Source organism: Streptomyces sp. NPDC006643 (assembly GCF_042870175.1).
GTDB lineage: Bacteria > Actinomycetota > Actinomycetes > Streptomycetales > Streptomycetaceae > Streptomyces.
Genome location: NZ_JBIAHA010000020.1, coordinates 84,006 through 138,986 on the forward strand (window position 1 = coordinate 84,006; position 54,981 = coordinate 138,986).

The following is a 54,981-nucleotide window of genomic DNA, read 5'->3' on the forward strand; positions in this document are numbered from 1 at the left end:
CATCGGGGACCAGCTCGGGGACCGGGCGTGGCGGGGACCGGGGACCGACCGAGACCGAATCGGGGACCAGCTCGGGGACCGGGCGTGGCGGGGACCGGGGACCGACCGAGACCGAATCGGGGACCAGCTCGGGGACCGGGCGTGGCGGGGACCGGAGCCGTTCGGTCCCCGCGCGGCGGAAGCCGAAGGGGAAAGGCAAGCGGAAGCGGTCCCGTACGCAGCAGGCGAAGGGTGCGTCGAGGGGGTCGGCGCAGTCGGTGGAGGAGCTCGTCACGAGGGTTCGGCCGCATGTTCCGGCGCTGCTGGAGCGGGACGGCAACGAGACCGTCAGCAGGGTTCAGCTGCGGGAGATCCTCCGCCACGAGGGACTCAAGGGCGGCCGGAACGACCGCCTGGGCCTGGTCCTGCAGCAGCTGCGCACCGAAGCCATCAACGCCACTACGAGGAGCAGCCGATGAAGACGTGTCACCGCTTCCGTCGCATCAAGACCGGGTTCGAGCGCGAGATCGGCTTCTCCCAGGCCCACGCCGAGCGGCACGCCGGACGTCCGGCGGCGAAGGCCAGCGCGAAGTACGCGATATCGACCAAGCATCGGATGGCCCAGGCCCTCAACCGGCACATCAGCCACTGCCCCGAATGCGGCTGACACCCGCCCCAACCCGCCCAGGAGGAAACGATGTTCCCCCGGCTTCCGCGTCTCTACGCACCGACGGCAGCAGAGGCCGCCGCCTGGGCCGACACCCTGGTCCGGCACCGGCTCCTGTACGCCGCCGTGAGCCTCCCGACCGGCCAGTGGCTCGTCCAGAAGACGCCCGGAGCGCCGGTACGCATCCTCGACGGGCCGGCCGAGCTGCTCGAACTCGCCGCCCACATCCAGCACCACACGCGCACGAGAAGGAACCGCATCCGATGACGGACGAGCAGACCACCCCCGCCCACCAGCCGGATCAGGCGGACACCAACTCGGCTTCAGGCGGAGCAAGTTATCGCGTGAGCATTGCTGCCGATGGCAGCAATGCTCACGCGTCTCCCGCCCCGGAGGTGGCGGGAGCCGGGGGGGGGGGGGGGGGGGGGGGGGCGGGGGGGGGGGGGGGGGGGGGGCGGGCGCCCCCCCCCCGCCCCCGCGCCCCCCCCCCCGGGGGGGGGGGGGGCGGGGGCGGGCCCGGGGGGCCCCCCCCCGGTCCGGATGGGGCCGAGGGCGGCCTCCAGCCAGAACAGCAGGAGGAGCAGCACGAGTGCCGTCGTTCGTCGTGTGAGCACGTCTGCGCCGCGCCGTTGAAGCCGCGTGTGAAGCCGCGTGAGCGTCTGCGTGACAACGAGAAGCGCATGCACCAGCCGAGCTGCCGCATGAACGACACCGAGTACCAGCGTCTGGCCCGTGGCGCTGCCGCCTGCGGTATGAGCATCGCCGCGTTCCTCGCCCGCGCCGGCCTCAACGCCGCCCGTGACCTCGACCGGACCGCCGCCGAGGTGGCCGGTGAACGAGAAGTGGTGAGCGAGCTGTTCGCGCTGCGCCGGCGTCTCGGGCAGATCGGCAACAACCTCAACCAGGTCGCCAAGGCCGCCAACTCCGGCGCCGACGCACCCCATGCCACGGCTGTTCTCGACGCCGTCGAACGCACCGCGCGGCGGGTCGACGCCTTCACCCAGCAGTACCTCACCGGCGAGAACCGGCCCGGATGATTCCCCGTGTTCACAAGCGCGGCAGCCGCACCGTCGGCCTGATCTTCTACCTGTACGAGCCCGGCAGGTGCGAGGAACACACCGACCCCCACCTCGTCGCGGCCTGGGACGCCTTCGCCCCCGACCCCGGACGCCACCCCGACGCCACCCACGGCGACCTCGCCCGGCTCCTGGACCAGCCCGTCGACGCCCTGGCGCCCTCGCGTCGCCCCGAACAGCACGTGTGGCACCTGTCCGTACGCGCGGCTCCCGAGGACCCGGTGCTCACCGACGAGCAGTGGGCGGACATCGCCCGACGTATGGTCGCCGCCACCGGCATCGCCCCCACCGGAGACGACACCGCCTGCCGGTGGGCCGCCGTACGCCACGCGGACAACCACATCCACATCGTCGCCACCCTCGTACGCGAAGACGGCCGCAGACCACGGCTGAACAACGACGCCGCCCGCGCCCAGGCCGAGGCCCGGAAAATTGAGGCCGAGTTCGGGCTGCGGCAACTCAACCCCGGCGACGGCACCGCCGCGAAACGCCCCACCAGCGCGGAGCGCCACAAAGCCGCACGCGAAAACCGCCCCCAGACCCCACGCGAGGAACTACGCGAAACCGTCCGCCACGCAGCAGCCGGCACCATGAACGAGAGCGAGTTCTTCACCCGACTCACCGCCGCCGGTCTGCTGGTTCACCAACGCACCGCGCCCTCCGGCGACCTGCTCGGCTACAAAGTCGCCCTGCCCGACGACCGCAACCACGACGGTGAACCCGTCTTCTACGCCGGGTCCACCCTCGCCCCCGACCTCTCCCTGCCCAAGATCCGCAAACGGTGGGCCGCCGACGATGCGGAAGCGCCGGGTGATACACCGGCCGATGCCGCCGCGGGTCTCCGGTGGCCGGGGCCGACGGGCGCCAGGCGGCGGGCGAGCACCGCGATGTGGCAGGCGCTGCTGGTCATCGACCACGGCACCGACGAGCAGATCACCGCCCGCATCACCGGAGCGGGGGAGGTCCTGGACGCGCTCGCCACCACCAGCGCCGCCCCCACCAGAAGCGAACTGCGGCAAGCAGCCTTCGTGTTCGAGCGTGCCACCCGCTCCCACACCCAGGCCGTACGCGGACATGACCGGGCGCTGCGCCAGGCCGCCCGTGACCTCGTCCGCAGCGGTCCGGTCCTCGGGCGCGGGGAGGACGGGGCGAGCACGGCCATGGTGATCGACATGGCGTTCTTCCTCGTCACCGCCGCCGTCCACTGGCACGCGAAGAAGGACCACGCCCAGCAGGCCGCCGCCGCCCGTCAGAGCGCCGAACACCTGCGTACCGCCTACCGGGCCGCCGCCCGACACCCGATGGCCGTCCTCCACCGGCGAGGCCAGCGCCTCACCCAGCCCCGGCTGCGGAGACAGGCCGCTTACATACGGACAGTGGTGCCGGAGCTGGCCGGGCAGATCCTCGCCGAACCCGGCTGGCCCGCCCTCGCCGCCACCCTTGCCGATGCCGAAGCAGCCGGACACCAACCGGCCACGCTGCTCGCCGAAGTGACCAGGCGCCGGGAGCTGGACACCGCCGACTCCCTCAGCGACGTGCTCGTGTGGCGACTGCGCCGCGTCGCCGACCTGCCCGCCGACGCTGAACAACTGCCCGTCCCCGGGACCGCCCTGGCATCGTCACGGGCGCTGCCGGGCCGCCGGAACGGGGCCCGTCCCGAGCGATCACGTTGGCGGTGAGGGCTAGAGAATTCTTGAGTTGAAGCCCCAGACCGGCCTGGGGCACCATCGTCGTCGTTCCGCTGGGCAAAGAGACAAGGAGAGCGGATGTTCGGACGTAAACGCCGTCAGATGCGACGTGAACTCGCCGAAGTACGGCGGCAGCACGCCGAGATGATCAACACCTGGATGCGGGAGGAGCAAGAACCCGTCCCCCAGCCCGAGCCCGTCGATGCGGTAACGCCGGTGGTGGACGACTTCCTGCCGGCGGATCTGCGGGTGCCCACGCGTGACGACGTCGAAGGCATGATGATGCGCCGGCAGATGCCGCTCGTCCTCGACGGAGAGGTCCACGCCTGCCCCCACTGCGGCTCCTACCGCGACTGGATCCTATTCACCCTCGGCAACGAGGTGTGGCTGCGCTGCCAGGCCGGCCACCAAGCGCTCGAACCCCGCCTGGACGTCGCCTGGTTCGACCGCAACAGCGGCCCGAACGAGGCACGGCACGCCACCTTCGACGAGGGCCTGCGCCGCCTCGGCCACCCCGACAACTAACCACCCTCCCCCTGCTCTGCGACCACCGCCCAAAGGGGGCGGCACTGCCCAGCCCACTCGCCGCTACCCCAGGGGGTATCCATGCACCACCGCACCGCATCCACCATCGTCCTCGGCATCACCGCCGTCCTCGCCCTGGCGGCCTGCTCCCCCGGCGCCCCCGAGAACAGGCCCGCCGACGGCGCGCCCAGCCGCACCCACAGCTCGGCCGACAACGGTCGAGGCGACGCCGTGTTGTCGTCTCCGGAGCTGGCGTCGCGCCTGCTCGGCGAGAGCGACCTCGGCGCCGGCTACACCCGTAAGCCCGAGCGGCCCTCCGGGAACAACGACGACGTCACGGTCCTCGGCTGCCCCGCGCTGGACGACCTGGGCTCCGAAGCGGCCACTGGTTCCGGGGGCGGACTGGACTTCCCCCGCCGCGCGAAAGCCGCCTTCGCCCACAGCAGCGGCGCGGAGGTGACCAAGGAGCTGTACAGCGACACCGCCCGCAAGCTGTCCGACGGGACCGGCCGGATCTTCGACGCGATGACCGGCTGCCCCGCCTACCGGGTCCTCGCCGACAGCACCCTGGTCGACATCACCACACACGAGGTGCCCGCCCCGCAGCTCGGGGACGAGCAGTGGAGCCACCTCCTGGCCTTCTCCACCGGCGGGCGGGAGACCGTGGTGAAACAGACCGCGATCCGCGACGGTAGCCAACTGCTGATCGTCTCCGGCTCCCCCGAACTCGTCGACCGGCACCTCGCCACGGCGCTCGACAAGGCCACAGCCACCGGCTGACACCCGCACGCACTGCTGCCCCCGACCCTGGAAGCGCACTCGCCCGACGCGACGGTATTGCATGGGACGACCCTGGGTGGACTTTGCCTGTTCCGCTCACCGTGGTGGTTGGCGGCCTCTACGGTGGTCACCGTGTCCGTCCCGCCCTCCGAGCCGCCACCTCCGCCTCCGCCTCCACGGCCTGGTCTGAGGCAGCAGACTGCCGCGAGATGGGCGCGCCGATACTCCCTGGGACGCCTGCCGTTCTGGTTACTAACCCGTGCTGCAGTGGTGCTCGCCCTGTCCACCGTGCTGTTCGTGGTGAACGGCGTGCTACTCGGCTGGGCGGACGCATACGACGTCCTGATCGGCATCACGTCGCCGGCCGAGGCGGACCCGCAGTGGGCAGCATGGCCGCTCTCGGTAGTGGGCTGGGCCGCGATCCCCGCGTTCGTCGGCGGCACCGTCGGCTACCTCGTGACCGTGCAGATCCAGGCGCACCAGGCCCGCGACTTCGACGCCGTCATGGATGAACTCCGCGCCCTGATCCAGCCTCCTCCGGGCCCGGGGGACGGCACATGATTACTCTCCATGAACTTCACCAACGAGGCGGCGACACGGCGAAGGCCGTCATCGCTTTCGGCACTCTGCACCAGGAGGCCACGCTCACCAGCCAGGGGCACGCAACGGACTGGAAGGCCGCCGAACGCCACTTCCTGGACATTCAGATTCTGCTCATGGAACACCCTGCGGCGCCTCCAGGAGCGAGAGCCCTGGAGCAGGAACGCCGGGCGGAGAACGCGGCCACTGATCTGCTCCTGGCCATCAACCCCGGCGCGGGCCATCGCTGCCCGATGTGCCAACGCAGCACAACAAACGTGTAACCGCCCTACCCTGGAGACCGTGGTGGACAGGATCGAGACGCACCGACAGGCCGCCATCCTGCGCGGCCTGCTCTATCTCGCATGTCCCGACGCCCCTTCCACTGCCATCAACCTGACCGCCAAGGCGATCGCTCGACGCTCCGACGACCAGATCCCGCCCACCCGTGCCGTCACGCAAGCGCGACGCCTCACCAGCCCGCGTTATGACAACGACGCGCCGCGCAAACTGCTCAGTGCGAAGCTGGACGACGCGGGCCTGGACCTGGCGAAGCTCAACGGCGCGGACCTGACCGGCGCGACCCTGATCCGTGCGAACCTCAGCCATGCGACCCTTATCCGCGCGAACCTGACCGGCGCGACCCTGATCCGTGCGAACCTCAGCCATGCGACCCTTATCTGCGCGAACCTCAGCCAAACGAACCTCAGCCAAACGAACCTTCCCCACGCGAACCTGATGCTCGCGGACCTGACCGGCGCGAACCTGAGCCGCGCGAACCTGAGCGACGCGAGCCTGGGTCACGCGCATCTAAGTGATGCCGACCTGACCGGCGCGAACCTGGCCCGCGCGAACCTGGACTTGGCGAAGCTCAACGGCGCGGACCTGACCGGCGCGACCCTGATGCGCACGAACGTCGACGGCGCGAACCTGACCGGCGCGAACCTGACCAACGCGCACCTGAGGGACGCGAACCTGACCAACGCGGACCTGACCAACGCGGACCTGCGGGACGCGGACCTGAGGGGGACTCGTCGGCTGATGCTGAGGTCGGGGATCACGTGGAGTCTGCGTACTCGCTGGCCCGATGATCGCTACAAGCGGGAAGCACATGCCCGATCCGACGAAGTGAGCCCGGGATGGTACCGACTCCGCGGAGACACCGCTCGGGACTGTTCCCGTACGTTGCTCTGATCACCTGGTTGCCTGACAGCCAGCGGCGAAGCGCACCTGCCGTCCGTCTGGCGTGCAGGACCTTGTCCTCCCTAAGGTCCGGCGTACGAGTCGCGTGAGGTGACGAGCCGGGTGACAGCGGACAGCGGCCGGTCGCCCTTCTCGTTGTTGCACTTGCGCCCGCACGCGAGGCAGCCCTTGACTCCGTGGATTGGCGCGAGGTTGTCAGGGCCAGCCTTCGCGCCGCCACATGCAACGGGCTGGATGTGGTCGAGAGCATCGGCCCCGTTGTGGGCGCCGTGGCTGGTGAGGTTCGCACGGCCGGACACGCGCACCTCCGGACGCGCGGAGGCCCGGCCGCTCGGGTGTGCGGGCCGATCCTGTGTCGGGCTGATGGGTCAGGAGCGGCGGCGGAACAGGCAGATGAGCGCTTCGAGTTCACCGATCAACGCCTTGCCCTCAGAGGCCGTCATGTTCGACAGCATCCATCCGTTGGACTCGATGACCTATATCTGGCCTGCCATGCCCGTCATAGGCGCGTTGTCCAAGGAGCGCGAAGAAGCCCGGCACCCCCGCGACGGGGTGCCGGGCTTCGTGGGTCGAACGGGAAGTGCTCCGGGGGCTGTTCATCCGGCCGGAGCGCGCAGGAGCCGGTCCCGGGTGGCCTCGGGCAGCACCCGGCGCAGAACCGGCGCCGTCGAGCTGAGGGACGCGGCGAACGCCGCGACGAGGTGTTCCGGCACGCCGGCGGAGAACGACGCCGCCCACAAGTACGGTTCCCCGAGCGCGGGTTCGGCCCACGCCTGCCACCCAGCCGGACCCTCCTCATCCGGCGCGACGGTCAGCGACCGGGGGTCACCGTCCTGGATGAGCGGAGGCACATCCCCGAGCCCGAGACGGGTCGTGAACGTCGAGTCCGTCGCCCTGGCATCAGGACGGTCGATGTCGCGCAGCCAGCCGTGCGCGGTGACCGCGTCGAGGACCAGCCCGGGCCCCGCGTACGCGGCGGCGGGCCGGGCGGTGGCGTCGAGTGCGTGGAGGAAGTCGCCGAGGACCTCGCCGGGGATCTCCGGGGTGAAGTAGGCCGACCACGCGGCGAGCGGACTGCCCGTGTCCGCGCGGGCGGAGACCTGCCAGGCGACCGGCAGCTTCCCCAGGAGGAACGGCTCGTCCGCCAGGACCCACTGGGCCCAGCGCAACGTGTCGGGGCTGATGTGCAGGACGGTGCTGCGAAGGACCTGCCGGTCCTCCGGCATCTCGTCCGGCTCCTGCCTGCCACGGACGATCGTCAGGCCCGTCCAGCCGAGACCGGTGAGCGTGTCGGCCACCGAGTCGTAGAGCCGGGCGTCGTCACCGGCCAGATGCCGGGGACCCACCCAGTACGCGGACGGCGCACCGCCCGGGGGAACCGGGTCGGGCGGGAAGTTCGGGTTCAACAACACCTCCAAGAGATCGGGCGGCCCCTACTGGCCTTCCGTGCGGCGCGCGTTGCGGCGAGCGCGTCGCCGCGGGGCCTGGACGGGTCCCTGCCAGGTGAGGGCAACGGCAACCTCGGGCGGCACAGGCCCGAGCTGGCTGTCCGGGTCCTGGCCCTCGGCCAGATAGACGACCGGCTGTCCTCTCCCGTCGTCGGCCTGGACGGCCTGGGTGAGGCGGTGCGCCATCGGGAAGAACGGGTTCATCGCCAGGCGCACCGGCGTGCCACGGTCGCAGGCGGACAGCAGATCGATGAGATCGCCGACGGTCATCTCCATGTGCTCCACGAAGCCTCCTCGCATGGGAAAACGGGTGGGCAGGTAAGAATCTCCGGGGCACCTCGCGCCCCTGTCCGATCGGGAAGGTCGTCCGCAGCGCGTGGGCTCGCACATCACTGGGCTGCTCCTCAGGCAGCTGCAAGGACGGTCAGAGGTGAGGCCGGGCTCACTGGAGCCACGGTCACGGACATTCACGTCTCTGACCTGCGAGTTTTCGCGGAAGGTCGTCCACCTTGACATCCCTTCGGCACCGCTGGCCAGTCTTTCCGGGATCTTTCCTGTCTGCCCCCGGCGAAATAAAGAATGGCGAACCGGCCGCTCCCGTCCGGTGGGCCGCCAACGTTGTGGTGGCGTAGCTGGCTACGTCTCCTCTGGGGGATGCGTCCCGTGTCTTCGTTGTGAAACGGCCAACGCGGCAAACTATTCGAACAAGTGATCTAATGAAGGAATGAACGGTGCTCGCTTTCCCGATGATCTAGTGGCCGCGCAGCGTGCTTGGGACCGCGCCTACCGGGCGCTCGCGGAGCCGGCTCGCCGCAGCGGCATGACGGTGCTGCGGCGGCGGCTGATCAGGCTGTCCGCGCAGATCTGGTGGCATCCGTACTGGTCGACGCCGGCATCCGGTCCCGCCGATCGAGTGGCCCTGCGCGGCCGGGCGCGGGAGCTGGAATCCGGGGAGCCGTAGGTGAGCGCCGGGGGTGCGGATCGTCCGGCCGAGATCATGCTCGTGCTGCCCGATTCACAAACCGTCAGGGTTCGTCTTCACGAGCGGCAGGAGGCCGCGGAGGGTTCGCAGTGGCGCTATCTCATCGGTGTGGCCGCCTGGGTGGCGACCCGGGAGGGCGTCGAGGCGGCCGAGTACTCGGTGTGGGTCACCGCCGACCAGCTGCGGCCGATCAGCGGTGTGGACCTGTCCGCCGTCGCAACGTACAAGCTCCCCGCACAGCCTCCCCACGTTGCTTCGGGGTGGACGGTGGGGCCGGGTGAACGCAAAGGGCAGAGCGTGGTCCATGACATCGCGTGCCGGAACGGGCCCCCGCTCGCGAGCGAGCTGAACACGCTGGAGGCTCTTGACGCTCTCGAACGGCCGGGCGCTCGCGCGTGCGATGTGTGTGACGCCGCGGCGATGCTCGTGCCCGCACTGGAATGGGGAAGCAGATAGGGCCATCCGCCGGCGAGCTGCTCGATCCGCGCCGGTGAAACGAGCACGCGAAAGCCCCCGGAGTCGCGTGGACTCCGGGGGCCGGGTGCGTCGTTCAGGTGAAGCGGTCAGCCCTCCTCGGGGCTGGTTTCGTCGCTGACGTTGCCCGTACGACGGCGGCGCACGACGGCGACTGCGGCTGCGCCGGTGGCAACCAGCAGTGCGCCTCCACCGACCAGCCACGGGGTGGCATTCGCGCCGGTGTGGGCGAGTGCGCCTTCATCCCCGGGCACCGGGGTTGTGCTGCTGGATTCGGGATCGTCCGTGACCGGAGTGGTGGTGTCGCCGTCGGGGGGCGAGGCCGACGGGGAGGGCGTGTTCCCGTTGTGGCCGGGCTTTGTGGGGGCGGGTGTGTCGGAGGGGTCGGGGGCCGGCGGTGTGCCAGACCCGGTGTCGGTCTTGGTGTTGGTGACCGTCACGGTGACCGGGGCTCCGGGGCCGGCGGTGAACGTCCGGGAGGGTTTGAAGAGGTTGTAGCCGTCCGGTGCTTTGGTCTGACGGACCCAGAATTCCTGACCGGTACGAGAACTGACGGGCAGGGGCGCGGAGGCGGTGCCGTTGGTCTTGGTGGTGAGGGTGAGGAGGGTGGTGGTGCCGGTGCCGATGTTCACGGTGGAGCCGGCCAGGAGCCGGCCGCTCTTGTCGTCCTTGGCTTTCAGGACGACAGTGGCGGGCTTGAACGGGTCGACGACCGTCAGCGGAAGGGTGATACCGGGAGTGATGACGACGTCCCGGTCGGGCACGGTGCCATGCAGCGGGCTGCCGGAGGACGTTTCCTTCAGCCGGTAGACACCAGGGGTGAGGTCCTCGAAGGCGAGCCGGCCGCGGGCGTCCGTCGTGCCCCTGCCCGCCTCGTTGCCCGTCGTGTCGAGCAAAGTGAAAGCGGCCCCGTTCATGACGTCGTCACCGGGGTCCTTCTTGAGGATGGCGACACCACCAGTCTCCTCCTCGGGCGGGCTGACCTCGGTGGGCACGGAGGTGGACGGATCGGGTTCGGGACTCTGGGCGGACACGGCCGGGGCCCAGAGAAGACTGCCGCTCACGGCGGCGACCGCAGTCGCGAGCGCTGGTGCGAAGGTGCGGGTGAGCAAGAACGAACTCCTGAAGAAACGATGGGCGGGCGGTCAGCGGATGCGGCCCGCGCCCGGTGGTGGGCCGCCGGGCGGTGTGCCGGTGGCGGGCTTGAGCGTGGGTGTCGTGAGGTAGAGGTGGCGGCGGAACTGTGACGGGGTGTCCGTCACCGCGCGGTGGAGGGGCACCGTGGAATGGAGCGAGGCGGTGAAGGCGGCGACGAGCGTGGTGGGTGTGCCGGTGGAGAACCGGGCCTGCCACAGCGGTTCGCTCTGATACCCGCCCCAGGCCCGCCATGCCGGACCGTCGGAACCGGTGATCGCGTACCGGTGCCGTACTCCGGCGAGTCCGTCCCACGACCGGAAGGTCTGCGTGCCGTCGGTTTTGACGCTGTGGCCCCAGCCCTGGGCGAACAGCGGCGCGTACGCCTCATAGGCCGGTGTCGTATCCCCGAACAGGTGATCCTGATCGCTGTGCAGGTCTTCGAGATAGAGGTCAAGCAGCTCGGCGTGAACGTCACGGAGCAGCTCGACGGGGGTCGTGGCGTCGAAGGTGATCTGCCAGGCCGCCGGGCCGAACGGGACACGGTTCGCGGCGATCGTCCACGTCCCCCGGCGAGATGCACCGGGTTCGGGGCGGAGATGAGTCCAGAGCCGTAGGCAGGGGCTGACGGTGAAAGCCTCCCCGTTCTCATGCTGGTGCAGCGTCCAGTCCTCGTCGAACGGCAAGGGCCAGGCCGTACGAGGATCAACTTGGCCCGGGCCGGCGAGGTGGCGGGGAAGGACCTTCACCGTCTGGGCGGGGCCGGGATTCTTCAGGGGGTCGGGTGGCACGAAGGGGCTCCTGCCGAACGGGCGCACGGGACGCAGGTCATGGGAGTTGAATCGGTGGAGAGTTGTGCTCAGCGAGTCCGGCGACCGCTACGAGGCGGCGACGGTGCAGCGTGGGCGGCAGGTCCCACGGTCCGGCCGGGAGCCGGTGGCCGCCCGCTGCTGCCGGGGAACCACACCTCCGCGTACTGCTCGATCGCCCGGCGCAACTCGGTTCCGTCCGCCCCCTTCCATGGGGGCTCGCTGCGCTGGGCGTGCCAGTCACGGAAGGAGCCGTAGCTGCCGGTGCCCGGTGAGAAGCCGAGGCGGGCGTCGCGACGGGCGAAAGTGCGGTAGTCGGCGAAGGACAGGATCGTCGTGTCGATCGCGCCCTTCTGGGCATGGACCACCGCCAGGCGCAGACCGGCGTACTCGCCGTGCGTGATCGTGCCGGCGAAGTCGATCCGCAGCCTCAGCGGTGAGCCGGCGTCGAAGGTCGCGTAGAAGGCATCGCCCAGGACCGTTCCTTCGAAGGGAAGTTGAAGGACATCGTCGAAGAACTGCCGAGTATGCAGGGGCAAGAAGCTCTCTTCTTCAAGGGTTTGGCGTGCGGGTTCAGCGGCGTGGGCCGGGCAGGGCCGGTCGGCTGGTGGAGGTCGTCCAGCGCGGAACGCTCGACGCCGGGAGAGCTGCCGGGCGGCGGGCCGCGGCACGCCGCACGTCGAGCGGCGTCGGCGCCGGCGGGCGGGGCGGGACGATCGGGGTGAGGCGGGCCAGATTGCGGACGTAGGAGTGGGTTTCCTGCCGCCAGCGGGGCAGCGGCGCCGGGTCCGAGACGCACTCGGTGACCGCGGTGAGCAGGGGCACGGGGGTGTCGGTGCTGGCGGTGGCGTACCAGGCGGGGCGGTCGGCGGACTCTCCCGCCCACAGGTGCCAGCGGGCGGTGCGGCTGGTCAGCTCGGCTTCCGGATCAAGGCCGCCGGTGGTGAACTCCAGTGCGGCGAGCCCGTCCTGGGCCCGGATCGCGAAGACGTCCCACTGCGGACGGTCGAACTCCCAGCCCTGTCTCAGGAGGGGACGGACAACCTGGAAGGGCTCGTGCACATCGCTCAGGACGTCCGGCCGGGCGAGGTAGGCGTCCGGACCGTCCTCGCACGCCTTAGCGAGGGCGGTGGTGAAGGCCGTGACGAACTCTGTCGGGCAGGAGTCGTTGAAACAGACGCCCCAAACCGGCGGCGCGAACAAGTCGTTGTAGGCGTTGATGCGCCACAGCCCGTCGTCCTCGCCCTCGGGCAGGTAGCCGAGGCGCACCTTCCGGTCGGGAGCGGTGACGTACACGTTGGCGAGGTCGTCGTGCCGAAGTTCCCAGCCGAGCGCTAGCAAGGCTTCGAGGCCGGGATCGCCGATTGCTGTGGCTGCGGCGAGGTGGCGCGGGGAGACGAACACATCCCCGTCGATTTCGGCCTGTTGGGGCGGTTCAGGTTGACGCATGGATGTCCAGGGTTGTGGTGGTCAGCGCCGGTGGGCGGTGCTCTGGCCGGGGCCGGCGGGAGGGAGTACGGGAGCCGGTGCCGCGGCTTCGGACCGGCCCGGCGCGGAGGGCGGGGCGGGTTCGGTCATCAGGTACGAGCGCAGTTCCTTGGGCAGCGTTCCGGCCCTGCGGTACACAGGCGTCGTGTCGGCCAGGGAGGTCGTGAAAGCGGCGACCAGGGCGTTGGGCACCTGCTTGCCGAACCGGGCGCTCCACCGGCAACTGCCGGTCGTGCCGGGAGAGACGTCGATGCTCCAGGCGTCCGAAACGTGGGAAGGCCGCCGGTGGCCGTTCACCGTGGCGAGACGGTCGGGAGAGGTGAACGTCTGGTTGCCGCGTTCGTCCACGGTGTGGCTCCAGCCGGCGTTCAGCAGGGGCAGGTAAACGGCCGTTGCACTGCTCAGGGAATGAAGGGATCCGGCGGCATGGGCCTTGGCGAGGGCGCGGTGGAAGTCGGTGAGCAGCTCGGCCGGTGTCTCGGCGCTCCAGGATGCGCTCCAGCAGGGGGCGGCCAGCGCGTCCTCGTAGACGGCCGTCTTCCAGCCGCTGTCCGTCGAGTTGGGCATGTGAGCGGCGCGGACCAGCTGGCACGGGCTTGTACAGAGCAACGGCCGCCAGTCGTCCGGTGTGTGGGTGCTCCAGCCGGCGCTCGTCAGGCTCGACCAGACCATCGCCACGGCGAGCGGTCGCTGTTCGAGCCCGGGGCCGGCGAGGTAGCGGGGTGAGACAAGGACCGGGTCGTCCGGCCCGAAGGAGTCAAGATCGTTCGGCACGGGTTCCTCCTTCTGGAAGGTGCGAGCGCCGGGGGGTCGGGGTGGTGGTGAGGGTGAGCTGGTCGAGGACGAGGCGGGTGCGTTGTTCGACCTGCCGGGTGCTGGTGCCGGTGACGGTGAAGAATCCGACGCGGGCGGAGTACATGGATCCGTCGGGCGGCAGGGTGACGGTGTCGCCCACCTCCCGAAGCCAGTGCACCTGCCGCAACCACGGCATGTGATGAGCGAAGCCGTCCGTGAGGTGCCGGGCGGCGAGCGTGCCGGACATCGCGGGGTAGAGGAGGCGGATTCCGGCCGCCGTACGGCGGGTTCGGGTGAGGTCGGGGGCGGTGCCGCACGCGATGTCGGCGGCGGCGCGCGGCAGGTCGATGCCGGTGGCGAGGTGGACGAGCTGGCCGATGAGGTCGCCGGCGATCCTCGCGTTGACCTCGACCAGACGTGGACCCGCATCGGTGAGGCGCATCTCGACGTGCTGAATGCCATCGGTCAAACCCAGGGCCCGCACCGCCGAGGCGGCGACCGGCCCGACCTGCGGGAGCAGCGGGTCGTTCGCGTCGACCGAGTGGCCGATCTCCTCGAAGAACGGCGCCGGCCCGAGGGTCTTACGCGTGACGGCGACCGCGCTCGTCGTACCGCGGTAGGTCACGCACTCGACCGATATCTCCGGGCCGTCGAGATACTCCTCGACCAACACGGCCGCGGACTCGCGGCTGCGGTGGGCGCCGGCCTGGGCGAAGTCGAAGCCGCCGGGGAGCTGTTCGGACCTGGTGACGCGGCTGACGCCGATACTCGCCGCGTACGCCGCCGGTTTCAGCACCACGGGATAGCCGATCGTCTCCGCCGCGAGCGCCGCCTCCAGCAAGGTGTGCGCGGTCATCGCCTTCGCCGACGGCACCCGGTGACGCGCGAACAAGGTGCGCTGCATGGCTTTGTCACGGCAGTCACGCATCACCTGCGGGGTGGGCGTACGCAGACCCAGGTGCTCTGCGAGCCGGGCCACGTTCACCAGGTCCCACTCCGACCACGTCACCACCCCGTCCAGCGTGTGCCGTGCGGCCAGCGCCTGTCCGGCGGCGAGCAGCGCCTGCTCGTCGGCGGGGTCGGCGATCTCCACGTCGCGGATGCAGCGGCGCTCCCACGTCGGGGCGCTTCCGGTGATCAGCACGACGTCGTACGCCGCAGCCACCTGATCCAGGCAGTAGCCGCGCAGGGCCTCGTCCGTGGGCGCGACGACGAGAACGGTGGGACGAGAGGGCAAGGAACAGCTCCAAGAAGGGGGAAGAAGTAGCGGAATGCACTGCGCTGGCGAGGCGGTGCTGGTTTACGGAGTGCGTCGGCGTCGGATCTCGATCACCGAGGCCCAGTCGGGGTGGGATGCGAGCAACTGCCGGGCGTAGAAGGCGGTGTAGTTGTTGTTGAGCCCCTTCATCCCGTGCGGATGACGCCACCGCAGAATCTCGAACAACGCCTTCATCCCGACCCGCCGGGCGCCGGAGGCGAGACGCTGGGACACAAGCTGCTCCAACGCCGTATACACCCAGGGGTGTTCGCGGTCGAAGCCGGCGAACTGCTCGGCGAGCGTGGACGGTTTCCGTGCGTACGGGAGCAGACTGAGGCCGGGCAGATTCTGCTGTGCCGGTGCGGGCATGAGGAGGCTCTCCGGTGGTGAGGGGGGTCAGGGGTGTGCGGGGCGCAGGCCAGGCAGGGTCCGCAGGCGAGCGAAGGTGACCGCGAGGGCCAGGGCCTGGACGACGGCGCAGATTCCGAGCGCCTGGCTCAGCTGACCGGGTGGGATGGCGGCGACGAGAAGGCCGGCGAGCGGGAACGGGGCCAGGAGCAGGAGGATCGTCAGCGCGAGCGTCGCGCCGAACACGCGGGCAGGGATGAGGTGGGAGCGCAGGGTGCGCAGCACCACCGTCAGGCCGCCCTCACCGGCCATGAGCACGGCCAACAGGACGAGATACGCGCTGTAGGTGGTGGCCTGGGCGACGGCGAGACAGGCACCGGCGGCGACCGTCGCGGACACCGCCCCCACCGGCCACAGTCCCCACCGGCTGATCGCACCGCGGCAGACGGCGACGGCAAACAGAGACGCGACGGCTGCGGCCGACCAGATCAGCCCGACCGCGCCGGTGGACTGACCCAGCTGCTGGACCACGATCACCGGCGTCGCGGCCTGGACCAGCCCGAGCGAAAGGTTCGACACGACGAACCCGCCCACCAGCCACGCCAACGCCGGACGCCCTGCCAGTACGGACCAGCCGGCCCGCAACCCCCGCGCGTGTTCCGCCTTCGCCATATAGGAAGCGGCAGCTACAGGTCCGGCGGTGCGCGGTGGCGTCAGTACGGCCGCCAGCAGGGAGAACGCGGCGCATGTGGTGAGCAGTCCGGTGGAACCGGTCTGCTGGACCAGGAGTCCGGCGAGTGCCGGACCGGCCAGGAGCGCGGTCTGGTCCACGCCGAGGAGGACCGACTGCACCCGGTGCGCCCGGTTTCCGGCCTGTCGGCTGGCGTCGGTGCCGGTGGTCTCGGCGGCAACGTAGGAGAACTGAGCCAACGCGCCGCTGACGCCGGCGAGGATCATGACCGTGGCCTGTGTCCCGCCCGTCTGTGCGGACAGTGCAATCGCGGCGGCGAGCACGGCCAGGGCCCGGAGTATGCAGGCGAGTCGGAACACGGGTGCGGGGCCGTGCCGGTCGACGAGCGTCCCGGCGAATGTGACGACCGCCAGGCGCGGGATCCACTCCAGGGCGAACGCGAGCCCGGTGAGCGCGGCCGAGCCGGTGGTGGCCAGCACCAGCATCGGGATCCCGTACGTGGCCAGGCTGAACGCGCCCGCGTCTGCGGCACGCGGCAGGTAGACACCGCACACGAGACCCGCCACCGGGCGACGGGCATGACGCGCTCCGGTGGACGGTCTCACGCCGCAAGCTCGCCCGCCGCGAACCCGGCCGCCTGCGGGTTCGCCCGCAGCCACTGGATCAGCAGTCGCCTCGGCCCCGCCAGTCCGGGCTCGACCGCCTCCGAGTCCGGCAATGGTGTGCCGACGGCGCCCGCACGACGCGAGGAAGGTTCGGCGTCGGTGAGGGCGTGGTGGACCTGCGGTTCACTCAGCAGGGCGAAGGTGTGGCGGATACGGCCGGTGAAGTCCCCGTTCGCGGCCGGGTAGGCGTGCCGTCTGGCCCAGCGGGCGGTGACGTCGTAGACCTCGGCCAGGAGGACGCCGGACTCGGTGAGCCCGAGCCCGCCGCCCACCCTGGTGTGGATCAGGCCGAGGGCGTGCGCCCGTTCAATGGCGTGCCGGATCCGGTGCGGGGCGAGGTCGGGGAAGATACGGCCCGTACTCCGGGGCGGTACGGGACCGTTGTCGTCGATCTCGGTGATCAGACGGATCAACGCGGGTTCGGACAACGCGGTGGACACGCGCCGCTGCTGCTCGCGGGAGAAGCTGGGTGTCATCGGCGGGCACCCCCGACTGGAACCGCCGCTGGGCGGGCGGGCGCAGCGTGGGAGAACAGGTCAGGGCTCGGCCAGGCGGACCGTGATGTCCCGGTCTCCAGAGCCGGGCGCAGCGGCGGGGCCGGCAGCCTGGACTGGCGGCTGACCCACGTCCCTGGCTCCGTAGGGGTGTTGGTGTCCGGTGTTCCCCAGACGGGATGCCGGGAGGCGTGGGTGAGGGGCCGTCCGGCGGCCCACGCGGACAGCGCGCCGAACACCATTCCCAGACCGTGCCCGGAAGCCGTCAGACGGTAGGGGCGCCCGTTGCCGGCGGTGTCCACCAGGCCGTCGTCGACGAGCTGGCGGAGCGGGGGGTAGATGTTGGTCCAGTAGCCGTCGGGCATGACGGTGTCCGCCAGATACCGGGCGCTCGCCTCGCGGCGGGTCTTCAGCACCCACAGGATCGAGGTGGCGTGCCGCCGGGTGAGCAGGGTGAGGGCGTCCTCGACGTTCCGCACCGTCGAAACGGGCCCCGCCGGTTTCTCCAGGAACTCCTCGGCCCACGTGGCGATCACCGGCAGGACGGGCAGCAGCATGGTGCCGCGCCCGGTGAGGTGGTAGGTGACGTGGTGGACGGAGTGCTCGGTGCGCCCGACGAGGCCCGCGTCGCCCAGGGCGCGGAGCCGGGGGTGGAGCTGGCCGCCGCGCAGCCAGGACATCTTGTCTGTCAATTCGGTGTAGCGCAGGGGCTCGGCGCGCAGCGCGAGCAGGACGCGCACGTTCCACCGGGGGGTGATCATGCCGAGGGTTTCGGTGACCCGGGCGACATCCGCATCAACGGTCGGTGGCAGAGCGGTGGTGGCCAAAGGGAACTCCTGGGAATGGGGCGTTTCAGCGCGATGGGGCAGAGGGAGCAGCCGGAGCGGGAACAGCGGGTGAGGCTGCTGGGACCGGTGTGTGGGCTGGGGCCTGATCCTCCGGGGCGGGCTCGCGGTGCAGGCTCTGCAGCACCGCGGTGGTGGCCTTGCTGTGGGCGTCGCGGACGGCGACCGATTCGGTGATCCGGCGGGCACAGTCGAGAAGGTGGCCCGCCTCGAACGAGCCGATCACCCGCTCCGGACCGGTCAGCTCCCGCAGCCGGGTCATCTGGAAGTCGATGTTCCGCTCGGCGAACTGAAGATCACTGAGACTGCCGAGCAGGGCGGCGAGCATCCCGGGAGGACGGTCTTGCGCATGGGCTTCGAGGTCGGCGAGGGGGGCGCCGTACAGGTCCTCGATTCGCCCCGCTATCTCGGTGGACGTGTGGTCGGGCAATCGGGGGCTTTCACGGTCAAGGCCCCGGGGCCGCCCCGGCACGCGGTGGTGCCGGAGCGGCCGTAGGGGGCAGGGTGGTGGTGATCTGCGGCGGGGCGAACTCCACCGGACGGGACGAGCGCTCCTCGGTCTGCGGGGGCATGGTGCGCAGCAGCTCACCGAGCGCGGCACGGTAGCCGTCGCGGGCATCGAGCGCGGCAGCCAGCCACTGCGCGTCGAACCGCAAGCTCGTCCGCGGACAGTTCGTCCATGGCACGGCCCGGGGCCATGGCCTCGTGCACACGGTCACGCACCCATGCAACCTGTTCCTCGGCCAGCGCGAGGAACGACCTCAGCTCCAGCGCCCGCGTCAGCGCCGCGGCGCCCGGGGTGACAGCGGCCCTCTCGTACAACTCGGTGATAGTGCCGCCGAATATCTCGGCGAGGCGGCCGTCCTGACTGCTGGGCTTCGCGCTCGTGCTCACCGCCCGACCCCCTTGGCCGGAACCGGTGTTGCCGAGACCGACGCGGAAGCGGGCGCGGGCTGTGAGGTGCGCAGTGCCGGCCCGTGCCGTCGAGCGGCAGAGGTACCGGTGCCCCGTACGACGGTGGTGTGGGGTTCGAGGAGGTGGGTGACGATCAGGGCCCGTCCGTCGCGCACGGCGACGGCCGAGTTCACACGCTGGGCGAGATCCAGCACCGGGTCGCCGAGCGGGCCCGGTTCGGTGTCGAGGACGGCGAGGAGGTCATCCTCCGCCCGCTCAAGAGCGGTCTGGGCCTGGCTAAGCATGCCGTGCCAGTACACGAGTTGCGTCGCCTGCGGGTTGGCGTCCGGGGACTTCACAACTGCCCCGCGCAGAGCCGTGACGCTCATACCGAAGCGGGTTTCGATCTGCTCGGTGATGATACCGAGAACGTCGTCGCTGCCGTCGTTCACTGCGAATTCCTTTCACCCAGATGGAAATCCACGCCGGCGCGCAGACCGGGCGCCGGACTTAAGGAAGGTGTCTCAGTCGAGGCAGATTCGGACGTCGCGGTAGACGTAGGTGCCGGACACCCAGCCCTTGACGCCGGTGGTGCGGTCGGTGATGTAGTGCCAGTTCCCGCTGCTCTTGTGGACGGTGAACTTGTGGCCCTTGTAGAGCACTCCGACGGCGGTGGACTTGGTCGTGGCCTTGGAGCGGATCGTGACGGCCTTGGTGCCGATGACCCACGGGCCGGGTCGCTCGCACGGCCGCTCGGCCACGGCGGTGACCGGCGCGGACGCCGGGGCGGCTGTCGCCGCGGTCGCCGGCAGAGCGAGTACGCCAAGCAGCGTCACGGGTATGACAATTCGGGTTGAGCGCATGCGGAAAAGAGCCTCCGTGCAGGAAAAGGGAAAGGGAGTGGTAAGTGGCCGGGGCTGGTGTCCCGGCGGCTGTTCAAGAGTCCGGAGAATGGCCGGTTTGGCCAACCGGCGATCGTCGGCTATGTTGCGCCGCGCCCATCACCAATTCGGTTGTCAGCGGGAGCAGCCGGGCGGGCGTGGGAAAGGCGCCTTCGGCACCGGCGCCGGGCGGGCGGAAAACGCAGCCGGAGCGACGGGCGGCAGAGGGCCGGCGGTGCCGCCGAGCCGGTCCTCGCACCATGCGAGGGCGTCTTCGACCGTGTCGAAACCGCCCTCGCGAAGGGTGTGGGTCCACGCCTCGAAGTCGACCTCCTCGACCACGACACGGAACGGCGACGGTGCGCGCTCGTCGAGGGCGCGCAGGGCCACCACGGTGACCGGGTCGCCCGGGTCGTCGCGCGTGTAGGAGTACCCGCAGGCGAAGTGGTCCCCGTCGCCCATGAGCCGCGCCTCGAGAGCACGCGTCGCCTCATCGGCCGGCGGTGGCCCCAGCTCTGGGTTCAGTCCGATGGCGTCCGGCGGACAGCCACGGTGGATGAGCCAGGACTGCACCATCGCGGCCAGCGGGAGAGTCGCCTTCTCGAAGTCGAACGTCCGCCTGTGCGTGTCCCGGTGCAGGTGAAGACCGACACACTGGGGCTCACCTGGAATACCCCAGGTGGCTGCGGCGTCGTGCAGCACATAGAAGCTGTGTACGCCGTCGGAGGTGTGATGCTCGGCGAGCGGAATCAGATCCAGCGCAAGGGGTCCGACCTGGCGAGAGAACGCTTCGGCCCTCCCACGGGCGGCGACGAATCCGTCAAGACGGAGGTCGAGTTCAGGACGGCAACCCCGCCGGCCCTCTTCAGGAAAATCAGCGGAGATGGTCATGCAGCCTTTCGCCCGGCCCGTACTCGGGCCGGGTGTTCAGTTGCGGGCGCGCGGAGCGGGCCACGCTCCGGCCCTCGGCGGGGGCCGCGTCGCCGCGTCGCCCTCGGGCCGGCGGCCGGTCAGAGTGGTGCGTCCGGCGTCGCTGAGCGTGACCCGCTGGCCTGCAATGGCGGGATGTGCGGTGTCCCGCTCGACGAGCCCGTTCTTCTCCAGCCGGTCGAGGACGGACGGCGGGATACGGGTCCCGGACGCGGTGACGACCGACAGCTGGTTGGTGAGCAGGTGTCGGCGGAGGTGGGCGCCGCGGGCGATGGCCAGCAGGGCGGCGAAGTCCGGCGGGGACAACTCCACGCCTGCCGGGTTCGCGCGGGGGGCGTCGGCCTCGACGCGCTCCAGCACCGCCACTGTCGCCTTCTGGCGTTCGTCGCGGGTACCGGCCGCTTCCTCCAGCTGGCCGACCGTACGGTCGATGCGGTCGAACAGGGCCTGGTCGACGGGGAACTCCCCGCCGGCCAGACGGCCCAGCAGCGTGCGGTAGAACGTCACACCGGTCACCGCTTGCACCAGGGCACGGTGCGCTTCGACCAGGCGGGTGTGCGACTCGTCGAGAAGACCGCGGTCGCACTGCTCCCACAAGGTGTCGACGCTACGGCCCACCGCCGCCTCGATGCGGTGGTCCAGATCAGTGAGCGCCTTCAACGGCGCCCCCGGCGGGCGAGAGGACAAACAAGAACTCCGTAGAGGCGGAAAGGGATAGAGGGGGATGACGTCCGCCGGTCCAGGAGAGAAGCAAGAAGACCCGGCGGAGGGCCTGCGTGCGGCCCAGCCGCATCAGGCGGCGCCCGCCGGCAGAGTCCTTCGAAGCCACAAGGTGGTTCCCTGACCCGGCGGGTGACCGTGCACGAGGGCAGGTCAGCGCTCGTTGTGCGGCAAGGCGGCCAGCAGGTCCTGCCGCCGGTAGGACCTCGGGCGGCGCCCGTCGAAGTCGGTGACCTTGCGGGTGAAGACACCGTAGGGGGCCATGAGCCGGGCGAGCCGGGACTGCGTCAACTCGGCGTACGGCCAACGCTCCTCAGCCAGCCCGGGAAGATCCTTCAGGCAGTCCACAAGGTCCCACGACGCCATCGTCTCCGGGGCCCCGACGACGTCGAAGACATGCAGCGCGGCACGGACCACGCACTGAAGACCGGGAGGATCCTCGGGGCAGGACGAGAAGCCGTCCACCGCGCCGGAGTCGTCGGCTCCGCCATCACCGTCATGCTCGTCGGAGCTTTGGCCCCCAGCGCTGAAGTCGCCCCGGACACCGGCGCCGAAGGCGCCGGTGTCCGAGTGGCAGCAGGCCGTGGTGGAGAGCAGCCGGCTGAGCTCGATACCGGCGGCCAGACGCTCCACCAGCAGGTCGATCAGCGATTCCAGCAGCCCGCCATCACCGCCGCGGGGACGGTTCGCCCGTGCGAGGAGCCGCTGGTCAAGCCGCTGGACCTCAGAGTGGGCATCCAGCAGGGCCCGGTGGTGCGGGACTTCCCGCACCACCGGGTCCTGGTTCAGGGCGCTAGCGAGGGAGTCGAGCAGGGAGGGATAGCTCGTCAACGGGCAGAGCCCTTCACAGTGGGGAATGGGGCGGGATGAGCAGGGCCGGGGGCTGCGTGGGGCGGCGGACCCGGCTTCGGAACCGGCCGGCGGGCCAACAGCTGCGGCGGGCGGGAGCGGGCCGCGTGCGTATGGGCGCTCAGCGGCCGGCGGGCCATCCCCAGACGACGCCCAACGGTGTCGTAGATGTCGTTCCCGGCGCGCGGCCGGACAGCCACCACACGAATCTCCATACGGTGCACGGCCGCCGGGGGCGCGGGGCGCAGGGCGTAGACGAGGCGCCACTGGTTTCGGTAGTCGAGGGCCAGCTTGCGGTACCCGGCCAGATCGCCGGTCAGCTTGCGGCCGAACAGCTCCGCGTGGACGACGTCCTGCAGCTGGGCGAGCGCCAGATCACGGATGTCGCCCGGCGCCTGCAACAGGTCGGTCAGGGCGCGCGGGTCGAAACTCAGCCCGAACGCCGGCTGCTGCCCCGCCCTCACGACACCGGCCCGGACGGTTCATCCGGCTCCCGCTCCGGGTCCGGCTCCGCTGCCTGTGCGGAGGAGTTCTCCTGCGTGCGGGCCGAGGGCGGCGGGCCGGGCAGCAGACGGTGCGTGGGCCGATCCGGGGAGGTCATGCAAGCCGACAGCGGACCACCCGGCGCCCGCACGGCGGCCATGGCGTGGATGAGGAAGTCGCGGTGCCACACGAACATCCCGGCCAGACCCGCTTCCGGGTCCTTGTGCTGCTGGTAGGCGAGCCACAGGGCGTGCAGCCACGCCACGACACCGTCGTGCTCCTGCCACCGCGGGCACCACGGGGCCGCCGTCGTGACCTCCGCCCCGTAGACGGGCAGCAGGAAATCGTCCACCCAGTCGCCGAGGCCGTCGAGTTCGTCCTCGTACTCCTCGCCCTCCAGCTCCAGAATCGGACGCGGCTCCGGCGAAGGAGCCGGGCCCGGCCCGTTGAATCCCGGCAGACCGAACGCCGCGAACGGCGACGCACCACCAGGAGCGGGAGAGGGCGCGGAGGCGAGGTGTTCGAGCTGCCGGGCCTGGAGCGCGGAGCGCTCCATCAGCTTCCTGACACCGGCCTCGACACCGTCGAGATCACCGTCAGGGATACGGACCGGGTCCAATTCCCCGTCATCGGGGCCGGATACGGATTCGGGCATGGAAATAAGGGCCTCCTTGAAGACACGGCCATCGGACGAACACGCCGTCAACGGTCCGGATAAACACCGGCTTGGCCAACCGGCGAACCCGTGCTACAACGCCACGGAGCCAGAGCCCGCCGACCAAGCAACGGGGCATAGTCCGCCCTCACGGCACAGGACTTGAGATATCAGGCGGTCAGGATGACGTCGTCCTGGCCAAGGGTCTGGCGGACGGTGTCGGTGAGCCGGTCGGCCGCGACGGACGCGTACGTCTCGGTCTTCTCCACGCCGATGAAGTCCCGGCCTTCGAGCAGGGCGGCGACACCGGTGGAGCCCGAGCCGGCGCAGAAGTCGAGCACCGTGCCCTTCTCCGGGCAGATCTTCACCAGCTCACGCATCACCTCGACGGGCTTCTGCGTGATGTGCTGCCGGTTCCTGCCCGAGGGCTGCGATGCGCTGTAGAGGCCGGGCAGGTAGACCGGGTTGCGGGCAGCGTCGACCGGCCCCTTCGAGGCCCAGACGATGAACTCGCAGTTCTGCGTGAAGCGTCCCTTCTGCGGCCTGGCCTGCGGCTTGTGCCAGGCCAGTACCCCGCGCCACAGCCAGCCGGCCGCCTGGATCGCATCCGTCGTCGTGGGGAGCTGGCGCCAGTCGGTGAACAGCAGCGCGGTGCCACCGGTCTTCGTCAGCCGGTGGGCCTCGGTCATGATCTGCGTCAGCCAGAACCCGTAGGAGCGCTGGTCCATGTTCTCGCCGGTGAAGTCCGGCAGCGTGTGCTGGGCGTCGGCGGAGGTGTACTTCTGCTTCGCGGAGCGGGAGGTGCGCTCCTTCGCCGTCCGGCCACCACTGTTGTACGGCGGGTCGGTGATCACGGAGTCGACGCAGTCCTCCGGCAAGGTGGTGAGGACGCTCAGCGCGTCCCCCTGGTGCAAGGAAAAAGGCAAAGAGGAACCCCGATTCGGGTGGGGAGGGTGAGGGTGAGGATTTCCCGTCGCACAGAGGAATCCCGGCCGGCCGCAACGGCGAACACGAAAGCTCGCGGCAGCGGACAGGGGGCGAGGGGAATCCAAAAAACTGTAGGGGCGAAACGCCGGTCGACCAAAAAGCACGCCGCTGAGGGGTCGGATTCCGGTATCTCACGCCGACTTTTTGGTTGACCGGCGATCCGGGCCTACAGTTTTTGAACCGCCCGACAAGCGCCGCCTGCTGATGGGCTTCTCTGTCCGGCACCCATCCCCCGTCAACGCCTCCCGAAGGACGGTCCTGTGACGTCTCGTTGCCCGCCGATGCCCACGGCCCGGATTCCCCTGCTGAACGGGCCGGGTTGAAGGGCATAGCCGCCGGTATCGGCGTCCTCTGCCTCTCCCCTCTCCTCCTGACCGGTGCCGCTCTGATGGCGGCCTCCGCAGGCGAAGCCGCCCAAGAGGGCGGCCAGTTCACCGGATGCACCAGCACCGTCGACACCGACAGAATCACCGAGCAGGTCACCAAACTCCTCGACGGAGCGGACAGTGACACGGTCCGAATCCCGGGCCTGGACCTGCCCGCCGAGCAGGTCCCCAACGCGCAGAAGATCGTCGCCACCGGCATCGGCCTCAAGGTGCCCGACCGCGGGCAGATCGTCGCGCTCGCCACCGCGATACAGGAATCCCGGCTCCGCAACCTCGCCTCCGGCGACAGCGATTCGCTCGGGCTGTTCCAGCAGCGCCCGTCCAAAGGATGGGGCACCGCGCAGCAGATCCGCGACCCGATCCACGCGAGCGAGAAGTTCTACCAACGCCTGCTGAAGGTGGACGGGTGGCAGCAGCTGACCGTCACCCAGGCGGCCCAGGCCGTGCAGCAGTCCGGTTACCCGGACGCGTACGCGCAGTGGGAAAACCTCGCGACCGCCCTCCAGGAAGCCATCGCCCGCACCTTCCCGAACACCGGCAACAACGGGACCGACCCTGCGGACGTCTCGGGGTGTGAGCCGGGCGAGGACGGCTCCGGGTACGGGCGGATCCCCGAAGGCAGCGTGCCGAAGGGATACGCCATCCCCAAGGACGCGCCTCCCAAGGCCCGGCGGGCGATCCGGTGGGCGATGGGCCGGCTCGGCACGCTCTACCAGTGGGGCGGCACCTGCACGAACGCGCACGGACCGGATCCGATGGGCCGCTGCGACTGCAGCTCGCTGACGCAGCAGGCGTACAAGCACGCCGGCGTCACCCTCACCCGCACCACATACACCCAGGTCAACGAAGGCATAGCCGTCTCGGCGAAGGCCCTTATGCCCGGTGACCTGATCTTCAGCCGCGGCACCGCTACTCGGCCCGAGCACGTCGGCCTGTACATGGGCGAGGGTCTCGTGATCGAGGCGCCCAGGACCGGTAAGCCCGTACGGATCACACCGCTGAAGGACTGGACGATTCTCACGGTCCGCCGCGTCCTCTGACGCCGCACGCCACCCAGACAGGGCTCGGGCTCGGGCTCGGGCTGCCGGGCGTCATCGTCCCCCGGGCCGCGTGTCCCCTATTCGCTTTCACCCGCCGCCGGTCTCATCTGGCCCGCGTACGCAAGGAGTTCCACCATCCCCATGCTTCTCGCCGACCGTCTCCGTCATCTGGCGTACGACCCGGGCATCACCCCGTCGGACGGCGGTCTGCCGGGCCTGGCCGTACTGAAGAACGTCGTCAACAGCATCAATCTGTTCGGGATCGTCGCCGTCGTCGGCGCGCTTGCCGTCTCCTTGGGTGTGTGGGCGTGGGGCCATCACTCCGGGGGCCATCAGGCCGAGGCCAACGGCAAGAAGGGCGCGGTCGTCGCGGCCGGCGCCGCGCTCGGGTTGGGTGCCGCCAACGGCATCGTCCAGTTCTTCTCCGCGCTGGGGGAGCAGGTCCAGTGAAACTGAACCGCTTCCCCGCGCTCGGCGGCTACGGGATCGGCTGGTCGGCCAACCGCCGCATCCTCATCGTCGCGCTCGTCATCACCGCCTTGCTCGCCGTCGCCGCTACGGTCGCCTGGTTCACCGGCCGCACCGACCAGCACAACAACTCCAGCACCCCCGGCACCACCAGCGATTCCTCAGCAGAGATACCCACCCCGAAGCCCTCCACCACAACGGGAGGCGGTTCGGTGTCCGCACCTGCGCAGATCGCCGAGCCGGTCGCCTACGCGAAGGCGGCGGCCCTCATGCTCTGGTCCTACGACACCCGCACCACCAGCCGTGATCAGCAACTCGCCGGCATGCGGGCGTGGATGACCGAGGAGACGCAGTACGCCGACTGGGCATCCGTCGCCGGCCAGGTGCCCGATCCGCTGCTGTGGTCGCGTATGGCGGACCAGGACCAGCACGCCACCGCCACGGTCACCGAAGGGCACTTCCCCTCCGCGTTCAAGCAGGCCCTCGCGGACGATCCGTCGGCGATCACCGACGCGTACATCTACGTCGTCACCGTCAACGGCACCCAGCAGATCGGCTGGGCGAAGGACGGAGCGGGGGCGGAGGAGCGAGCGGTGACGCTCGCCGTGCAGTGCCGCCCCGACCACGACTGCACCCTGGCCGCCCTCGCCCCCGCCGTCACCCAATGACCCCGCCCAGCCGACACGCAGGAAGGAGGACCAACTCTCGTGGCCTTCTGTGATCTTCCGCTGACGGACACACTCTGTGCCGTCGGCGACGCGGCCACCTTCGCCTCCGACCCGGGCAAGGCGATCGGCGACTGGATCGCGAAGAGTTCCGGTGAACTCGCTGCCGCGGCAGCCGACCTCGCCGCCACCGCCATCAACGCCACCACCACCCCGGACCTGAACGCGGGATGGTTCCGCGACAACTACGAGATGCTGCTCCCGATCGGCCTCATCGTCCTCGTCGCCACCTTCTGCGCCCAGCTCGTGCGCGCGGCCGTCAAACGCGACGGGCAGGCACTGGTCCAGGCATTCACCGGCACCGCGGGCGGGGTGCTGTTCGCTTTCTGCGCCATCGCCCTGACCACCGTCGCCATCGAAGTGGTCGACGCCCTGAGCGACGGGCTGTTCAAGGCCGCGAACCTGTCGATCGAGACGGCTGTGCGGCGCATCGTCAAGGTGAGTCAGCTCGGAGCGCTGTCCGGGCTGGGCTGGATGATCCCCAGCATCACCGCACTCGGTGCCGCGATTGGCGCACTGATGTACTGGTGCGTGATGATGGTCCGCAAGGTCGGCATCCTCGTCATGGTCACCCTCGCCGTGTTCGCCGGGGCCGGCGGCGGCTGGGAAGCCGCACGCCGCTGGCGCCGCGGCTGGATCGAGGCCACCGCCACCCTCGTCGTCTCCAAGCTCCTGATGACCGTGATCTTCGTGCTCGGAATCGCCGCGATGGGCAACACCGACTCCAAGGACGGCATGGCCGCCCTCGCGGACGTCATGTCCGGCATCGTCATCATGCTCCTGGTCCTGCTCTGCCCGTACGCGACGTTCAAGTTCGTGCACTGGGCAGCCGAAGGCACCGACGGCGAATCGATCCACCGCACCGGCGGAGCCGGCGCCCAGCTCGCCAAACAACACGCCGAAAAGGCCGCACGCAAAGCCGCCTCCCTGGCCACGACCGCCGCCACCGGCGGCGCGGCAGCCGGAGCCGAACAAGGCGCCGCCCAGGGCCCCGACCCCTCCAGCAGTGGTGGGGGCTTCCCCGGCGACATCGCCGCCAACCCCACCAGCAGTAGCGACAGCCAGGGCGGTTCGCAGAGCGGCGGGACGGGACTCTCCCCCGGCGGTGACGCCCTCAAGTCCGGCCTGGAGAAAGCCGTTCAACCCGCGCCGACCAGCCCTGCCGACGACACGAGCGGCGGATTGGGCAGCGGTTCGGGAGCAGGCGCTGCCTCCGGCCAGGCGCCCAGTTGGTCCGCCCCGCCAACCACGGCTCCGCCCCCGCAGGGCGCACCTCCGTCTCCCGGCTCACAGTCCGCCGGAACCACTGGCACGGCCGGACCGCCTCCTCCACCGACCGGCCTCTGACCAACCCCGCTTCCGGGGGCGGGACGTACTCGGCGCGTCCCGTCCCCAGGCTCCACCCGCACTCCCAGGACCTGCCTCTTGTCTTCTCCCTCCGCCGCTCCGGTCACGGTGAAGTTCCCGCACCGCTCCCGCCGGGGCATCCTCCTCGGCCTTTCGCTGCCCCAACTCAGCCTCGTCTCGATCGCGTTGGCGCTACTGCTGGTCGCGGTCGTCTCCACCGGGCTCCTCGGCGCCCTCGCCCTGACACCCCTGTGGGCCACAGTCGCCGCACTGATCACGATCCGCCGCCACGGCCGGTCCCTGGTCGACTGGGCTCCGGTCGTCGCCCGCTACGCGCACCGCCGCCGCGCCGGCCAGATTCTGTGGCTCGCCCGCCCTGTCACCCGCCCACGGCTCGACGGTGTCCTGCACCTTCCGGGCAACGCCGCCTCGCTGCGCGTGGTCACCCCGGGCGACTCCGCCAACGGCGCCGCCGCCGTGCACGACCCGCATCAGCAGACCCTGACCGCCATCGCCCGCGTCAGCAGCCGTGCGTTCGTCCTGCTCGACCCGGCCACCCAGAACCACCAGGTCAACGGCTGGGGACGGACCCTGGCGGGTATCGCCCGGACCGGGCACGTCGCCACCGTGCAGGTCCTGGAGCGCACGGTTCCCGACTCGGGCGACACCCTGGCCCGCCACTGGGCACAGCACGGCCAGGCCGGAGCACCGGTTGCCGGGCAGGTCTACGCCGAACTCGTCGGCGCCGCCGGTCCGGCCGCCGCCCCGCACGAGACGTACCTCGCCATCAGCCTCGACCTCAAAGCCGCCAGACGTCTGATCTCGCAGGCCGGCGGCGGACTGCCTGGGGCGTTCACGGTGATGGAGCAGACCACCGCGTCGATCGCGCAGGCCGCCCGCAACGCCGGACTCGTGGTCACCGGGTGGCTCGGCGCCCGGGAGATCGCGGCCGTCATCCGCACCGCCTACGACCCCAAAGCTCTCTCCGCCGTGCAGCAGTGGTCGCAGTCCGGGCGGGCGGAGGCGGACCCGGCAGCCGCCGGGCCCGTCGTGCAGTTCGAGGAGTACGACCGGCTGACGACCGACACCGCGCGGCACGCCACGTACTGGGTGGAGAACTGGCCGCGCACCGAGATGGGCGCTGGATTCCTCCACGGGCTGATGTTCACCGCCGGGATCCGCCGCACCCTGTCCCTCATCTACGTGCCGCAGGGGCTGGAGTCCGCGCTGCGGGACGTCCAGCGGAAGAAGTCCGCGATCATCGCCGACGCCAACGAACGCACCCGCCGCGGGCAGGTCGACAGCGAAGAGGACTCCGTCGAGTACGCGGACGTCAAACAGCGCGAACGCCAGCTCATCGCCGGACACGCCGACGTCGCCCTGACCGGGCTGGTCACCGTCACCGCCGACACCGACGCCCTCCTCGACGCGGCGTGCGCGCAGATCGAGACCGCCGCCGTCACCGCCGGCGTCGACCTGCGACGGCTCAACTTCCAGCAGCCCGACGCCTTCACCCTCGCCGCCCTCCCCCTGGCCCGCACCGCCCTCTGAACACGCCCTCCGCACCGATATGGCGCCAGGAAGGACCACCAATCCCTTTGACGACTCCCCCGCGTCCCGACGACGCGCATCCCTATCTGCGTGCCGCGACCGCCGGTATCCGCCACCACACCCGTGTCCTGGAACGGGCCGTGCCGCCGCACCCTGTGGGTCGCGCGCATCTGGACGTCCTCCACGCCCATCTCACGGCGCTGCACCGGCTCCTCGACCGGATCACCGAGTCCACCCAGCCACCGCACCCGGCTGCGGGCCGTCAACTGTCCACCGCCCACGCACGGTTGTGGCAGGCCACCACCGCCGTCCACGACGCCTTCCACCTGCTCCCCCACAACACCGGAACCCCGGAGTCGTCGGAGTGCGATCCGGAGCGGCTGCCGGAGGGCCCGCCGGTGCTGACCATCTGCCAGCGGCACCTCGCCGCCGGCCACGCGATCCGCCGCAAGACCACCCCCACCGATCTCAACACCCCGCTCCACGGCCACACCACAGCGTGTGCCCGATGAACCACCGCCCCTCCCGCCGGGCCCGGCGCGCCTCCGCCAGTCCGCTGTTCACCCCACACGGAACCGACCGCGCGAGCAGGAAGGCAGCCCGCCGACGGCTCGCCGAAGCCACCGCCAAGGCCCGTACGGAAGCCACCGTCAACACGGCGGGCACCGCGCCGGCGGAGAACGAGAACCCCGCACCCCTGTATCCGCCGGGCGGACGGCCCGGACCGAATTCCGCCCGCGGGAACAGGCTGCGCCTGCCGGCCCACCGGATGACGACCGCCGTCGCCGCCGGGGCGTACCCGTTCCTCGCCGAGGGCGGGCTTGGCGCCGAAGGCATCTACATCGGCCGTGACGTCCACGCGGAAGCATCGTTCGTGTTCGACCCATTCTCGTTGTACGGGAAGATCGAAGGGTTCACCAACCCCAACGTCTTGTTGGCCGGGGTGATCGGGCAGGGCAAGAGCGCCCTGGCCAAGTCCTTCGCGCTGCGCTCCGTGGCGTTCGGCTACCGCGTCTACGTCCCGTGCGACCCGAAGGGCGAATGGACCCCGGTCGCGAGCGCGCTGGGCGGCACCTCCGTCGCCCTCGGACCCGGCCTGCCGGGGAAGCTGAACCCGCTGGACGCGGCGCCGCGCCCTGCCTCCGTATCGGAGACGGACTGGGCGGGCGAGATCCGCAAACGCCGTCTGCTGCTGCTCGGTTCACTGGCCCGTACCGTCCTCGGGCGGGATCTGATGCCGATGGAGCACACCGCGCTCGACGTCGCGCTGGACACCGTCGTCACCCACGCCGCCCGCGGCAACCAGGTCCCGCTGCTCGGTGACGTCGCCGCCGCTCTCAACAACCCGACCGGGCTGGACGAGGCGGCGGGGATGATGTCCGGGCACCTCGGCGACGCGGCTCGCGACCTGGCCCACGCCCTGCGCAGGCTGGTCCACGGTGACCTGGCCGGCATGTTCGACGCCCCCTCCACCGTGATGTTCGACCCCGCCGCGCCGATGCTCACCATCGACCTGTCCCGCCTCGGCGGCTCAGGCGACGACACCGCCCTCGTCCTCGCGATGACCTGCGCGAGCGCCTGGATGGAATCCGCCCTCACCGACCCGAACGGCGGCCGGCGCTGGATCGTCTACGACGAGGCGTGGCGCCTGATGCGCCACCCCGGCCTCCTCCAGCGCATGCAGGCCCAGTGGAAACTGAGCCGCGGCCTCGGCATCGCCAACCTCATGGTCATCCACCGGCTGTCCGACCTGCTCACCGCCGGCGACGCCGGATCCCGCGGGCGCGCGCTGGCCGAAGGGCTCCTCGCCGACTGCTCCACCCGCATCATCTACCGCCAGGAGACCGACCAGCTCCACGCCGCCGCCTCCCTCCTCGGCCTCACCGGCGTCGAGATGGACGCCATCGCCCACCTCAACAGAGGCAGGGGCCTATGGAAAGTCGCCGGCCGGTCCTTCATCGTCCAGCACCAGCTCCACCCCCACGAACTGGCGCTCTTCGATACCGACACCCGCATGCACCGAGAAGGTCCGCACGCTCATGAATCCTGATGTCCGGCGCGAGCTGATACCCCGTGGGGAAGTCCTGCGCCTTGTCGGCGTGCTCGATGGGATGAAGGCCACACTCCTCGACGCCGCCGAGCGGTGGCAGCTGCTGGACGACACCGGTCACGTACCGGCCGCTCCGGTATACGCCGACCTGCTCCAGCACGCCGCAGATGCGCAGGGTTTCTCAGCCGACGTCGTGCGGCTGACAGCCGACTTCGCCCAAAGCCCTCACAGCACGACCCGCGCCGGCCGAGCCGTCCTGGCCCGCCTCGCGACGGCGGCCACCCTGTCGAGCAACGCAGCGCCGCGCTTCGCCGAGACCGCGGAGACCGCCCTTTCCCTGGCCGGCAATGCGATCACCAGCCAGTACCAGGCGAACTCCATGGTCATCGACCACGCCACCGCCCGCGCCTATCTGCGGCGCGCATCGGAATCGCTCCGCGACGCGGCCACCGAACTCAACCACCACCTCTACCTTCACCGCTTCTTCCCCGAACCCTCCCGGCAGCAGAGCCCGGCGCCCCCGCCTGGGCGGAGCGCCCGCCACCGCTGACCGCCGTACCTCCCCGCTTCCCGCGCCACCAGGAGCACCGTCATCGAAGCTCATCCCATCACCGCGCTCTTTCCGCCACTCGACGAAGACGAGCTGCGCGCCCTTGCCGACGACATTCAGGAACGTGGCCTGCTCCACCCCATCGTTCTGGATCCCCAGGGCCGCCTCCTCGACGGGCGTGGCAGGCTCCGGGCCTGCGAAGCCGCCTCCGTCGAACCGGCGTTCGTGACCTACGAGGGAGACGACCCGAGCGGCTACGCCCTCTCCGTGAACCTTCGCCGCCGCAACATCAGCAAGGGGCAGGCGGCGATGATCTCCGCGAAGGCCCGTTCAGTTTCTGAGCAACCACCGCGCTCAGAGCAGACCACACGCTCAGTCTCTGAACAGACGGGCCTGTCCCTGGGGCGGATCAGCCAGGCCAACATTGTGCTGCTGCACGCCGCGGACCTCGTGGACCCGGTCATCAGCGGCGCCATGGGCCTGGACGAGGCGTACGCGACCGCCCGGGAGAACAAGGCCAAGGCCAACTCCGCCGAGGTACAGCTCAACCGGCTGCGGGAAGAGGACCCGGAGCTGGCCGAACGCGTCGTCGAGGGCGCGCTGACGCTGACCGGTGCGCGGGCGGAGCGCACCGAGCGGGTCGCGGAGGACAAGCGGCAGCGGCGGGTCGCCACCCGGCTGCTGGATGAGCCGGTTCCCCCGCTGGCCCAGGCCCGTGGCACCCGTACGTTCGCCCGCTACGACCCCGCATACGCCGGCGGCGGGCCCATCACGCGGGAGACGATCGCGCACGCCATGACCGCGCTGACAGAGATGGACCAGGTCTGGCAGGAGCGCGACCTGCCGTGACAGCCCCCGCCCTCATCAGGTTGCGGGGCATCGTGGAGCAGAGCGCGGTCGCTCTCACCGACGCCGTTCGCGAGCAGCTCGCCCGCGACGACCTCGATCCGGGCATCAGGGCCCCCGCCCTGGACACCCCCGCCCAGAGCCTGGTCACCGGCTTCGGTGAACACCGCTACCCCCGCCGCATGCCAGATACCGGAGTCCGACCCGGATGAACAATCCGCCCAACCACCAGCCCCCTCCCACTGCCATTGGCTCCCAGATGGTGACCGAACAGCTCGGCATCCCGCCCCGGCAGCTCGGCCGACTGCATCAACCCGACAGCGCCGAAGGCACCCTTGCGCAGCTCGTGGGGAACGGTGCACGTCATCTGGACCACCTGCACGAACAACTCACCTCCCGGGCAGGGGAAGCAGCCGCCAACCTCACGCGCGTCACCTCCGGCAGAGCCCAGATCAACTCGCTCGGCATCCTGCAGAACACTGCCACTCAGATCGACATCCTGGCGGCCCGACGCTACGACGCGATCGAGCACCTGAATGAACTGATCCTCGCCTACCGGCATGCTGCCGCCCTCCCTGATGCCGCGCCCTTGGCTTCCCGACAGCGCGGCACCGTGCCGGCTCAAGAGCCTTCCGCGCGACCGGCGTCAGAGCGCCCCTCACGGCGCCGATAACGGCACCCGACGCTGCCTGAGTCCCAACGAACCCCATACGGCGCACACGATCCGCGCCTGCCCGGTGACAACTGGAGAACAAACTGACATCGACCGTCACCGCCCTCGCCCAGCAGCCTTGGACGCACATCGTCTGGGACTGGAACGGCACACTGAAGGACGACTTCGACGACCTTCTGGGCGCCACGAACGCCACGCTCACACTGCTCGGCGCCGTCCCGGTCGATGACGTCACCTACCGGGCGCTGCACTGTGTGCCGATACCCGAGTTCTACCGCCTTGTACTGGGCCGACTGCTCACCGTAGACGAACAGGCTGCGGCAGAAGGGAAGTTCACCCGCTATCCCAGCCGGCGTCCGGTCCGGCTGCGTGACGGAGCGGCGGCGCTGCTCGCAGACCTGCGCGACAGCGGCCACACCCAGTCGCTCCAGTCGCTCCTCCCGCACGAGCGGCTGATGGCCGAGACCGCCGAGGCCGGCGTCAGCGACCTGTTCGACCGTATCGACGGACGCCACAGACCCGGCGGCACCAAAGCTGAAGCCCTCGCTGCCCACCTGATCCACCAGCCCGGTCACAGCCGCGGCGTCCTGCTGATCGGTGACACCTCCGACGACGCCCACCCCGCCCGTGCCGTCGGAGCCCGCGCCGTCCTGGTCACCGGCGGCCTGGAAGAACCCGCCTCCCTCCACCGCACGGGGACGGCCGTTGGCGACAACCTGCACCAGCCACCCCACGCCGCCCGCCCCCGGGCCGGCCAGCAACAGGGCCGGAAAACCGGGACGCGCTGCGCGGGTTCCGCTCACCGACCCCGGACCGGAGATCTGTCACCGCTGCGGAGAACCCGGTGAGCCAGTGCGCCCCGGCCCCAACGGCAGCCGCCCCGCCACTGACCACGAGCACCCGCCCCGGAGTTCTCCGTGCACGCCTCACCCGCCCCCGGTAATCCGCTGCCGCCGATGTCCACCGATCCGCCCGGGCACTACGTCTACGGACGGCGCCTCCTTGACCTGACCGACCGGCTCAACGGCGCCGAGTCCTACGCCCTTGCCGCCGACCTGGTCGAGGAGATCCTTGATCCTGTCGACGGTGCCCTCGAACGGCTCGCGGACTTCTTCGAAGCGGCAGGTGAGAAGGCCAGGGAGTCCGACGCGGACGACGGGTTCGACCTCGCCCAGGACTTCGAGGAAGCCGCCGTCGACATCCGGCGGCTGAATGAGGACCTGCACCTCGCCGTCGACCGGATGCTCACCCTCACCACACCGCGCTCCGAACCCGCCGTCCGGCTCACGTACCCGGCGACAACCGCCGTGCCGATGCCGCCGACACCGGCGGGCACGCCCGGCCGCCACCGGTAAGAACCGCGCATCCGCGCAGCCGCACGAGAAGACTCCAACCGATCCCCAGGAGGTCACCCTGGTCCTCGACTTCGACGAGGCCGGCCACCTGCACATGGCCATGGAGCAGCTGGCGGGCATCGCCGACCGCCTCCCGCTCCTCACCCAGATCCACCCGGACCCCAGGTCGAGCACGAGTGAGGACCTGGAGGACGCGATCCGGGATCTGACCCGCCACTTCACCTACCTCGCCTACATCGCCGCGACCCGCGACCGCCTGGCCCATCGGTGCCCCGGCCGCTACACACCGGAGCTGCGGGAAGGCACCGCCGCCCTGGCCCGCGCCGCCACACCGGCAGGACACGCCCTCGCCGCGCTCGGCGCCGCCGTCACCGCCACCGGGCACCTGCACCACCTCGCCCACAGCCCACCGGGCCCCCGGCACGCGCAGGACCTCCAGCACACCATCGAGGTACTGGGCGCCCACGTCACCCAGGCGCGTACCCAACTCTTCGCCGCCGCCCGGCAGCTCCGCGCGGACACGGACCGTCTGCTCACTGCACAGACACCACCCGCACCAACGGCTTCGGCCGCCATCACACCCACGGCGACGTCCTCCTCGCACCGGGGGCGCAGCCGCTGACCCATCCCTGCCCTGGAGTGTCTTCCCGTTGGACTTCGACAACCCCGCCCACCTGCGGACCCTCGCTGTCCGTCTCAGGGACCGTGCCCGGGCCGTCGCCGCCGCGGCCTCCGCACCCACCGGGTATCTGCAGAGCAGGATCGGCGACGAAACATCCAACCTCGCAGATCTGCTCGCCGACCTGACCTACGCGGTGACGTGGCAGCTCGACGAAGCCGCCCGCCGGCCCCACCGGCAGACCAGGGAACTACGCCGGGGAACTGCCGCGGTGGCACGCGCCGCGATCCCCGTCGGCCTCGCACTCGCCGGACTCGGGCAAATGGTGGCCCAGCTCAGCGTCCTGCACCAGCTCAACGCGTACGAACAGAGCGACGAACAGCAGGCTGCGATCCACCACATCCGCCAGGCGCTGGACGAGAACGTTCGCGGCGCGAGCGCCCAACTGGCCGCCGCCGCCGAGCACTTGAGCCGCGACGCCGACAAGGTCGACGACCGTCCCCGTCGTCTGCCGACACCGTCGGAGATAGCCGCTCACGCGACGGCCGGCACGCTGTCGCCCGCAGTACCGACTCCTTCCGGGCCGAACCCGGCCCGCTGACCCGCCACCCGGAGAACCGCACCCTGTGACCGTACGCACCACCCTCCGCACCACCGCCGTCCTTGCCAGCACCCTCACCCTGGCCCTTACCGCCTGCTCCACCGACGACAACTCCGCCTCGCAGAAGGACCGGGCATCCGAGTCCCGCCCCGCCGCCCCCGAAGCCGAGCAGCCCTCCACCTCTGACCGAGCCGCTGCTCCGGAAGGCGGTGGTGGCCGTGTCCTGGCCCAGGTGACCGGACGGGACAGCATCGTCCTGACCATCACCCAGGTTGAACGCGCCGCGTCGGGCAAGAGCGTCACCGTCTCCGCGACCCTGAAGAACGCCGGGACCAAGGGGTTCTTCGGGATCAGCGCCTACGGCGGCACCGACGCCTCGATCAAGGGCCGGATGCACACGCTGGCCGGCGCCACCCTCACCGACGCCGCCCACAACATGCGGTACTACGTGCTGCGCGACACCGCGGGCGGCTGCCTGTGCTCCACCGCCCTGCGCGCCCTCAAGCCCGGCGAAACCGTGTCCGTCTTCGCCCAGTTCCCCGCGCCGCCCGCCGGCGTGAGCAGCGTCGACTTCCAGCTGCCGACGTTCCCCAACGCCACCATCCCCCTCGGAACCGCCCGATGATCCGACAGCGAATACTGTTGGGACTGGGCCTTGTTCTGACCACCTCGGTGGTGGGAGGACCGGTGCAGGCGGCCGGCCCGGATCCAGCCGCGACCGCGCCTTCCCACCGGGTCATCAGCGTGGTGCACAAGATCTCGGAAGTGAGCGGGAGTTCCGGGGTCCGCCGGGAGGAAACCGACGACCGGGTGGAGGTGGCGCTCTCCGCCGGAATCCTGTTCGGCAAGGACAGCGCACGCCTCTCCAAGATCGCCGAGCGTCGGATCACCGACGCGGCCCGGGCGATCCGGGAAGCCGGATCGCCCGCCGTTGCCGTCGCCGGTCACACCGACAACCTCGGCTCCGCCTCCCACGGACTGGTCCTGTCCCAGCAGCGCGCCGACGCCGTCACACGCGTCCTGCGCCGGCACCTGCCGAACACAGTGAGGCTCACCACCCGCGGACACGGCGAAGCCAGGCCCGTCGCAGACAACACCCATGAAGCCGGGCGGAAGCAGAACCGGCGGGTGACGCTCACCATCCACCGCAGGTGACCCGGATGCCCCACCGCCCAACAGACCTGTCCGGCTTCGCCACCGCCCTCGCCGCACGCCTGCCCGGCACCTGGACCAACCACTACCACCAGCACACCGCCTACCGTGAGCAGTTCGCGCTCGGCAACCGGGTGTGGGACCTGGGCCACGTCCACTGGGCCGTCAGCGAATTCGTCCTACGCCACGACGCCCAACTGAACGGATCCCACGGGCAGCGGCTGTACGTCGTCGAACGCCCCCTGCGAACAGACCAGTTCCTCGTCACACCCCTGCAACCCCGCATCGAGTTCCACCACTTCCACGGTGTGGACGAGCCGAACGGAATCGCCGTCCCCGGCGACCCGGCCCGCGCCGCGGCAGCCGTGACCCGCCGCCTGCTCCCCCGCTACCAGCACGCCCTGGCCGCCGTACGCCGCAACAGCACCACCCCTCGAACAGGACGGACGGCACCCAGCACGCACCACGCTCTGCCCATCGAGGACGGCCGCCCCGCTCTGCCTCCATCCGGGCACGCACCCACCCGCCGCTGAAAGGAACTTCCCCTGATTCACCCCGACTTCGAGCAGTACGACAACGTCGGCCTCACCGCCGAGGAGATCGCCGCCGCCCACTTCGGTATCGCCACCCGCAGTGATCTGCTGCGCTGGGCACGCCGGGACGCCGGGACGTTCCTCGAAAAGCACCCGCTCCCCACCGAGCCCCTCCCGGCACCCGACCCCGCTCCGTATCTCGCCGCCCTCGCCGCAGCCAAGACACCCGCCGAGGTCAGCGCCATCACCCAGCACCTCATCGACGCCGCCCAGCCAGCCCTGAGCACAATGAGCGAGCTTCTCACGAACATCGCCCACCGGAGCCACCGCCGCAGTTATCCCGAGCCCGGGACCCCGCCCGAAAAGCTGCTGGAAGCGGCCCGTCGCAGCCTGTCGGCACTCGGCCTCGCCGACGAAGCCGACCTTGCCGCTCTACGCGCCGAATACGACCCCGCCCCAACACCAGGCACACCGCAGGCGGAGCAGTCCCTTCCCCCGGGCCCGCCAAAGTCCCCGCCCGCCGGCCCCACGCCCAACCGGTAACCCCCGTCCACAGCACTGGAGCGCTCTCCTGCCCACGCCCTTGATCACGGTCGTCATCGCTACCCGACTCCGTGAGGACCGTCTCGGCCACCTGACCGCCATGCACGCCAGCCTCACCCGGCAATCGGTCCCGTGGGAGGCGGTCATTGCGATCGACGGCGCCGACCCTCGGCGTCTGCCCGTACCGCTCGCGGCCGACCCGCGCGTGCGGATCCTCGCCCTGCCCCGCCCCGTCGGCGCCGCGTGCGCCCGCAACCTCGCCCTCAACAAGGTCCACACCCCTTACACAAACTGGGCGGACGACGATGACGAGTTCACCGACGACGCCATGGCCGTGCGCCTCGACACCCTCCAGAGAACGGGAGTCGGCTGGTGCGCCGGGTGGAGTCAGGATCTTCACCCGGATGGTTCGACCCGCTTGTGGGAATGCCCCACGCCGCCCGGACGTCACGAGGCCGGCGACGTGTGGACGTACTGGACGTCCCCGGCGGACACCATCCCGATCGGGCCGACCACCATCCTCGCCCGCACCGAGCTGCTGCGCGCGGCCCCGATGGGCGGCCTCGTCCAGGGTGAGGACTACTGCACGGCCGTCGGCATAACGAATCTCACTCCCGGGATCCTGCTGCCGGTCACCGTCTACCGGTACCGAAAGCACCCCGGGCAGCTCACGGCCCAGCCCGGGTACGACGAGCTGGAGTCGGCGGCAAGGGAGCACGCCTGGCAGTACGGCCGCAGTCTGCGCTCCGCCCTGCGCGACCACCAGTCCGAGCCCATGCTCGGTGACCGGCCGCTGGAGTCTGCCGCGGGAGGGCCGGCATGACCGACCCGGCCGTCGCGAACATCATCCTCTCGACCAGCCGCACCCACGGCCTCGTCGCCATCGCATCCGGGGCAAGGTTCCCCCAGGCCCAAGATGCGCTGCGGGAAGCCGGGTTCAGCCCCCTGCCCGGCGGTGCCTTCGCAGCCCTACCGGATCAGACGCAGGCGGCACGCGACATCGCCAGCGCCCTGGTGCACCGCGCCCACGAGCACAGGGCGAGCATCACGATCAGCAGCCGCGCCTACCTCGGCGACATCGGCTCGGAGATCGCCGCCCGGCTGCCCGGCGACTGGAGCACCAGGGTGGAGATCTATTCCCGCCAGCACTGGCAGGAGGACCTGATCGGCTCGCTGTGGGACAGCGGAGATCTCCTGAAGGCGGTGCTCCATGAGCACGTTCCCTGCGCGGTCGTGCTGAGCAACCATGCCGGTACCGAGCTGCTGCTGATCGAGCGTCCCGGTCACGCCGTCGGCTATCTCGTGGGCGCCTTCGCCACCGAGGAGTACGACGACAACTGGCAGGAGCCGAACGCGCCGCGCAGCATCGTGCTGCCCGCCGAGGCGGACCGTGCCGCACGCGCCGTCGCCCATACCTTCCTGCCGACCTACCGCCGGGCCCTGCACCACCGGGCGCTCGACACCGCCATGGCCGCACTGAACCGGATCCGTCCGGAGCACAAAACACTTCAGACGATCAGGGCGTCCCAACAGCCCAGCAACGTAGCGCCGCTCGCTGGCTCGCGGCTGGAGGCGGAGGCGGAGCGTGCGTTCGCCGACCACGCCTGGCTCGCCTTCCGCGACGTTCTCCAGCACGCGCCGCTCCTGCTCGCCCGGTGCCGTCCTGCGGCCAGCCCCTGGCCACAGGACGCCGGCGCACTGTCTAGGCTGCGCGACGCACTCGCCAACAGCCAGAACGCCTGGGACGAGTTCAACACCCTGCGCGCGGAGCTGTATTCGATCCCCGCAGACCTGTCGGCCCAGGAGTGGTCCCAGATACGCAGCAAGCTCGGCACCGCGGTCCTGCCGGCGATCGGAACATGGCTGGCCGACAGCGAGACGTTCGAGCGCCAGGCCCGCGCCGCCGTCCCCGGCGGGCACTTCGCCCTGTCCGCGCCCAACCCACGGCTGCTCACGACCACACCAGCGCTCCCCTGCCCGGCCGGTGAACGCGCACCTCTGACGCCCTAGAAAGAAGATCCCCTGCCTGACCACGTCCACTTCGAATCGCCACCCCGGTTCTCTGCGGACGCCTCGTTCACCGAGGAGGATGTCGCCCGTGCCGCCGCCCACGTGTGCGCCATGGCCTTGTGCTCCCTGGACCATCCCTCCGGCACAGCGGAGAGCCTGGACGGCCTGGTGATCCCCAGTACCCGCGGACAGCAGCCGCTCGGCTGGGCCGACCTGGACCGCGACGACTTCGCCGAGTGCGTGGGCGCGATCCACCGCCTGGCCCTCTCGGCCGCCGACCACACCTACCAGGCCACCGTTCAACCACAAGAGCGGGCGCCGTCCCGGAGTATCGACGCCCACCCCGGGCCGCTTCACCCAGGAGCCCCCGTTCAGGGCAGCGACATCAGGCACGCCGCCATCTCCCTGTGCCACGCCCTCATCGGCCAGGAGGACGGCCCCGCACTGCAGTTCATCCTCGACGAGCCGGTGGCCAGCACATTCACTCTCGACGGCCCCTCCCCAACCTGGGGTCAACTTCCCGCCCAGAGCCTTCTCCCCGCACTCCACCGCATCGGCCGGGCCGTCGACCAGACCCGCACCCGCATCTGGATCGCGGTCGACACGGCCATCCTCACCGACGCATCGCCTCCTGCACCGAGCACCACCCGGGCGCCCGGTGTTCTCCCTCCGCGACCGCAGTGCCCCAGCGGCCCCGGCCGGCGCCGCTGACCATGCGGACTGCCGTACGTCACCTGCTTGTTGTTCCCTCCGTCCCCGGCAGAAAGGTCCCCCTTCGCCTGTGGATTCATCCCATCACTTCGTCTTCGGTACCCACCCCGACCACGGCTTCGTCGCCGCCGCCAACACCACCACCGTTCTGCCCGCGCACCTCGCCGACTGGTTCCTGACCCGTGTCCAGTTCGAGCCCCTCCCCGGCGACCCGGGCCTCTACCGGCTCACCGTTCCCGAGAAGGACGGCCGTCGCCGCACCCGGCAGGCCGTCCACGATCTGCGCCGCCAGGGATACACCGTGCACGCCGACATCGCCCTCGACCCCGCCCAGTCAGCGCACCCGCCGACTCCCGCCCTGCCGAACGGGCTTTCCGAGCGGCGCAGCCGCATCGCGCAAGCAGCGCGGCGTTCGCCGCAGCAGCGTCCCGGCCCCACCACCCAAACGCCGTCCGTACGTACGGTCCCGCCGGTGCCCGGCTACACGCCCACGGTCCGCCTGCGCTCCCCCACGACCGGCCGGTCGCAGTGACCCCCAACGCCGAGCGAATCCGCATCATCCGCAGATACGGCGGTCAGGTTGAAGCCACTGGTCCGCTCGACACTCTTGCCGCCGAGCTGCTCCGGCGGGCCGGGTTCCTGACTCTCCCCACCCTGTCCGGCCCCTGGATCCGTCTGCCGTTCGACATGGGGACTGAGTGGGAGAACGAACACGCCTCCTGGGCCGCCGACATGCTCACCGCAGCCCGCTACCCGCTCACGCTCGACCCCACCCTGCTCGCCGGCGCGCAGTCCGACGCTCCCAGCCGTACCCCGCCGACCCCGCCGCCGGGCTCCACCGTGCCTGCGGTCCGCCACCGCTGACACCCTCGCTTCCGGAGAGAACCATCCCCGACCCCGTCCCGTCCCCCGCCGACCTCGCCGCCCGTGTCCGCGGCTACGCCGTGCGCTTCTCCCTCATCCACCTGAAGTGCGAGACCACGCTGGACACCCTGCGCAACCGGCACGGCACCATCACCAACACCCCGGCAGCCACGACCGCCACGGCCCAGCGCAACCGTGACGCCACAGCCGCGTTCGAGAAACACCTCCTCCCCCACACGTCCATACTGCTGGCAGCGGCACGGTCCGCGATCGACAACATGCCGCCCGCCCGCCACCACGCTGCGTGGCTCCTCGTGCTGGACGACCTCGACCACGCCGCCACCCAGATCCACCGCATCCTCACCGACACACCGCCGCCCGGCAGCGGCGCGGCCCGCGAACAGCACCGCGCGCTGTGGCCGTACCTGAGCGTGTGGGCCGAACACGCCACGGTCCTCACCAACCTCGTCGACCAGCACCGCACCCCGGCACCCGAGTTCACCGGTGAACAGCAGACCGCGTGGAAGGAGCGCGCACAGACCGCACACGAGCGGGGCGAGATGGAGCCGTTCGAGTCCTGGTATGACGCCCGGGGCCGTCTCATCACCCTGGCCTACCTGGTCGAAGACGATGCTTCCACCGTTCTCGTCCTCGCCGGTGACCTGGACCAGCCGCACTGGCAGGTCCTCGGGCAAGACGACAACGAATACCGGGCCGGGCAGCTGGCCCCGCCGCCGGTGCCGCCCGGAGTGCTGCGCCCCCGCGTCCCCCGCTACCAGCACCGCCTCGCCGCTCCCGAAGTCCGGGTGCAGGATCTGATCCACGACGTGGCCGTCGCCCACCAAAGCGGCGACGTCGCCGAGGCCCTGCTCACCGCCGCCGACGACACCACCGGCGCACCCGGACCGCTGGAGCGCCTGGGCGAACTCGTCCGTACGGCCGGGCAGTTCGCGGACGCGCTGGAGACCCGTCGGGGCCGGGATTCCGCTGTCCGCCTGAACTTCCTCGCCCGGCAGCTCGGCGCACTGAGGCACGAACTCTTCGACGCGGGCGAGCAACTGTCAGCAGCCGTCGGCGTGCTGCCCCCGCACCGGGCACCCCACCCGCGCTTCCTCACCACCCCGGCACCGACTGCCCCGGCCACCACGCCCCCTTCAACTGCCTCACCCGCGGCGGCTCCGGTACGCCACCGGTAGTCCTCACCCCGGAAAGCCTCCTCCCTTTCGTTGACCCTCACCGATTCCCCGCCTTCACACGCCCGTACGACGTACGGCGCGGTACTCGGCAGCCCGTACGTCGCCCGTCTCCTCGGCGGAACCCTGATCGGGCGCCTCCCCAACGGGATGGCGCCGGTCGCGATCGTGCTGCTCGTCACCGCCCAGGGCGGAACCCTCGCCTTCGGCGGACTCCTCTCCGCCCTCTACGGCCTCACATCCGCGCTCTCCCAGCCGGCAAAGGGCCGGCTGATGGACCAGCATGGCCAGACCCGGGTCTCCGGCCCCGCCGCGGTCCTCAATTCCGCCGCCCTGCTCGCCCTCCCGGCCACCGGCACCGCCGGATCCCCCACTCTCGCCGCCACGGTCGTGGTCCTGGGCGGGCTGGCCGCTCCTCCGCTGGAGGCCGGGCTGCGGGCCCTGTGGCCGAGCGTCCTGCCCGATCCCGTACGCCGGCACACCGCGCTCGCCCTCGACACCGGCACCCAGGGCCTCCTCTACATCGCAGGCCCCCTCCTCGCCGCCACCCTCACCACCGCCCACCACCCGGCCCTCGCGCTCGTCGTCACCGCCGCCCTCGGACTGGCCGGCACCGCCCTGGTACTCACCGCACCGCCGTCACGGACCTGGAAGCCCTCCCCCGCAGCCTCAAACGGCACCGCTGATCGGCTGTTCAGCACGGGACTGATCCTGTTGTTCATCGCGCTGGTGGGCGTCGGGGTCGCGATCGGCGGCATGAACGTATGGGCCGTCGCCATGGCCGAACGGCACCACACGGACCTGCTGTCCGGGGTGCTGCCCGCCGCGTTCTCCACCGGCAGCTTCCTCGGCGGCCTCCTCTACGGACACCGCACCTGGCCCGGCACACCGACCCGCCAACTCCTCACCGGCGCAGGCGGGTTCCTCCTCGGATGGCTGCCGCTGCTCACCCTGCCCAACCCCTATCCGGCAACCGCCGCGGTCTTCGTTCCCGGGGCGTTCCTCACCCTCACCGTCGCCCGCGCGTTCACCATCACCGACACGCTCGCGCCGCCGACACGTACGACCGAGGCGTACGCGTGGCTGATCCTCTCGATCGGCGTCGGACAGGCCGCCGGCGCCGCGCTGGCCGGACGCCTCGCCGACCACCCCCACACCCTCGCCGCCCTCCCCGCCGCCGGCGCCGCGTTCGCGCTCGTTGTCCTCCTCCTCGCCCGCCCCGGCCGAACCCCTGTCCAGCGTGGTCGGCACCACCGCCAGCACGCATGAGCAGGCACCGGGAGTAGCCAGGTGCATCAACAACAGCCGTAGATGAATCTCCTAGATGACGTGCGAAGTTGGGGGGATACGGCAGGTGATGATGCTGCCGGCCTCGGCGGCGGGAACCAGGCGCCGGTAAGCGCCCCGAGCGGCAGGCCGGCCAACCGCTCGTTCTGCATCAGAGGGTGAGAAACCAGACGCTGAGTCCGACGAATGCGACCCCGCTGACGCCGAAGGCGACAGCGTGTTTCGGGTTACGCAGCCCTGGTGTGTCGAGGCTTCCGAGGACGCCGAAGAAGCAGAAACCGGCGATAAGGAATGCCCCGCATGCCATGAGGAAGTACTTCATCTCCATTGCCCCCGTGTCTGGTGTGTTCCTGGGCGCTACAGCTTCCGCAGCCGCCAGGCAGCGGTCGCCCTTAGCGGTCCCTGCCTGAAGTCTGAGGCCGACACCGGCAACTTCACCAGGAAGCAGCCGACAGAAACTCCCAGCGGCCTTGCTCCCACCTGAAGCAAAACGGATATCACCGCACAAACCGCCCTCTCAGAACGTACGCAACGGCGAGTCAGGTAGCTGCGGGGCGGTGAGGCCCGCCCTGGAGCATGTCGGCAGTCATTGCCCGTCGTTCGTGGTTCAGCCACGCACCGTTGATGTGCTGGAAGCTCCGGCCTGCCTCGCCTTCGCCCAATGCCCCACCGCTTTGCCGCCACTACCGATAGGAGATCCGCCGTGACCGAAGCACCAGCAGAGCCGTTCATGACGATCCGGCACACCCTCACCGGGGAGATCACCACCACCGGCTACAACGCCGCCGCCCGGCGGATCCTGCTCCAGGCCGACTTCGAAGAGACGCCAGGCTGCGCCTGCCGAGCGACGGAACCCGGTACGGAGCGGACGCACGGGCCTGCTCGGCAGCCGGCGAGCTGCTCGTCGCCGGCCATCCGGTGCACCTGGACCGAGCCCTCGGTCGGCCGGTGAGCGCCGACGGTGCGCCCCGGTTGGCCCGGTCGCCGATGCCGGCACCGTCCGTGATCCGCTCCGAGAGCGGCCAGCCTCTCCAGCGCATTGCCAACCCGCCCCCGTCCGTACCTGTTGAAGGGGTCTCGTTTTGACCACCCCCGGAACACCTGCCAGTCCGGCGCGCACCAAGGGCGGTGAACTACGGGCCAAGGTGGCCCGACTGCTGGCCGACCGGCCGTTGGACAGGCTCACCATCGGGGACATGGCCCGGCAGCTGGGCCACTCCCACGGCGCCGTCCGCAATGCCGCCCTCACCCTGGTGCGACGGGGTGAGGCCGACCAGGGCGGAACGGGACAGCCGGAGTTCCGCGCGAACGCGAGAACCGCCGCAGCCGCGCAGACCGCTGTGATCAGCCCGCCGGGCACCCACTCTCCCCGCACCCGGGCGGCCATGGCCCGCACGACCATTCGCGCAGCAGCCGCGCCCAGGCAGACCGGCCCGGTCCGCCGCGCGGGGGGCCAGGTCTACCACCCCCGGGAGCTGGCCGATCTGCCCGACGTCGAGGCGCTGAACCGGCTGCGTGAGGCCGACGTGCCGGTGCTGCTCTACGGCCCTCCGGGCACCGGCAAGACGAGTCTGGTCGAGGCGGCGTTCGAGGACCTGCTCACCGTCGCCGGTGACGGCGACACCACGGTCGGCGACTTGATCGGCGAGTACACACAGGACGACGCGGGAGCCTACGTCTTCCAGTACGGTCCGCTGGTCACCGCGATGACCGAGGGCCGCGCCCTGCTGATCGACGATGCCACGTTGATCTCACCGAAGGTCCTGGCGGCGCTGTATCCCACGATGGACGGGCGCAGGCAGATCCAGGTCAAGGCCCACAAGGGCGAGACCATCAAGGCCGAGCCGGGCTTCTACGTGGTGGCGGGCCACAACCCCGGCGTCCACGGGGCGGTGTTGACGGAGGCGCTCGCGAGCCGGTTCAGCGTGCAGATCCAGATCGGCACGGACTACGACCTCGCCCTGGCCTTGAGGATCGATGCCCGGGTGGTCCGGGTCGCCCGGCACCTCGCCCACCAGGTCGAACTCGGCGAGCTGGGCTGGGCCCCGCAACTGCGGGAGCTGCTCAGCTACCAGAAGACCGAGGCCGTCCTCGGCACCAAGGCCGCGCTCGCGAACCTCGTCGGCATCGCTCCGGTGGAGGATCGCGACGCCGTCGCCGCCGCCGTCATCAAGACGGTCGGCGTAAGGAAGATCGCTCCCCTCACCCTCGGCAAGCAGCTCCCCGCCCCGGCCACCCGGCCCCCGGGCACCACCGGGGCCACGCACCGGGGCCGCTCGCGATGAGCGCCCACCACCACATCCAGTCCACGCCGGACGACTACGCCGACCTCGCGCGATGGGACGACGACGGCGCCCCGCCCACGCAACCCCGTTCATCCCCAGCTGCGTGGCTGCGCGTGGGAGCCGAACTCGGCGACCGGCTGGTCGCCCTCTCCGGCCGCCAGGACCTCCTCGTCACCTGCCGCCCCGGCACGCGCAGCGGCGCACCGGCCGCCTATTTCCCCACGCTGGGCGAAGTCGAGTTCGACGCCCGCCTGTTCGCCCCGCTCAAACCCCACGAGATCCATCCGCGGATCCTGGGCGACGAGGACCGGTATCCCGCCGCCTGGGGAGTGTTCGTCCACGAGGCCGCGCACGCGGCCCACTCCGTCTGGACGCAGCCGGCCGGAGCGGACCCCCGTGTCGCCGAGGCCGCGCTCCTGCTGGAGGAGAGCCGCGTCGAAGGCGCACACCTGATCACACGGCCCACGGACCGCACGTACCTGCGCACCAGTGCCCGGACCCTGGTCATGCCCGACATCGCCCACCCCACCCTGAAGGGCATCGAGCACGCCGCCGCCGTGGCGGCCCTGGTCCTCGGCCGCCGTGACGTCGGGATCCTGGACGCCGGCGAGACGAGGGCCGTCGCCGATCTGTGCGAAAAGGTGCTGGGCTCAGACCTGCTGTCCGCCCTCACCCGCGTCTGGACAGCAGCCCACCAGTGCGCCGACCACGACGCCACGACCATGCTCGCGCACGCGCAAGAATGGTGCGACGCTCTGGACGCTGCGGCCCCCGCCCTGCCCGTGCCGGAGAACCTCACCGATCTGCTGTCCGGCGCCGTGGGGGTCGTCATGGACAGCACGGCAGCCACCGACGCCGCCGACCTCGCGGCACAGGCCGCAGCGACCAGCACCATGGCCGCGCAGTCCAAGGCGCAGGCCCAGGACCGCGCCCAGCGGGCCGGCCGGCGACGCAAAGCCGCCGCCACCGCCAAGTCGGTCTTCAACGCCCGTGGCACCACCGTCACCCCCGACGGCACACCGGCGCCCCACGGCAACCCGGTCACCGGCACCCGCAGGCCCACCGCCGCCGAGCAGAGTGCCGCCGCGCGCCTGAGCCGCGCCCTGCGTGCCGCCGCCTACCGCGAGCGGACCGAGGAGCGGACCACCAGCCCCACCCCGCCCGGCCGCCTCAACATGCGCGCGGCCCTCGCCCGCGACGCCCAGCGCGCGGCCGGGTCGGTCCCCACCGCGGAACCGTTCACCCACACCCGCCGCCACAACTCCCCCACTCCACCGCTGCGTGTAGGTATCGCCGTCGACGTCTCCGGCTCCATGCGCGCCGCCTGCGCGCCCGTCGCGTCCGCTGCCTGGATCGTGGCACGCGCAGCAGCCCTGACCGACCCCGACTCCCTCACCGCCACCATCGCCTACGACAGGCACCTGACCGCACTGACCCGACCCACCCACCGGGCACCAGAGCGCGTGACGACGTTCGATGCCACCGGCGGCCACCACAACCTCGGCGACGCCATCGACGCACTCGACCACGGCCTCGAACTCAGCCGCCCCGGCACAGGCCGCCTCCTCGTGATCGTCACCGACGCCCAGTACGGCAACGACGAAACCGCTCAAGCCCTCACCCGCGTCAAGCGCCTCACGACCGCCGGCTGCGCCGTACTCCAGCTCACCCTCACCGCAGAGTCCCGCCACTTGCCAGGGACCACCTTGCTCCACCTGCCCCAGCCCTCCAGCGCTCCCGTCGCCATCGCCACGGCGGCCACAGACGCCATCCGCAGGACACGCTGAAACGACCCAGAAGACAGAAAGCAGGAACAACCACGTGGCAATCCGTACCGAATGGACCGTCGAGCACCCCTGTGGACATTCGATCGTCCACAACCTGTCCGGGCGTCCCGCCGACCGGCGGGCGGGCTTCGCCCGCTGGCTCGCCACCCGCGACTGCACCGACTGCTGGAAAGCCGCCCGCGACACAGCCTCCGAGTCCACCGAGCAGTGGCTCGCCGACAAACGCGCCCAAGAGCAGCAGGCCGCCGCCGAATGGGCGGCGAAGTTCGACATGCCGCCGCTGGAAGGCCCGGAGAAGGCCCTCGGCTGGGGCGAGCGCTGCCGCCACCAACTGGTGACGGCAGCACACACCGTACTGGTCGTCGAAGGCGTCTGGGACGAGGCGGACTGGGCGGAGCTGGAGGAGAAAGCCCGCACCGTCACCCGGGCCGGATGGTGGATCGACCAGCGGGACGCGGAAGGTGCTGACCTGGTCGAACTACTCGAAGCGGCCGGTGAGTCGGACCGGGGGACGGAGAACCCGTTCCGGTGACAGCGGGCGGAACATAGCCGGGAATCGCCGGTTATCCAAACCGGCGCTTGTCCGGACCATTGATCCTCCCGCCGCCACACCGCTCCGGAAGAGGATCTGTATCGATGTCACCGTCCTGGACTCCGCCTCCGACCCCGGCGTTCGCGCCGACGCCCGACCCGCTCACGCCGGTCCGTGACATCACCCACCGGCATTTCCAGCCGGGCGACCAGGTCGTCGTCATCAAGGGGGTCGCCAGCGGGGAGTTGTGGGGGGACGCGATGCGTGTGGTCGCGCCGTCCTGGCACACCCCGACCGACGAGGACGGATGGCGGCTGCGCGACGCCACCGGCGGCGCACAGACGTACGTCACCGCGCACCCCCGCTACCTGGTGCACCTCTCGCGCCGCTGCCCGGACTGCCTGATCCACCTGCGTGCCATGGAGGACCACCTCCTGCCGAAGCACACCGACGGCAACGCGCTGATCGACTGCGGCTGGTACACCACCACCGCCCTCAACCAGCTTGTCCACATCAGTGATACGCGGAGCGGCCGGTGAACCTCCCCATTCGTACCCCCGGCCGCGCCCTGGCCCTCCTCAAGATCGCGGCCAAGGCCGGCGCTCACCCCGGCGACCCGTCCTGGCCGGCCCGCCTGGCGGAGGATCTGCGTGAACTCGGCGCCCACTGGTGGGAATCGGCGCAGGTGTGCGCGGATGCCGCCTGGACCGCCCGCTCCGCCGGGCACAGCGTCCTGGGCCTGCTGGCCCCGGAGCAGGTGAAGGCCGCCGGCCTGGATCCGGTCACCGAACGCGCCTACCGGCACCTGTACTTGAGCGCACTGCGCTACGACTTCCGCTGCCGCGCCCTTCAGGCGTTCGTCGAGCAACTCCCGTCCGGTGTGCGCTCGTCCCTGGACTGCTACAGCCGTGCGCTGTACGCGTTCGCGCTGCTGGGCCAGTCCCGCCACGCGGGCCTGGCCGTGATGGACGAGGTCCTCGCAGAGGCCGGTGATCACGCCAAGACGCGGCATGTTCTGCTGCACGGGCTGTGGCTGGGCCAGGACCTGGACCGCGGCGCGGAGCGGCTCCTGGCCCTGAGCACCGGTCCTCCGTTCGACACCGGCGGCGATCCGATCGCGCTCTTCCGCGCGGCGGGAGCGCTGCGCCGCCTCGGCCGCTACGACGAAGGGCTCGCGGCCATCGACCGGGCCCTGGATCTTCTGCCGCCGGGCGACATCGCGGTCCACTCCGATCTCGTGCGTGAGCGCTCCCTGATCGCTGTCGCCCGCGACATCCACCAGCGCCCGCCGGCTCACATCTCCGGGGGCACCGCGACATGATCCCCCGTCTCTACGAACGCACGCACACTCCGCACGATCCGCTCAGCGAGGCACTCGGACGCCCGATACCGTTCGAGGGCGGCCTCCCCGAGCACACCGTGGTCGCCTACTGGCCGGGCCTGGACGACTACACCCTGGACGACGAACAGGCGTCGTGGACGGCCGCCCAGTGGGCACAGCACCTCGAAGAACCGCTGCTGGAGCATCCGTTCGCCGCCAGTCCGAAGGACGACCGGCGGGCGATCTTCCACCTCGATGTCCGGCTCCACCCCGAGGACCGTGACCTGTCCGATGCGGAGTGGGCAGAGGCAGCGCACCGCCTGGCCCGCGCCGCCGGTATCGAGATACCCGGCGACCACGACGGCTGCCATTGGATCGGTGTGCAGGGCAGACCGGGACGCCTCGACCTGGTCGCCAACCTCATCCGGCTCGACGGCGCCTGGCAGCCCCAGCCTGCCGACCTCCTGCAACGGCTGGCGGACGAGGCCCGGCGTATCGAACACGACCTTCGCCTGACCCGCGTACCAATCACTCCCCCACAACCGGCCAGTGCACGGGCGGTGCCGGCCCAGGCAACTCAATCCGCCGCCATTCTCGCCAAGCTGGCCGACGAAGGGTCCGGACCGCTGGCTGCGGCGCGCAAGCTCATCGAGCACGCCGCCCACCGCCTCGACGCCCTCCCCGGCAGCAACGGTGCGGAGGCGGGCCATCACCTGGAATGGGCAGCCCGCCGGCTCTTCGCCCTCCAGCAGGACCTCGACACCACCGCCACCGCACTGCTCCAACCCGCCGGCCGGACCAGGACCATCCCCTTCGTCCCCGCCCCGCCGCTGGTGCCAGGGTCGCACCGCGCCCGGTGAACCGACCCCTCGCCATCAGAAAGGCCCTTGTTTGACCCTGTACGACCGCCTGCTCGCCCTGCGGCGTGACCCGCATTCCGGCGAAGTCCTCGCCCGCGGCGGGGATCCGGAGGCGCACAGCATCCTCCAGCGCACCGACTGGGTGCCCGTCGTCCGTCTCCACGAGCACTACCACCGCCTCCCCACGGGCCTCGACGAGGCGGAGGAGGCGCGCCTCGCCACCCGTACCGTCGCCCGTCTTCGCACCGTGGGCTACCACGTCGACTGCGACGACGCGTTCGACACCGAGCTGCGCGAGCCGCACCATCTCCCGCTCGGCGCCCAGATCCTGCATCTCGCCGAGCGGATCCGCGCGGCCACCACCACCGACGAGGCAGCCGGTGTCCTCACCGAACTGACCGCCGACCACGACGGCATCCTCACCGCTGTCGGTGAAGTCCTCACCGCCACCGCCCAGTTCCATGACGGGCTCGGCGAGGCCGCCGACCCGCACACCGCCCGGCGGCTGCACCGCCTCGCCGACGAGTACCTGCACGTCGTGCGAACCGACCTCGCCCACACCCGCAACGCCCTCGCCGACCGGCACGCCCCGCACCCCGGCCGCCGGACCTGCACCGCCGAGGTCCCCGCCACGGAGCGCGAACGCTCCGCCGTGTGCGCCTGCCCGCCCCCTCCGTACGCAACTCCGGCCCCGTCACCGCCTGCTGTGGCCGCCGGACCGCGCCGCTGACCTCCACCACTTCCAAGGACACCATGCACGACAACTCCGAGCACCTCGCCTCCTACGCCGACCTCCTCGCCGAGGGGCTCGCCGGCACCTGGACCAGTTCCTGTCACTCGCCCGAGGACAAGGACGACCTCGCCGAACTGACCGACCGGATCTGGGACCTGGATCTCGTCGCCGAGTCTCTCGCCACTCACCCGCTGCGGCAGGCGGCCGTCCTCACCCGTACCGACGGCGCCCAGCTCGCCGTCTTCGACCGGCACGACGGACAGAGCGGGTTCCTCGTCGCCGCCCTCGCCCCGAGCGGCCTGCCCGACGAGGCATACGGCAACGTGCGGGAACCGGACGGCATCGCGGTCACCGACGACCCTTTCGTCAGCGCGGAACAGGTCGCCTCCGACCTGCTGGTCCGCTACGACACCGCACTCGCCCAGGCCCGTCACAACGCCGTCGGCGGCGTCCAGCCGTCGCAGCCGGACCGGGTCGTAATGACCTGGCAGCCCGACGGCAGTGTCATGACCGCGCCCGTCGGTGATACCGCCGGCGCCGTTCTGGTGGCCAACGGCTTCGTCCAGGACGAGCAGAGCGGTATCTACCGCCTCGGCGGAGACGACACCGCCGCGCAGGCCCTTGCCGTGCGTGAGATCGGCCCGCAGCTCGATGCGCTGGGCATCGGCATCAACCTCCGACACCCGGCGGCCCGGACCTCTCCCGGCACCGCACCGGCCGCCAACCCGCCGTCCCCTGTCAGCACCCCGGGCCAGGCCAGCAGGGCTCGATGAACCACGGGGAACCCGACTTCCGGGTGCTGGAATACGTCACCATCACCTTGGATCCCCGCACCGGGCTGGTCGTCGCCATCGGAGGCACCGAACAGGCGGCAGACATCCTCCAGCGCACTGGTTTCCTCGACGCCCCCGGTCCGCGCGGCCCCTACCACCGGCTGCCCCACGGCCTGCCCGCCGGGGAGCAGCGCCGGAAGGCCACGGCCGCCTCGCACGCTCTCCTCGCCACCGGCCACAGCGTCCACCTCGACCCTGCCCTGAATACCTTTGCCGCGCCGGACGGCGACCGCGAGGCCGCCCTGCGCTACCTCGCTGCACTCGCCGAACAAGTCAGTCAGGCCACGAGCGGCACGCAGATCGCCGAGATCCTCACCGCAGTCGCCGCACCGGTCACGGGCGTGCTGCCGCTGGTGCGGGAAGTCGTCGTCCGCGCCTGGGTCGCCTGGCCTCCCAGTGCTGACACCGGTACGAGACCGGAACCAGACACCCTGCTCGGGGACACCACGGAGATGTTGTCGCGGGCCGCCGCCCGGGTCCTCCACACCCGCAACTACGCAGCACTCGCCCCGGAGCGGCCGGAGCCCGGCACGACGCCGCTGGCACCCGTGCGGCAGCCGCCCGCAACCGCCTCCCGCCACCGCTGAACCGGAGACCCTCATGGCCAATCTGGCCGACGAGTACGGCACCGACGTGGAGATCTACGTCAAAGCCCTGACCACCACCATCCACGCCGACACCCGTACCGGCGCCCCCGCCAAGCTCTTGGACCTGCTCGACCAACTCGGCCTCAAACGCCGGGAAATCCGCACCCCGGGCCCCGTCTACACCTGGCACATCGTGCCCGAACACCTCGGTGCCGACGAACAGAAACGCCTCGCGACGTGCGCCGTCCCCGCCCTCCTCCTCGCCGGATACAAGGTCAACTGCGCCCCCGACGTCTTCATCGGACGGGTCTACGAGCAGGTCGTACGCGAGATCCGGGCCGGGAACCCCGACCTTCCCGCGCCCCCGGCACCGGCGGCCCCCACACCACCCGCACCACCCGGGCGCACCCCGTAAGACCGGTGGGGCATCCGTAAGCCGACCCATCGGAGAAACCCGTAACACCCCGTATGCCACCACCGATCAGCCGGCACCTCACGCCTCGCCTCGCGACCGCCCTCTTCCGCCGCTACCTGCGCGCCTGTATCCCCACCGGCCCCCACCGTCTTTCGCCGGCAGGCCGAGGCGCGTCCGCAGGCCGCTCTGGATCGGGCACCGGCTGACCACACTCACCCCGGAGGACCATGACCGACCCGACTTCCTACCCCGTACGCCTCGCCGATGACATCGCCAGCCTTCTGAACACGCTCAACGAACACCTCATCCAGGCGACACCACAGGAGGCCGCCCAGATACTGGCGAAGGTCCTCGACGGCGAAGACGGTGTCCTGGGCCGGATGACCGGCCTCATGGTCACCGGCTCCCACTTCGCCAAAGACCTCTCCACCCGTGACCTCCTGCCCACAGAGGTCTCGCTCGCCCTGGGCCGGGCCGCGAACGAACTCCACGACATCGGCCTCGACATCGACGAGCACACCGACACGATCACCGCGCTCGCCACACCGCCACCGGCCGCGACCGTGACGGTGCCGAAACCTGCGGTCTCCGCCACGGGCGTCGGTCGGCACCGGTGACGAAGAGGACCAGGACGAGGAAGAACACGCGGCAGTGGGCGGGCTGGGGTCCGGGTGAACGCCCCGAGCAGCACTACCTCGTGACCCCCCGCCACCTCGCGGGCGGAGGCGACCTGCGGCACGTCACCGAGTACCTGCGCGCGTCGGGCTGGAAGGACAGGTCCAAGACCGGCGGTCCGC

72 protein-coding genes and 1 pseudogene (1 of these 73 cut by a window edge) are annotated in these 54,981 nt (G+C 70.8%); 50 read left to right on the forward strand and 23 right to left on the reverse strand.

The window, feature by feature from the left end; all coding sequences use genetic code 11:
• The first annotated feature begins 257 nt into the window (after positions 1 to 257).
• From ACFYNU_RS26035 to ACFYNU_RS26080, 10 genes are all read left to right on the forward strand, one after another.
• Positions 258 to 458, forward strand: coding sequence for a hypothetical protein (locus tag ACFYNU_RS26035; protein ID WP_388767368.1), 201 nt, complete (start codon positions 258 to 260; stop codon positions 456 to 458).
• Positions 455 to 646 (forward strand): hypothetical protein, encoded by a 192-nt coding sequence (locus ACFYNU_RS26040; RefSeq protein ID WP_069631116.1) that lies wholly within the window; start codon positions 455 to 457, stop codon positions 644 to 646. The genes ACFYNU_RS26035 and ACFYNU_RS26040 overlap by 4 nt, the downstream gene beginning before the upstream one ends.
• 30 nt (positions 647 to 676) lie before the next feature.
• Positions 677 to 913 carry a hypothetical protein gene (locus ACFYNU_RS26045; protein ID WP_356594424.1) on the forward strand — a complete coding sequence of 79 codons (237 nt, stop codon included), beginning with the start codon at positions 677 to 679 and terminating at the stop codon, positions 911 to 913.
• A gap of 374 nt (positions 914 to 1,287) precedes the next feature.
• Complete coding sequence (locus ACFYNU_RS26050) at positions 1,288 to 1,683, forward strand: plasmid mobilization protein (protein ID WP_388767371.1); 396 nt, start codon at positions 1,288 to 1,290, stop codon at positions 1,681 to 1,683.
• Positions 1,680 to 3,401 carry a relaxase/mobilization nuclease domain-containing protein gene (locus ACFYNU_RS26055; RefSeq protein WP_356593821.1) on the forward strand — a complete coding sequence of 574 codons (1,722 nt, stop codon included), beginning with the start codon at positions 1,680 to 1,682 and terminating at the stop codon, positions 3,399 to 3,401. The genes ACFYNU_RS26050 and ACFYNU_RS26055 overlap by 4 nt, the downstream gene beginning before the upstream one ends.
• Positions 3,402 to 3,488: 87 nt before the next feature.
• On the forward strand, positions 3,489 to 3,935 hold the full coding sequence (locus ACFYNU_RS26060; RefSeq protein ID WP_356593819.1) for a hypothetical protein: 447 nt from the start codon (positions 3,489 to 3,491) through the stop codon (positions 3,933 to 3,935).
• 81 nt (positions 3,936 to 4,016) lie between these two features.
• A complete protein-coding gene (locus ACFYNU_RS26065; protein ID WP_356593817.1) occupies positions 4,017 to 4,715 on the forward strand; it encodes a hypothetical protein in 699 nt (232 codons plus the stop codon).
• A 267-nt stretch (positions 4,716 to 4,982) separates the two neighbouring features.
• Positions 4,983 to 5,276 (forward strand): DUF6313 family protein, encoded by a 294-nt coding sequence (locus ACFYNU_RS26070; RefSeq protein ID WP_356593815.1) that lies wholly within the window; start codon positions 4,983 to 4,985, stop codon positions 5,274 to 5,276.
• The gene (locus ACFYNU_RS26075; RefSeq protein WP_356593813.1) at positions 5,273 to 5,578 is read left to right on the forward strand and encodes a hypothetical protein; all 306 of its coding nucleotides are present in this window, start codon (positions 5,273 to 5,275) and stop codon (positions 5,576 to 5,578) included. The genes ACFYNU_RS26070 and ACFYNU_RS26075 overlap by 4 nt, the downstream gene beginning before the upstream one ends.
• Positions 5,579 to 5,597: 19 nt before the next feature.
• Positions 5,598 to 6,488, forward strand: a complete 891-nt coding sequence (locus tag ACFYNU_RS26080; RefSeq protein WP_356593811.1) for a pentapeptide repeat-containing protein — start codon at positions 5,598 to 5,600, stop codon at positions 6,486 to 6,488.
• A 605-nt stretch (positions 6,489 to 7,093) separates the two neighbouring features.
• Here the strand turns inward: ACFYNU_RS26080 and ACFYNU_RS26085 are convergent.
• Positions 7,094 to 7,915, reverse strand: a complete 822-nt coding sequence (locus ACFYNU_RS26085) for a DUF317 domain-containing protein (RefSeq protein ID WP_356593809.1) — start codon at positions 7,913 to 7,915, stop codon at positions 7,094 to 7,096.
• A gap of 15 nt (positions 7,916 to 7,930) precedes the next feature.
• A complete protein-coding gene (locus tag ACFYNU_RS26090; protein WP_388767414.1) occupies positions 7,931 to 8,221 on the reverse strand; it encodes a hypothetical protein in 291 nt (96 codons plus the stop codon).
• A gap of 448 nt (positions 8,222 to 8,669) precedes the next feature.
• Between ACFYNU_RS26090 and ACFYNU_RS26095 the strand changes: the two genes are divergently transcribed.
• Both ACFYNU_RS26095 and ACFYNU_RS26100 read left to right on the forward strand, forming a co-directional pair.
• Complete coding sequence (locus ACFYNU_RS26095; RefSeq protein WP_356593805.1) at positions 8,670 to 8,906, forward strand: hypothetical protein; 237 nt, start codon at positions 8,670 to 8,672, stop codon at positions 8,904 to 8,906.
• Complete coding sequence (locus ACFYNU_RS26100) at positions 8,907 to 9,383, forward strand: DUF6233 domain-containing protein (RefSeq protein WP_356593803.1); 477 nt, start codon at positions 8,907 to 8,909, stop codon at positions 9,381 to 9,383.
• 107 nt (positions 9,384 to 9,490) lie between these two features.
• Here the strand turns inward: ACFYNU_RS26100 and ACFYNU_RS26105 are convergent, their stop codons facing one another.
• The 20 genes and pseudogenes from ACFYNU_RS26105 to ACFYNU_RS26200 all read right to left on the reverse strand — a co-directional run bounded on the left by ACFYNU_RS26105 (position 9,491) and on the right by ACFYNU_RS26200 (position 24,266).
• Positions 9,491 to 10,513 (reverse strand): SpaA isopeptide-forming pilin-related protein, encoded by a 1,023-nt coding sequence (locus ACFYNU_RS26105; RefSeq protein ID WP_356593802.1) that lies wholly within the window; start codon positions 10,511 to 10,513, stop codon positions 9,491 to 9,493.
• A 33-nt stretch (positions 10,514 to 10,546) separates the two neighbouring features.
• Positions 10,547 to 11,326: a DUF317 domain-containing protein gene (locus ACFYNU_RS26110; protein ID WP_356593801.1), complete on the reverse strand. Its 780-nt coding sequence runs from the start codon at positions 11,324 to 11,326 to the stop codon at positions 10,547 to 10,549.
• A gap of 68 nt (positions 11,327 to 11,394) precedes the next feature.
• Positions 11,395 to 11,883: a hypothetical protein gene (locus ACFYNU_RS26115; RefSeq protein WP_356593799.1), complete on the reverse strand. Its 489-nt coding sequence runs from the start codon at positions 11,881 to 11,883 to the stop codon at positions 11,395 to 11,397.
• A 34-nt stretch (positions 11,884 to 11,917) separates the two neighbouring features.
• Entirely contained in the window at positions 11,918 to 12,793 is an 876-nt protein-coding gene (locus ACFYNU_RS26120) for a DUF317 domain-containing protein (protein WP_356593797.1), read from the reverse strand.
• Between the two features lie 21 nt (positions 12,794 to 12,814).
• On the reverse strand, positions 12,815 to 13,606 hold the full coding sequence (locus tag ACFYNU_RS26125; RefSeq protein WP_356593796.1) for a DUF317 domain-containing protein: 792 nt from the start codon (positions 13,604 to 13,606) through the stop codon (positions 12,815 to 12,817).
• Entirely contained in the window at positions 13,590 to 14,864 is a 1,275-nt protein-coding gene (locus ACFYNU_RS26130) for an ATP-grasp domain-containing protein (protein WP_356593794.1), read from the reverse strand. The genes ACFYNU_RS26125 and ACFYNU_RS26130 overlap by 17 nt, the downstream gene beginning before the upstream one ends.
• A gap of 63 nt (positions 14,865 to 14,927) precedes the next feature.
• On the reverse strand, positions 14,928 to 15,254 hold the full coding sequence (locus ACFYNU_RS26135) for a hypothetical protein (RefSeq protein WP_356593792.1): 327 nt from the start codon (positions 15,252 to 15,254) through the stop codon (positions 14,928 to 14,930).
• 27 nt (positions 15,255 to 15,281) lie between these two features.
• Positions 15,282 to 16,490: an MFS transporter gene (locus tag ACFYNU_RS26140; protein ID WP_356593790.1), complete on the reverse strand. Its 1,209-nt coding sequence runs from the start codon at positions 16,488 to 16,490 to the stop codon at positions 15,282 to 15,284.
• Positions 16,491 to 16,525: 35 nt separating this feature from the next.
• A complete protein-coding gene (locus tag ACFYNU_RS26145) occupies positions 16,526 to 17,065 on the reverse strand; it encodes a hypothetical protein (RefSeq protein WP_356593788.1) in 540 nt (179 codons plus the stop codon).
• Positions 17,062 to 17,910 carry a winged helix-turn-helix transcriptional regulator gene (locus tag ACFYNU_RS26150; protein ID WP_356593786.1) on the reverse strand — a complete coding sequence of 283 codons (849 nt, stop codon included), beginning with the start codon at positions 17,908 to 17,910 and terminating at the stop codon, positions 17,062 to 17,064. Before ACFYNU_RS26150 ends, ACFYNU_RS26145 begins: the two co-directional genes overlap by 4 nt.
• A gap of 25 nt (positions 17,911 to 17,935) precedes the next feature.
• A complete protein-coding gene (locus ACFYNU_RS26155) occupies positions 17,936 to 18,358 on the reverse strand; it encodes a hypothetical protein (protein ID WP_356593784.1) in 423 nt (140 codons plus the stop codon).
• Positions 18,359 to 18,374: 16 nt separating this feature from the next.
• Positions 18,375 to 18,822 (reverse strand): annotated as a pseudogene (locus ACFYNU_RS26160) (hypothetical protein).
• A complete protein-coding gene (locus ACFYNU_RS26165; RefSeq protein WP_356593782.1) occupies positions 18,819 to 19,274 on the reverse strand; it encodes a hypothetical protein in 456 nt (151 codons plus the stop codon). Before ACFYNU_RS26165 ends, ACFYNU_RS26160 begins: the two are co-directional and overlap by 4 nt.
• A 72-nt stretch (positions 19,275 to 19,346) precedes the next feature.
• Positions 19,347 to 19,652, reverse strand: coding sequence for an SH3 domain-containing protein (locus ACFYNU_RS26170; protein ID WP_356593844.1), 306 nt, complete (start codon positions 19,650 to 19,652; stop codon positions 19,347 to 19,349).
• A 186-nt stretch (positions 19,653 to 19,838) separates the two neighbouring features.
• On the reverse strand, positions 19,839 to 20,594 hold the full coding sequence (locus ACFYNU_RS26175) for a hypothetical protein (RefSeq protein WP_356593780.1): 756 nt from the start codon (positions 20,592 to 20,594) through the stop codon (positions 19,839 to 19,841).
• A gap of 36 nt (positions 20,595 to 20,630) precedes the next feature.
• Positions 20,631 to 21,320 carry a hypothetical protein gene (locus ACFYNU_RS26180; RefSeq protein WP_356593778.1) on the reverse strand — a complete coding sequence of 230 codons (690 nt, stop codon included), beginning with the start codon at positions 21,318 to 21,320 and terminating at the stop codon, positions 20,631 to 20,633.
• Positions 21,321 to 21,506: 186 nt separating this feature from the next.
• A complete protein-coding gene (locus tag ACFYNU_RS26185; protein WP_356593776.1) occupies positions 21,507 to 22,184 on the reverse strand; it encodes a DUF3631 domain-containing protein in 678 nt (225 codons plus the stop codon).
• Positions 22,181 to 22,666, reverse strand: coding sequence for a hypothetical protein (locus ACFYNU_RS26190; protein WP_356593774.1), 486 nt, complete (start codon positions 22,664 to 22,666; stop codon positions 22,181 to 22,183). The genes ACFYNU_RS26185 and ACFYNU_RS26190 overlap by 4 nt, the downstream gene beginning before the upstream one ends.
• Positions 22,663 to 23,241 carry a DUF4913 domain-containing protein gene (locus tag ACFYNU_RS26195; RefSeq protein ID WP_356593842.1) on the reverse strand — a complete coding sequence of 193 codons (579 nt, stop codon included), beginning with the start codon at positions 23,239 to 23,241 and terminating at the stop codon, positions 22,663 to 22,665. Before ACFYNU_RS26195 ends, ACFYNU_RS26190 begins: the two co-directional genes overlap by 4 nt.
• A 269-nt stretch (positions 23,242 to 23,510) precedes the next feature.
• Positions 23,511 to 24,266 carry a site-specific DNA-methyltransferase gene (locus ACFYNU_RS26200; protein ID WP_356593772.1) on the reverse strand — a complete coding sequence of 252 codons (756 nt, stop codon included), beginning with the start codon at positions 24,264 to 24,266 and terminating at the stop codon, positions 23,511 to 23,513.
• 380 nt (positions 24,267 to 24,646) lie between these two features.
• Between ACFYNU_RS26200 and ACFYNU_RS26205 the strand changes: the two genes are divergently transcribed.
• The 25 genes from ACFYNU_RS26205 (at position 24,647) to ACFYNU_RS26325 (ending at position 44,813) form a co-directional block, all read left to right on the forward strand.
• Positions 24,647 to 25,753: an NlpC/P60 family protein gene (locus ACFYNU_RS26205; protein ID WP_356593770.1), complete on the forward strand. Its 1,107-nt coding sequence runs from the start codon at positions 24,647 to 24,649 to the stop codon at positions 25,751 to 25,753.
• Positions 25,754 to 25,888: 135 nt separating this feature from the next.
• Entirely contained in the window at positions 25,889 to 26,203 is a 315-nt protein-coding gene (locus tag ACFYNU_RS26210) for a DUF6112 family protein (RefSeq protein WP_356593840.1), read from the forward strand.
• Positions 26,200 to 26,889, forward strand: coding sequence for a hypothetical protein (locus ACFYNU_RS26215; protein WP_388767378.1), 690 nt, complete (start codon positions 26,200 to 26,202; stop codon positions 26,887 to 26,889). The genes ACFYNU_RS26210 and ACFYNU_RS26215 overlap by 4 nt, the downstream gene beginning before the upstream one ends.
• A 39-nt stretch (positions 26,890 to 26,928) precedes the next feature.
• On the forward strand, positions 26,929 to 28,293 hold the full coding sequence (locus ACFYNU_RS26220) for an ATP-binding protein (protein WP_356593768.1): 1,365 nt from the start codon (positions 26,929 to 26,931) through the stop codon (positions 28,291 to 28,293).
• 78 nt (positions 28,294 to 28,371) lie between these two features.
• A complete protein-coding gene (locus ACFYNU_RS26225) occupies positions 28,372 to 29,844 on the forward strand; it encodes an SCO6880 family protein (protein WP_356593766.1) in 1,473 nt (490 codons plus the stop codon).
• Between the two features lie 47 nt (positions 29,845 to 29,891).
• The gene (locus ACFYNU_RS26230; RefSeq protein WP_356593764.1) at positions 29,892 to 30,356 is read left to right on the forward strand and encodes a DUF6238 family protein; all 465 of its coding nucleotides are present in this window, start codon (positions 29,892 to 29,894) and stop codon (positions 30,354 to 30,356) included.
• Positions 30,353 to 31,894, forward strand: coding sequence for an ATP-binding protein (locus tag ACFYNU_RS26235; RefSeq protein ID WP_356593762.1), 1,542 nt, complete (start codon positions 30,353 to 30,355; stop codon positions 31,892 to 31,894). Before ACFYNU_RS26230 ends, ACFYNU_RS26235 begins: the two co-directional genes overlap by 4 nt.
• Positions 31,884 to 32,444, forward strand: coding sequence for a hypothetical protein (locus tag ACFYNU_RS26240; protein WP_356593760.1), 561 nt, complete (start codon positions 31,884 to 31,886; stop codon positions 32,442 to 32,444). The genes ACFYNU_RS26235 and ACFYNU_RS26240 overlap by 11 nt, the downstream gene beginning before the upstream one ends.
• Before the next feature lie 93 nt (positions 32,445 to 32,537).
• The gene (locus ACFYNU_RS26245) at positions 32,538 to 33,293 is read left to right on the forward strand and encodes a ParB N-terminal domain-containing protein (RefSeq protein ID WP_388767417.1); all 756 of its coding nucleotides are present in this window, start codon (positions 32,538 to 32,540) and stop codon (positions 33,291 to 33,293) included.
• On the forward strand, positions 33,290 to 33,502 hold the full coding sequence (locus ACFYNU_RS26250; RefSeq protein WP_356593758.1) for a hypothetical protein: 213 nt from the start codon (positions 33,290 to 33,292) through the stop codon (positions 33,500 to 33,502). The genes ACFYNU_RS26245 and ACFYNU_RS26250 overlap by 4 nt, the downstream gene beginning before the upstream one ends.
• Positions 33,499 to 33,963 carry a hypothetical protein gene (locus tag ACFYNU_RS26255; protein WP_356593756.1) on the forward strand — a complete coding sequence of 155 codons (465 nt, stop codon included), beginning with the start codon at positions 33,499 to 33,501 and terminating at the stop codon, positions 33,961 to 33,963. The genes ACFYNU_RS26250 and ACFYNU_RS26255 overlap by 4 nt, the downstream gene beginning before the upstream one ends.
• A gap of 176 nt (positions 33,964 to 34,139) precedes the next feature.
• Complete coding sequence (locus ACFYNU_RS26260) at positions 34,140 to 34,811, forward strand: HAD family hydrolase (protein WP_388767419.1); 672 nt, start codon at positions 34,140 to 34,142, stop codon at positions 34,809 to 34,811.
• A gap of 69 nt (positions 34,812 to 34,880) precedes the next feature.
• Positions 34,881 to 35,318 (forward strand): hypothetical protein, encoded by a 438-nt coding sequence (locus tag ACFYNU_RS26265; protein ID WP_356593754.1) that lies wholly within the window; start codon positions 34,881 to 34,883, stop codon positions 35,316 to 35,318.
• Between the two features lie 94 nt (positions 35,319 to 35,412).
• On the forward strand, positions 35,413 to 35,940 hold the full coding sequence (locus tag ACFYNU_RS26270; RefSeq protein ID WP_356593752.1) for a hypothetical protein: 528 nt from the start codon (positions 35,413 to 35,415) through the stop codon (positions 35,938 to 35,940).
• A gap of 28 nt (positions 35,941 to 35,968) precedes the next feature.
• Positions 35,969 to 36,538 carry a hypothetical protein gene (locus ACFYNU_RS26275; protein ID WP_356593750.1) on the forward strand — a complete coding sequence of 190 codons (570 nt, stop codon included), beginning with the start codon at positions 35,969 to 35,971 and terminating at the stop codon, positions 36,536 to 36,538.
• 25 nt (positions 36,539 to 36,563) lie between these two features.
• Positions 36,564 to 37,163, forward strand: coding sequence for a hypothetical protein (locus ACFYNU_RS26280; protein ID WP_356593748.1), 600 nt, complete (start codon positions 36,564 to 36,566; stop codon positions 37,161 to 37,163).
• A gap of 140 nt (positions 37,164 to 37,303) precedes the next feature.
• Positions 37,304 to 37,693 carry an OmpA family protein gene (locus tag ACFYNU_RS26285; RefSeq protein WP_356593746.1) on the forward strand — a complete coding sequence of 130 codons (390 nt, stop codon included), beginning with the start codon at positions 37,304 to 37,306 and terminating at the stop codon, positions 37,691 to 37,693.
• Between the two features lie 5 nt (positions 37,694 to 37,698).
• A complete protein-coding gene (locus ACFYNU_RS26290) occupies positions 37,699 to 38,223 on the forward strand; it encodes a hypothetical protein (protein WP_356593744.1) in 525 nt (174 codons plus the stop codon).
• A gap of 583 nt (positions 38,224 to 38,806) precedes the next feature.
• Positions 38,807 to 39,589: a glycosyltransferase gene (locus tag ACFYNU_RS26295; RefSeq protein ID WP_356593742.1), complete on the forward strand. Its 783-nt coding sequence runs from the start codon at positions 38,807 to 38,809 to the stop codon at positions 39,587 to 39,589.
• Positions 39,586 to 40,776, forward strand: coding sequence for a hypothetical protein (locus tag ACFYNU_RS26300; RefSeq protein ID WP_356593740.1), 1,191 nt, complete (start codon positions 39,586 to 39,588; stop codon positions 40,774 to 40,776). The genes ACFYNU_RS26295 and ACFYNU_RS26300 overlap by 4 nt, the downstream gene beginning before the upstream one ends.
• 111 nt (positions 40,777 to 40,887) lie before the next feature.
• Positions 40,888 to 41,487: a hypothetical protein gene (locus ACFYNU_RS26305; RefSeq protein ID WP_356593738.1), complete on the forward strand. Its 600-nt coding sequence runs from the start codon at positions 40,888 to 40,890 to the stop codon at positions 41,485 to 41,487.
• Between the two features lie 70 nt (positions 41,488 to 41,557).
• Positions 41,558 to 42,019 carry a hypothetical protein gene (locus ACFYNU_RS26310; protein WP_356593737.1) on the forward strand — a complete coding sequence of 154 codons (462 nt, stop codon included), beginning with the start codon at positions 41,558 to 41,560 and terminating at the stop codon, positions 42,017 to 42,019.
• Positions 42,016 to 42,351 carry a hypothetical protein gene (locus ACFYNU_RS26315; RefSeq protein ID WP_356593735.1) on the forward strand — a complete coding sequence of 112 codons (336 nt, stop codon included), beginning with the start codon at positions 42,016 to 42,018 and terminating at the stop codon, positions 42,349 to 42,351. Before ACFYNU_RS26310 ends, ACFYNU_RS26315 begins: the two co-directional genes overlap by 4 nt.
• An 80-nt stretch (positions 42,352 to 42,431) precedes the next feature.
• On the forward strand, positions 42,432 to 43,547 hold the full coding sequence (locus tag ACFYNU_RS26320) for a hypothetical protein (protein WP_356593733.1): 1,116 nt from the start codon (positions 42,432 to 42,434) through the stop codon (positions 43,545 to 43,547).
• Between the two features lie 30 nt (positions 43,548 to 43,577).
• A complete protein-coding gene (locus tag ACFYNU_RS26325; protein ID WP_356593731.1) occupies positions 43,578 to 44,813 on the forward strand; it encodes an MFS transporter in 1,236 nt (411 codons plus the stop codon).
• Positions 44,814 to 44,982: 169 nt separating this feature from the next.
• On the opposite strand, the gene ACFYNU_RS26330 is transcribed toward ACFYNU_RS26325, so the two are convergent.
• Positions 44,983 to 45,159, reverse strand: a complete 177-nt coding sequence (locus tag ACFYNU_RS26330) for a hypothetical protein (RefSeq protein ID WP_356593729.1) — start codon at positions 45,157 to 45,159, stop codon at positions 44,983 to 44,985.
• A 402-nt stretch (positions 45,160 to 45,561) separates the two neighbouring features.
• On the opposite strand from ACFYNU_RS26330, the gene ACFYNU_RS26335 reads away from it, so the two are divergent.
• The 13 genes from ACFYNU_RS26335 to ACFYNU_RS26395 all read left to right on the forward strand — a co-directional run.
• A complete protein-coding gene (locus ACFYNU_RS26335) occupies positions 45,562 to 45,783 on the forward strand; it encodes a hypothetical protein (RefSeq protein ID WP_356593833.1) in 222 nt (73 codons plus the stop codon).
• Between the two features lie 193 nt (positions 45,784 to 45,976).
• Complete coding sequence (locus tag ACFYNU_RS26340) at positions 45,977 to 47,116, forward strand: AAA family ATPase (protein ID WP_356593831.1); 1,140 nt, start codon at positions 45,977 to 45,979, stop codon at positions 47,114 to 47,116.
• Positions 47,113 to 48,903 carry a hypothetical protein gene (locus tag ACFYNU_RS26345; protein ID WP_356593727.1) on the forward strand — a complete coding sequence of 597 codons (1,791 nt, stop codon included), beginning with the start codon at positions 47,113 to 47,115 and terminating at the stop codon, positions 48,901 to 48,903. The genes ACFYNU_RS26340 and ACFYNU_RS26345 overlap by 4 nt, the downstream gene beginning before the upstream one ends.
• Before the next feature lie 34 nt (positions 48,904 to 48,937).
• A complete protein-coding gene (locus tag ACFYNU_RS26350; protein WP_356593725.1) occupies positions 48,938 to 49,435 on the forward strand; it encodes a hypothetical protein in 498 nt (165 codons plus the stop codon).
• A 104-nt stretch (positions 49,436 to 49,539) separates the two neighbouring features.
• Entirely contained in the window at positions 49,540 to 49,974 is a 435-nt protein-coding gene (locus tag ACFYNU_RS26355; protein ID WP_356593723.1) for a hypothetical protein, read from the forward strand.
• Positions 49,971 to 50,756, forward strand: a complete 786-nt coding sequence (locus tag ACFYNU_RS26360) for a hypothetical protein (protein WP_356593721.1) — start codon at positions 49,971 to 49,973, stop codon at positions 50,754 to 50,756. The genes ACFYNU_RS26355 and ACFYNU_RS26360 overlap by 4 nt, the downstream gene beginning before the upstream one ends.
• Positions 50,753 to 51,616, forward strand: a complete 864-nt coding sequence (locus ACFYNU_RS26365) for a relaxase/mobilization nuclease (RefSeq protein WP_356593719.1) — start codon at positions 50,753 to 50,755, stop codon at positions 51,614 to 51,616. Before ACFYNU_RS26360 ends, ACFYNU_RS26365 begins: the two co-directional genes overlap by 4 nt.
• A gap of 31 nt (positions 51,617 to 51,647) precedes the next feature.
• Positions 51,648 to 52,346, forward strand: a complete 699-nt coding sequence (locus tag ACFYNU_RS26370) for a hypothetical protein (protein ID WP_356593717.1) — start codon at positions 51,648 to 51,650, stop codon at positions 52,344 to 52,346.
• 23 nt (positions 52,347 to 52,369) lie between these two features.
• A complete protein-coding gene (locus tag ACFYNU_RS26375) occupies positions 52,370 to 53,122 on the forward strand; it encodes a hypothetical protein (protein ID WP_356593829.1) in 753 nt (250 codons plus the stop codon).
• Positions 53,119 to 53,769 (forward strand): hypothetical protein, encoded by a 651-nt coding sequence (locus ACFYNU_RS26380; protein WP_356593715.1) that lies wholly within the window; start codon positions 53,119 to 53,121, stop codon positions 53,767 to 53,769. Before ACFYNU_RS26375 ends, ACFYNU_RS26380 begins: the two co-directional genes overlap by 4 nt.
• A gap of 13 nt (positions 53,770 to 53,782) precedes the next feature.
• The gene (locus ACFYNU_RS26385; RefSeq protein ID WP_356593713.1) at positions 53,783 to 54,184 is read left to right on the forward strand and encodes a hypothetical protein; all 402 of its coding nucleotides are present in this window, start codon (positions 53,783 to 53,785) and stop codon (positions 54,182 to 54,184) included.
• A gap of 227 nt (positions 54,185 to 54,411) precedes the next feature.
• Positions 54,412 to 54,801, forward strand: coding sequence for a hypothetical protein (locus ACFYNU_RS26390; RefSeq protein WP_356593711.1), 390 nt, complete (start codon positions 54,412 to 54,414; stop codon positions 54,799 to 54,801).
• On the forward strand, positions 54,798 to 54,981 hold the 5' portion of the coding sequence (locus tag ACFYNU_RS26395; protein WP_356593709.1) for a DUF317 domain-containing protein. Its footprint extends 641 nt past the window's final position; 184 of the gene's 825 nt are visible here — the first part of the coding sequence; the start codon lies at positions 54,798 to 54,800; its stop codon lies beyond the right edge, outside the window. The genes ACFYNU_RS26390 and ACFYNU_RS26395 overlap by 4 nt, the downstream gene beginning before the upstream one ends.

Bases quoted from the DNA above. Each gene is read 5' to 3' on its own strand.
- ACFYNU_RS26235 (WP_356593762.1), top strand. From the start codon at position 30,353: ATGAACCACCGCCCCTCCCGCCGGGCCCGGCGCGCCTCCGCCAGTCCG.
- ACFYNU_RS26045 (WP_356594424.1), top strand. From the start codon at position 677: ATGTTCCCCCGGCTTCCGCGTCTCTACGCACCGACGGCAGCAGAGGCC.
- ACFYNU_RS26240 (WP_356593760.1), top strand. From the start codon at position 31,884: ATGAATCCTGATGTCCGGCGCGAGCTGATACCCCGTGGGGAAGTCCTG.
- ACFYNU_RS26090 (WP_388767414.1), bottom strand. From the start codon at position 8,221: ATGGAGATGACCGTCGGCGATCTCATCGATCTGCTGTCCGCCTGCGAC.
- ACFYNU_RS26040 (WP_069631116.1), top strand. From the start codon at position 455: ATGAAGACGTGTCACCGCTTCCGTCGCATCAAGACCGGGTTCGAGCGC.
- ACFYNU_RS26065 (WP_356593817.1), top strand. From the start codon at position 4,017: ATGCACCACCGCACCGCATCCACCATCGTCCTCGGCATCACCGCCGTC.
- ACFYNU_RS26305 (WP_356593738.1), top strand. From the start codon at position 40,888: ATGGCCTTGTGCTCCCTGGACCATCCCTCCGGCACAGCGGAGAGCCTG.
- ACFYNU_RS26375 (WP_356593829.1), top strand. From the start codon at position 52,370: ATGCACGACAACTCCGAGCACCTCGCCTCCTACGCCGACCTCCTCGCC.
- ACFYNU_RS26345 (WP_356593727.1), top strand. From the start codon at position 47,113: ATGAGCGCCCACCACCACATCCAGTCCACGCCGGACGACTACGCCGAC.
- ACFYNU_RS26270 (WP_356593752.1), top strand. From the start codon at position 35,413: ATGGCCATGGAGCAGCTGGCGGGCATCGCCGACCGCCTCCCGCTCCTC.
- ACFYNU_RS26255 (WP_356593756.1), top strand. From the start codon at position 33,499: ATGAACAATCCGCCCAACCACCAGCCCCCTCCCACTGCCATTGGCTCC.
- ACFYNU_RS26195 (WP_356593842.1), bottom strand. From the start codon at position 23,241: ATGGAGCGCTCCGCGCTCCAGGCCCGGCAGCTCGAACACCTCGCCTCC.
- ACFYNU_RS26335 (WP_356593833.1), top strand. From the start codon at position 45,562: ATGACGATCCGGCACACCCTCACCGGGGAGATCACCACCACCGGCTAC.
- ACFYNU_RS26330 (WP_356593729.1), bottom strand. From the start codon at position 45,159: ATGGAGATGAAGTACTTCCTCATGGCATGCGGGGCATTCCTTATCGCC.
- ACFYNU_RS26120 (WP_356593797.1), bottom strand. From the start codon at position 12,793: ATGCGTCAACCTGAACCGCCCCAACAGGCCGAAATCGACGGGGATGTG.
- ACFYNU_RS26060 (WP_356593819.1), top strand. From the start codon at position 3,489: ATGTTCGGACGTAAACGCCGTCAGATGCGACGTGAACTCGCCGAAGTA.
- ACFYNU_RS26290 (WP_356593744.1), top strand. From the start codon at position 37,699: ATGCCCCACCGCCCAACAGACCTGTCCGGCTTCGCCACCGCCCTCGCC.
- ACFYNU_RS26055 (WP_356593821.1), top strand. From the start codon at position 1,680: ATGATTCCCCGTGTTCACAAGCGCGGCAGCCGCACCGTCGGCCTGATC.
- ACFYNU_RS26380 (WP_356593715.1), top strand. From the start codon at position 53,119: ATGAACCACGGGGAACCCGACTTCCGGGTGCTGGAATACGTCACCATC.
- ACFYNU_RS26075 (WP_356593813.1), top strand. From the start codon at position 5,273: ATGATTACTCTCCATGAACTTCACCAACGAGGCGGCGACACGGCGAAG.
- ACFYNU_RS26355 (WP_356593723.1), top strand. From the start codon at position 49,540: ATGTCACCGTCCTGGACTCCGCCTCCGACCCCGGCGTTCGCGCCGACG.
- ACFYNU_RS26390 (WP_356593711.1), top strand. From the start codon at position 54,412: ATGACCGACCCGACTTCCTACCCCGTACGCCTCGCCGATGACATCGCC.
- ACFYNU_RS26135 (WP_356593792.1), bottom strand. From the start codon at position 15,254: ATGCCCGCACCGGCACAGCAGAATCTGCCCGGCCTCAGTCTGCTCCCG.
- ACFYNU_RS26175 (WP_356593780.1), bottom strand. From the start codon at position 20,594: ATGACCATCTCCGCTGATTTTCCTGAAGAGGGCCGGCGGGGTTGCCGT.
- ACFYNU_RS26095 (WP_356593805.1), top strand. From the start codon at position 8,670: ATGAACGGTGCTCGCTTTCCCGATGATCTAGTGGCCGCGCAGCGTGCT.
- ACFYNU_RS26365 (WP_356593719.1), top strand. From the start codon at position 50,753: ATGATCCCCCGTCTCTACGAACGCACGCACACTCCGCACGATCCGCTC.
- ACFYNU_RS26145 (WP_356593788.1), bottom strand. From the start codon at position 17,065: ATGACACCCAGCTTCTCCCGCGAGCAGCAGCGGCGCGTGTCCACCGCG.
- ACFYNU_RS26385 (WP_356593713.1), top strand. From the start codon at position 53,783: ATGGCCAATCTGGCCGACGAGTACGGCACCGACGTGGAGATCTACGTC.
- ACFYNU_RS26300 (WP_356593740.1), top strand. From the start codon at position 39,586: ATGACCGACCCGGCCGTCGCGAACATCATCCTCTCGACCAGCCGCACC.